58 protein-coding genes and 1 tRNA gene (1 of these 59 cut by a window edge) are annotated in these 53,894 nt (G+C 72.0%); 36 read left to right on the forward strand and 23 right to left on the reverse strand.

The genetic code is table 11. The features are described 5' to 3' along the window. Positions 1-125 precede the first annotated feature (125 nt). Complete coding sequence (locus tag ACZ59A_RS03165) at positions 126-659, reverse strand: hypothetical protein (protein ID WP_470952774.1); 534 nt, start codon at positions 657-659, stop codon at positions 126-128. A gap of 144 nt (positions 660-803) precedes the next feature. Further along, a complete protein-coding gene (locus tag ACZ59A_RS03170) occupies positions 804-1,973 on the reverse strand; it encodes a steroid 3-ketoacyl-CoA thiolase (RefSeq protein WP_470952776.1) in 1,170 nt (389 codons plus the stop codon). A gap of 237 nt (positions 1,974-2,210) precedes the next feature. Between ACZ59A_RS03170 and ACZ59A_RS03175 the strand changes: the two genes are divergently transcribed. Then, positions 2,211-3,443, forward strand: coding sequence for a cytochrome P450 (locus ACZ59A_RS03175; RefSeq protein WP_470952779.1), 1,233 nt, complete (start codon positions 2,211-2,213; stop codon positions 3,441-3,443). A 16-nt stretch (positions 3,444-3,459) separates the two neighbouring features. Here the strand turns inward: ACZ59A_RS03175 and ACZ59A_RS03180 are convergent, their stop codons facing one another. From ACZ59A_RS03180 to ACZ59A_RS03190, 3 genes are all read right to left on the reverse strand, one after another. Further along, positions 3,460-4,131: a superoxide dismutase family protein gene (locus tag ACZ59A_RS03180; protein WP_470952782.1), complete on the reverse strand. Its 672-nt coding sequence runs from the start codon at positions 4,129-4,131 to the stop codon at positions 3,460-3,462. An 86-nt stretch (positions 4,132-4,217) separates the two neighbouring features. Beyond that, positions 4,218-6,281: a bifunctional glycosyltransferase 87/phosphatase PAP2 family protein gene (locus ACZ59A_RS03185; RefSeq protein WP_470954629.1), complete on the reverse strand. Its 2,064-nt coding sequence runs from the start codon at positions 6,279-6,281 to the stop codon at positions 4,218-4,220. A gap of 275 nt (positions 6,282-6,556) precedes the next feature. Then, positions 6,557-7,453, reverse strand: coding sequence for an AraC family transcriptional regulator (locus ACZ59A_RS03190; RefSeq protein WP_470952786.1), 897 nt, complete (start codon positions 7,451-7,453; stop codon positions 6,557-6,559). Between the two features lie 67 nt (positions 7,454-7,520). Here ACZ59A_RS03190 and ACZ59A_RS03195 point away from each other — a divergent pair, with 67 nt between their 5' ends. After that, a complete protein-coding gene (locus ACZ59A_RS03195; RefSeq protein ID WP_470952788.1) occupies positions 7,521-7,931 on the forward strand; it encodes a DUF2000 family protein in 411 nt (136 codons plus the stop codon). Here ACZ59A_RS03195 and ACZ59A_RS03200 read toward each other — a convergent pair. Beyond that, positions 7,928-8,347 (reverse strand): nuclear transport factor 2 family protein, encoded by a 420-nt coding sequence (locus tag ACZ59A_RS03200; protein WP_470952790.1) that lies wholly within the window; start codon positions 8,345-8,347, stop codon positions 7,928-7,930. The two genes, ACZ59A_RS03195 and ACZ59A_RS03200, sit on opposite strands and share 4 nt — an antisense overlap. Positions 8,348-8,540: 193 nt before the next feature. Here ACZ59A_RS03200 and uppS point away from each other — a divergent pair, with 193 nt between their 5' ends. From uppS to ACZ59A_RS03240, 8 genes are all read left to right on the forward strand, one after another. Beyond that, positions 8,541-9,338 (forward strand): polyprenyl diphosphate synthase, encoded by a 798-nt coding sequence (gene uppS / locus ACZ59A_RS03205; protein WP_470952793.1) that lies wholly within the window; start codon positions 8,541-8,543, stop codon positions 9,336-9,338. A gap of 98 nt (positions 9,339-9,436) precedes the next feature. Further along, entirely contained in the window at positions 9,437-10,846 is a 1,410-nt protein-coding gene (locus ACZ59A_RS03210; RefSeq protein ID WP_470954631.1) for an oxygenase MpaB family protein, read from the forward strand. Between the two features lie 51 nt (positions 10,847-10,897). Beyond that, positions 10,898-11,224 carry an antibiotic biosynthesis monooxygenase family protein gene (locus ACZ59A_RS03215; protein ID WP_470952796.1) on the forward strand — a complete coding sequence of 109 codons (327 nt, stop codon included), beginning with the start codon at positions 10,898-10,900 and terminating at the stop codon, positions 11,222-11,224. Between the two features lie 164 nt (positions 11,225-11,388). Further along, positions 11,389-12,126: a response regulator transcription factor gene (locus ACZ59A_RS03220; protein WP_470952799.1), complete on the forward strand. Its 738-nt coding sequence runs from the start codon at positions 11,389-11,391 to the stop codon at positions 12,124-12,126. Between the two features lie 11 nt (positions 12,127-12,137). Continuing rightward, entirely contained in the window at positions 12,138-12,860 is a 723-nt protein-coding gene (locus tag ACZ59A_RS03225) for a sensor histidine kinase (RefSeq protein ID WP_470952802.1), read from the forward strand. A 101-nt stretch (positions 12,861-12,961) separates the two neighbouring features. After that, entirely contained in the window at positions 12,962-14,206 is a 1,245-nt protein-coding gene (locus ACZ59A_RS03230; protein WP_470952804.1) for a cytochrome P450, read from the forward strand. Between the two features lie 23 nt (positions 14,207-14,229). After that, on the forward strand, positions 14,230-14,430 hold the full coding sequence (locus tag ACZ59A_RS03235; protein ID WP_468054047.1) for a ferredoxin: 201 nt from the start codon (positions 14,230-14,232) through the stop codon (positions 14,428-14,430). Further along, on the forward strand, positions 14,427-15,614 hold the full coding sequence (locus tag ACZ59A_RS03240) for an NAD(P)/FAD-dependent oxidoreductase (RefSeq protein WP_470952807.1): 1,188 nt from the start codon (positions 14,427-14,429) through the stop codon (positions 15,612-15,614). Before ACZ59A_RS03235 ends, ACZ59A_RS03240 begins: the two co-directional genes overlap by 4 nt. 33 nt (positions 15,615-15,647) lie before the next feature. On the opposite strand, the gene ACZ59A_RS03245 is transcribed toward ACZ59A_RS03240, so the two are convergent. The 3 genes from ACZ59A_RS03245 to ACZ59A_RS03255 form a co-directional block, all read right to left on the reverse strand. Beyond that, complete coding sequence (locus tag ACZ59A_RS03245; protein WP_470952810.1) at positions 15,648-15,986, reverse strand: P-II family nitrogen regulator; 339 nt, start codon at positions 15,984-15,986, stop codon at positions 15,648-15,650. Further along, the gene (locus ACZ59A_RS03250; RefSeq protein WP_468054041.1) at positions 15,983-17,290 is read right to left on the reverse strand and encodes an ammonium transporter; all 1,308 of its coding nucleotides are present in this window, start codon (positions 17,288-17,290) and stop codon (positions 15,983-15,985) included. Before ACZ59A_RS03250 ends, ACZ59A_RS03245 begins: the two co-directional genes overlap by 4 nt. A gap of 160 nt (positions 17,291-17,450) precedes the next feature. After that, positions 17,451-18,905, reverse strand: coding sequence for a PepSY-associated TM helix domain-containing protein (locus tag ACZ59A_RS03255; protein ID WP_470952813.1), 1,455 nt, complete (start codon positions 18,903-18,905; stop codon positions 17,451-17,453). Between the two features lie 168 nt (positions 18,906-19,073). Between ACZ59A_RS03255 and ACZ59A_RS03260 the strand changes: the two genes are divergently transcribed. The 3 genes from ACZ59A_RS03260 to ACZ59A_RS03270 all read left to right on the forward strand — a co-directional run bounded on the left by ACZ59A_RS03260 (position 19,074) and on the right by ACZ59A_RS03270 (position 21,205). Beyond that, positions 19,074-19,745 (forward strand): hypothetical protein, encoded by a 672-nt coding sequence (locus ACZ59A_RS03260; protein WP_470952815.1) that lies wholly within the window; start codon positions 19,074-19,076, stop codon positions 19,743-19,745. Positions 19,746-19,802: 57 nt separating this feature from the next. Further along, positions 19,803-20,369 carry a sigma-70 family RNA polymerase sigma factor gene (locus tag ACZ59A_RS03265; RefSeq protein WP_470952818.1) on the forward strand — a complete coding sequence of 189 codons (567 nt, stop codon included), beginning with the start codon at positions 19,803-19,805 and terminating at the stop codon, positions 20,367-20,369. 125 nt (positions 20,370-20,494) lie between these two features. Next, the gene (locus ACZ59A_RS03270; protein WP_470952820.1) at positions 20,495-21,205 is read left to right on the forward strand and encodes a DUF1775 domain-containing protein; all 711 of its coding nucleotides are present in this window, start codon (positions 20,495-20,497) and stop codon (positions 21,203-21,205) included. Here the strand turns inward: ACZ59A_RS03270 and ACZ59A_RS03275 are convergent. The 3 genes from ACZ59A_RS03275 to ACZ59A_RS03285 all read right to left on the reverse strand — a co-directional run bounded on the left by ACZ59A_RS03275 (position 21,183) and on the right by ACZ59A_RS03285 (position 23,043). Then, positions 21,183-21,737 (reverse strand): GNAT family N-acetyltransferase, encoded by a 555-nt coding sequence (locus tag ACZ59A_RS03275; protein ID WP_470952823.1) that lies wholly within the window; start codon positions 21,735-21,737, stop codon positions 21,183-21,185. The two genes, ACZ59A_RS03270 and ACZ59A_RS03275, sit on opposite strands and share 23 nt — an antisense overlap. Before the next feature lie 182 nt (positions 21,738-21,919). Beyond that, positions 21,920-22,420 carry a hypothetical protein gene (locus ACZ59A_RS03280; protein ID WP_470952824.1) on the reverse strand — a complete coding sequence of 167 codons (501 nt, stop codon included), beginning with the start codon at positions 22,418-22,420 and terminating at the stop codon, positions 21,920-21,922. Continuing rightward, positions 22,420-23,043, reverse strand: coding sequence for a hypothetical protein (locus ACZ59A_RS03285; RefSeq protein WP_468054026.1), 624 nt, complete (start codon positions 23,041-23,043; stop codon positions 22,420-22,422). Before ACZ59A_RS03285 ends, ACZ59A_RS03280 begins: the two co-directional genes overlap by 1 nt. A 123-nt stretch (positions 23,044-23,166) precedes the next feature. Here ACZ59A_RS03285 and ACZ59A_RS03290 point away from each other — a divergent pair, with 123 nt between their 5' ends. Continuing rightward, positions 23,167-23,715 carry a GNAT family N-acetyltransferase gene (locus tag ACZ59A_RS03290; RefSeq protein ID WP_470952827.1) on the forward strand — a complete coding sequence of 183 codons (549 nt, stop codon included), beginning with the start codon at positions 23,167-23,169 and terminating at the stop codon, positions 23,713-23,715. Positions 23,716-23,742: 27 nt separating this feature from the next. Here the strand turns inward: ACZ59A_RS03290 and ACZ59A_RS03295 are convergent, their stop codons facing one another. Continuing rightward, positions 23,743-25,800 carry an MDR family MFS transporter gene (locus tag ACZ59A_RS03295; RefSeq protein WP_470952830.1) on the reverse strand — a complete coding sequence of 686 codons (2,058 nt, stop codon included), beginning with the start codon at positions 25,798-25,800 and terminating at the stop codon, positions 23,743-23,745. A gap of 299 nt (positions 25,801-26,099) precedes the next feature. Between ACZ59A_RS03295 and ACZ59A_RS03300 the strand changes: the two genes are divergently transcribed. Then, complete coding sequence (locus ACZ59A_RS03300; protein ID WP_470952832.1) at positions 26,100-27,269, forward strand: peptidoglycan-binding domain-containing protein; 1,170 nt, start codon at positions 26,100-26,102, stop codon at positions 27,267-27,269. Positions 27,270-27,447: 178 nt separating this feature from the next. Beyond that, complete coding sequence (locus ACZ59A_RS03305) at positions 27,448-28,137, forward strand: HAD-IA family hydrolase (RefSeq protein WP_470952835.1); 690 nt, start codon at positions 27,448-27,450, stop codon at positions 28,135-28,137. 50 nt (positions 28,138-28,187) lie between these two features. Here the strand turns inward: ACZ59A_RS03305 and ACZ59A_RS03310 are convergent, their stop codons facing one another. After that, positions 28,188-28,769: a TMEM165/GDT1 family protein gene (locus tag ACZ59A_RS03310; RefSeq protein ID WP_470952837.1), complete on the reverse strand. Its 582-nt coding sequence runs from the start codon at positions 28,767-28,769 to the stop codon at positions 28,188-28,190. Positions 28,770-29,254: 485 nt separating this feature from the next. On the opposite strand from ACZ59A_RS03310, the gene ACZ59A_RS03315 reads away from it, so the two are divergent. The 6 genes from ACZ59A_RS03315 to ACZ59A_RS03340 all read left to right on the forward strand — a co-directional run bounded on the left by ACZ59A_RS03315 (position 29,255) and on the right by ACZ59A_RS03340 (position 36,146). Then, complete coding sequence (locus tag ACZ59A_RS03315) at positions 29,255-29,914, forward strand: HNH endonuclease family protein (RefSeq protein WP_470952839.1); 660 nt, start codon at positions 29,255-29,257, stop codon at positions 29,912-29,914. An 86-nt stretch (positions 29,915-30,000) separates the two neighbouring features. Beyond that, on the forward strand, positions 30,001-31,725 hold the full coding sequence (locus ACZ59A_RS03320; protein ID WP_470952842.1) for an alkaline phosphatase D family protein: 1,725 nt from the start codon (positions 30,001-30,003) through the stop codon (positions 31,723-31,725). Positions 31,726-31,786: 61 nt separating this feature from the next. Then, a complete protein-coding gene (locus ACZ59A_RS03325; protein ID WP_470952844.1) occupies positions 31,787-33,760 on the forward strand; it encodes an FAD/NAD(P)-binding protein in 1,974 nt (657 codons plus the stop codon). Positions 33,761-33,901: 141 nt separating this feature from the next. Then, positions 33,902-34,381, forward strand: coding sequence for a DoxX family protein (locus ACZ59A_RS03330; protein ID WP_470952846.1), 480 nt, complete (start codon positions 33,902-33,904; stop codon positions 34,379-34,381). A gap of 212 nt (positions 34,382-34,593) precedes the next feature. Next, positions 34,594-35,274, forward strand: coding sequence for a DedA family protein (locus ACZ59A_RS03335; protein WP_470952849.1), 681 nt, complete (start codon positions 34,594-34,596; stop codon positions 35,272-35,274). Positions 35,275-35,456: 182 nt separating this feature from the next. Further along, positions 35,457-36,146 carry a lytic transglycosylase domain-containing protein gene (locus tag ACZ59A_RS03340; protein WP_470952852.1) on the forward strand — a complete coding sequence of 230 codons (690 nt, stop codon included), beginning with the start codon at positions 35,457-35,459 and terminating at the stop codon, positions 36,144-36,146. Here the strand turns inward: ACZ59A_RS03340 and ACZ59A_RS03345 are convergent. Then, positions 36,127-36,909, reverse strand: coding sequence for an alpha/beta fold hydrolase (locus ACZ59A_RS03345; RefSeq protein ID WP_470952855.1), 783 nt, complete (start codon positions 36,907-36,909; stop codon positions 36,127-36,129). The two genes, ACZ59A_RS03340 and ACZ59A_RS03345, sit on opposite strands and share 20 nt — an antisense overlap. Before the next feature lie 219 nt (positions 36,910-37,128). Here ACZ59A_RS03345 and ACZ59A_RS03350 point away from each other — a divergent pair, with 219 nt between their 5' ends. The 3 genes from ACZ59A_RS03350 to ACZ59A_RS03360 all read left to right on the forward strand — a co-directional run bounded on the left by ACZ59A_RS03350 (position 37,129) and on the right by ACZ59A_RS03360 (position 40,311). Further along, complete coding sequence (locus ACZ59A_RS03350; RefSeq protein WP_470952858.1) at positions 37,129-38,190, forward strand: MASE1 domain-containing protein; 1,062 nt, start codon at positions 37,129-37,131, stop codon at positions 38,188-38,190. A gap of 82 nt (positions 38,191-38,272) precedes the next feature. Continuing rightward, positions 38,273-38,854, forward strand: a complete 582-nt coding sequence (locus ACZ59A_RS03355) for a histidine phosphatase family protein (RefSeq protein WP_470952861.1) — start codon at positions 38,273-38,275, stop codon at positions 38,852-38,854. Between the two features lie 371 nt (positions 38,855-39,225). After that, complete coding sequence (locus ACZ59A_RS03360) at positions 39,226-40,311, forward strand: methyltransferase domain-containing protein (RefSeq protein ID WP_470952863.1); 1,086 nt, start codon at positions 39,226-39,228, stop codon at positions 40,309-40,311. Here the strand turns inward: ACZ59A_RS03360 and ACZ59A_RS03365 are convergent. Next, positions 40,297-40,908, reverse strand: coding sequence for a phosphotransferase (locus tag ACZ59A_RS03365; protein WP_470952864.1), 612 nt, complete (start codon positions 40,906-40,908; stop codon positions 40,297-40,299). The two genes, ACZ59A_RS03360 and ACZ59A_RS03365, sit on opposite strands and share 15 nt — an antisense overlap. Beyond that, positions 40,905-41,219: a hypothetical protein gene (locus ACZ59A_RS03370; RefSeq protein WP_470952866.1), complete on the reverse strand. Its 315-nt coding sequence runs from the start codon at positions 41,217-41,219 to the stop codon at positions 40,905-40,907. The genes ACZ59A_RS03365 and ACZ59A_RS03370 overlap by 4 nt, the downstream gene beginning before the upstream one ends. A gap of 137 nt (positions 41,220-41,356) precedes the next feature. On the opposite strand from ACZ59A_RS03370, the gene ACZ59A_RS03375 reads away from it, so the two are divergent. After that, on the forward strand, positions 41,357-41,830 hold the full coding sequence (locus ACZ59A_RS03375) for a hypothetical protein (RefSeq protein WP_470952869.1): 474 nt from the start codon (positions 41,357-41,359) through the stop codon (positions 41,828-41,830). A 7-nt stretch (positions 41,831-41,837) separates the two neighbouring features. On the opposite strand, the gene ACZ59A_RS03380 is transcribed toward ACZ59A_RS03375, so the two are convergent. Continuing rightward, positions 41,838-42,203 carry an MmcQ/YjbR family DNA-binding protein gene (locus tag ACZ59A_RS03380; protein ID WP_468053998.1) on the reverse strand — a complete coding sequence of 122 codons (366 nt, stop codon included), beginning with the start codon at positions 42,201-42,203 and terminating at the stop codon, positions 41,838-41,840. Positions 42,204-42,339: 136 nt separating this feature from the next. Between ACZ59A_RS03380 and ACZ59A_RS03385 the strand changes: the two genes are divergently transcribed. From ACZ59A_RS03385 to ACZ59A_RS03415, 7 genes are all read left to right on the forward strand, one after another. Further along, positions 42,340-43,011, forward strand: coding sequence for an MBL fold metallo-hydrolase (locus tag ACZ59A_RS03385; protein ID WP_470952872.1), 672 nt, complete (start codon positions 42,340-42,342; stop codon positions 43,009-43,011). Positions 43,012-43,192: 181 nt separating this feature from the next. Continuing rightward, positions 43,193-44,398 carry a helix-turn-helix domain-containing protein gene (locus ACZ59A_RS03390; protein WP_470952874.1) on the forward strand — a complete coding sequence of 402 codons (1,206 nt, stop codon included), beginning with the start codon at positions 43,193-43,195 and terminating at the stop codon, positions 44,396-44,398. Between the two features lie 101 nt (positions 44,399-44,499). After that, positions 44,500-44,916 (forward strand): hypothetical protein, encoded by a 417-nt coding sequence (locus ACZ59A_RS03395; protein WP_470952877.1) that lies wholly within the window; start codon positions 44,500-44,502, stop codon positions 44,914-44,916. Further along, positions 44,916-45,080 (forward strand): hypothetical protein, encoded by a 165-nt coding sequence (locus ACZ59A_RS03400; protein WP_470952878.1) that lies wholly within the window; start codon positions 44,916-44,918, stop codon positions 45,078-45,080. Before ACZ59A_RS03395 ends, ACZ59A_RS03400 begins: the two co-directional genes overlap by 1 nt. Then, the gene (locus tag ACZ59A_RS03405; protein ID WP_470952880.1) at positions 45,077-45,307 is read left to right on the forward strand and encodes a hypothetical protein; all 231 of its coding nucleotides are present in this window, start codon (positions 45,077-45,079) and stop codon (positions 45,305-45,307) included. The genes ACZ59A_RS03400 and ACZ59A_RS03405 overlap by 4 nt, the downstream gene beginning before the upstream one ends. A gap of 95 nt (positions 45,308-45,402) precedes the next feature. Further along, positions 45,403-45,879, forward strand: coding sequence for a glycine-rich domain-containing protein (locus ACZ59A_RS03410; RefSeq protein ID WP_470952881.1), 477 nt, complete (start codon positions 45,403-45,405; stop codon positions 45,877-45,879). 57 nt (positions 45,880-45,936) lie between these two features. After that, complete coding sequence (locus ACZ59A_RS03415; protein WP_470952883.1) at positions 45,937-46,134, forward strand: hypothetical protein; 198 nt, start codon at positions 45,937-45,939, stop codon at positions 46,132-46,134. A 264-nt stretch (positions 46,135-46,398) separates the two neighbouring features. Here the strand turns inward: ACZ59A_RS03415 and ACZ59A_RS03420 are convergent. Then, positions 46,399-46,470: transfer RNA gene (locus ACZ59A_RS03420), tRNA-Val, on the reverse strand. 156 nt (positions 46,471-46,626) lie between these two features. Between ACZ59A_RS03420 and ACZ59A_RS03425 the strand changes: the two genes are divergently transcribed. The 3 genes from ACZ59A_RS03425 to ACZ59A_RS03435 all read left to right on the forward strand — a co-directional run bounded on the left by ACZ59A_RS03425 (position 46,627) and on the right by ACZ59A_RS03435 (position 49,091). After that, complete coding sequence (locus tag ACZ59A_RS03425; RefSeq protein WP_470952886.1) at positions 46,627-47,883, forward strand: hypothetical protein; 1,257 nt, start codon at positions 46,627-46,629, stop codon at positions 47,881-47,883. Positions 47,884-47,937: 54 nt separating this feature from the next. Continuing rightward, on the forward strand, positions 47,938-48,159 hold the full coding sequence (locus ACZ59A_RS03430) for an FmdB family zinc ribbon protein (protein WP_468053983.1): 222 nt from the start codon (positions 47,938-47,940) through the stop codon (positions 48,157-48,159). An 89-nt stretch (positions 48,160-48,248) separates the two neighbouring features. Then, complete coding sequence (locus ACZ59A_RS03435) at positions 48,249-49,091, forward strand: DUF4383 domain-containing protein (RefSeq protein ID WP_470952888.1); 843 nt, start codon at positions 48,249-48,251, stop codon at positions 49,089-49,091. On the opposite strand, the gene ACZ59A_RS03440 is transcribed toward ACZ59A_RS03435, so the two are convergent. The 4 genes from ACZ59A_RS03440 to ACZ59A_RS03455 all read right to left on the reverse strand — a co-directional run. Beyond that, a complete protein-coding gene (locus tag ACZ59A_RS03440) occupies positions 49,051-49,662 on the reverse strand; it encodes an O-methyltransferase (protein ID WP_470954632.1) in 612 nt (203 codons plus the stop codon). The two genes, ACZ59A_RS03435 and ACZ59A_RS03440, sit on opposite strands and share 41 nt — an antisense overlap. A gap of 175 nt (positions 49,663-49,837) precedes the next feature. Beyond that, the gene (locus ACZ59A_RS03445; protein WP_470952890.1) at positions 49,838-50,698 is read right to left on the reverse strand and encodes an HAD family hydrolase; all 861 of its coding nucleotides are present in this window, start codon (positions 50,696-50,698) and stop codon (positions 49,838-49,840) included. Positions 50,699-50,729: 31 nt separating this feature from the next. Beyond that, the gene (locus ACZ59A_RS03450; RefSeq protein ID WP_470952893.1) at positions 50,730-53,402 is read right to left on the reverse strand and encodes a phosphoribosyltransferase; all 2,673 of its coding nucleotides are present in this window, start codon (positions 53,400-53,402) and stop codon (positions 50,730-50,732) included. Next, positions 53,399-53,894, reverse strand: the 3' end of a protein-coding gene (locus ACZ59A_RS03455) for an HpcH/HpaI aldolase/citrate lyase family protein (RefSeq protein WP_470952895.1). Its footprint extends 692 nt past the window's final position; only the last 496 of its 1,188 coding nucleotides appear in the window; its start codon lies off the right edge, out of view — the gene reads right to left on this strand; the stop codon is at positions 53,399-53,401. The genes ACZ59A_RS03450 and ACZ59A_RS03455 overlap by 4 nt, the downstream gene beginning before the upstream one ends.

A 53,894-nucleotide genomic window follows, 5' to 3' on the forward strand; every position in this document is an offset into this window, starting at 1 on the left:
GGGACCCAAGCGCTGGGAGGTTTGAAGGGCCTGGGGGGTGTCAGAAAAAAGAGGACGGAAGAGGAAAGAAAAAAAGGGGGCAGGGTGCGCAAAGCTGCGCACCGGGCCCGCTCGTCACTGCCCGCTCACTGGTGGAAGACCCGCGCGTCCCACTGGGCGACCCACCGGCCGTCACCGAACTGGAGGTTGGCCGTGCACTTGTAGGTGTCGCCGTCACAGTTCAGGGCCGTCACGGGGACCGGCGCCTGCACCGACTTCGCGGACTTCACGGAAGCGCTCCGGGCCGCGCTCTGGTGGAAGACCCGCGCGTCCCACTGCGCGACCCATCGGCCGTCACCGAATCGCAGCCCGGCCGTGCACTTGTAGGTGTCACCATCGCAATTGAGGGTCGTCACCGGGACCGGCGCCTTCACCGACTCCGCGGACTTCACAGAAGCGCTCCGGGCCGCGCTCTGGTGGAACACGTTCGCGTTCCAGTCCGCGGCCCACCGGCCGTCGCCGAACCGCAGCCCGGCCGTGCACTTGTAGGTGTCACCGTCGCAGTTGAGGGTGGTCACGGGGACGGGCGCGGCGGTGGCGGCCGGGGCGACCGCGGTCGAGACCATGAGCAGGGCTCCCAGCCCCAGGAACGTACCGGTGAGCATTCGGCGAGCAGACATGTCGTCGCATCCCTTTCGACTCCGGCCATATAAAAGGTGATATCAAAACAAATCACCTCAATAGGCCGATCTGATGACATGTCAGAGACTAGCTTCACACCGGTCGAGCATTGCTTGAGCGCTCTGCAGAGCATCGCTTGAGCGCTAAAGCCGCTGAATGATCGTCCCCGTCGCCAGCGCCCCGCCCGCGCACATCGTGATCAACGCGAACTCCTTGTCCGCCCGCTCCAGTTCATGCAGCGCCGTGGTGATCAGCCGCGCCCCCGTCGCCCCCACCGGGTGGCCGAGCGCGATGGCGCCGCCGTTGACGTTCACCTTCCCCAGGTCCTGCTCGAAGACCTGTGCCCAGGACAGCACGACCGACGCGAACGCCTCGTTGATCTCGATCACGTCGATGTCCTTGAGCGTCATCCCGGCCTTCCCCAGCACGGCCCGGGTCGCGTCGATCGGACCGTCGAGGTGGTAGTGGGGGTCGGTGCCGACCAGGGCCTGGGCGACGATCCGGGCGCGGGGCCGCAGCTTCAGCGCGCGGGCCATCCGCTTGGACGCCCACAGCACCGCGCACGCGCCGTCCGAGATCTGGGAGGAATTGCCCGCCGTGTGCACGGCGGTCGGCATGATGGGCTTGAGCCCGCCGAGCGCCTCCAGGCTGGTGTCGCGCAGCCCCTCGTCCCGGTCGACGGCCCGCCACATGCCCTCCCCGGCCGCCTGCTCCTCCTCGGTGGTGGGCACCTGCACCGCGAAGGTCTCGCGCTTGAAGCGCTCCTCGGCCCAGGCCCGGGCCGCGCGCTCCTGAGAAAGCAGCCCGAGGGAGTCGACGTTTCCCCGGGTGAGCCCGCGCCGCCGCGCGATCCGCTCGGCGGCCTCGAACTGGTTGGGGAGGTCGACGTTCCACTCGTCGGGGAACGGCTTGCCCGGCCCGTGCTTGGAGCCGCTGCCGAGCGGCACCCGCGACATGGCCTCGACGCCGCAGCCGATGCCGACGTCGATGACGCCGGTGGCGACCATCGTGGCCACCATGTGGTTGGCCTGCTGGGAGGACCCGCACTGGCAGTCCACGGTCGTCGCCGCCGTCTCGTACGGAAGGCCCATGGCCAGCCAGGCGTTGCGCGCGGGGTTCATGGACTGCTCCCCGGCGTGGGTGACCGTGCCGCCGACAATCTGTTCGACGCAGTCGGGCTGGATGCCGGTGCGGGCGAGGAGTTCGCGGTAGGTTTCCCCGAGGAGATAGGCGGGGTGGAGGTTGGCGAGCGCGCCCCCGCGCTTCCCGATCGGGGTGCGCACGGCTTCGACGATGACGGGTTCCGCGGCCATGACTCGTCCTCTTCTCCATCGCGTCCGCGGGGGCTCCCGGCAGCGCCCGCGCCAGAACTAGTACGCGTTCTAGTTCTTCGCTCAGTCTGCTGAGGCCCGGCCTGACGGCGCAAGGGTTGTGCACAGGGCGAGTTGAGGCATCCGACTCAAGAAGGGCCGCCATGGCCCTTGCTAGTTATAGAACCCGTTACTACCTTCTGGACACTTTCTGATAGGCCGTCAGATCTGGAGTGGCCGATGTCCTGTCCAGCGCTCCCCGAAGGCTTCGACTTCACCGACCCCGACCTCCATGAGCACCGGGTGCCACTCCCCGAGTTCGCCCAGTTGCGGCAGACGGCCCCCGTGTCATGGATCCCCCAGCGGCACGGCATCGCCGGGTACGAGGACGACGGCTACTGGGCCGTCACCCGGCACGCCGACGTCAAGGAGGTCTCGACCCGGCCCGAGATCTTCTCCTCGCACCGCAACACCGCGATCATCCGCTTCAACGAGCACATCCAGCGCGACCAGATCGAGGTCCAGAAGCTGATCATGCTCAACATGGACCCGCCCGAACACACCCGGGTCCGCCAGATCGTCCAGCGCGGCTTCACCCCGCGCGCGATCCGCTCCCTGGAGGACGCCCTCCACGACCGCGCGGAACGCATCGTGGCCGGGGCCAAGGAGCACGGCACCGGCGACTTCGTCACCGACATCGCCTGCGAACTCCCCCTCCAGGCCATCGCCGAGCTGATCGGCATTCCCCAGCAGGACCGGTCCAAGATCTTCGACTGGTCCAACAAGATGGTCGCGTACGACGACCCGGAACTGGCCATCACCGAGGAGATCGGCGCCGAGTCGGCCATGGAGCTGATCTCGTACGCCATGAACCTGGCCTCGGACCGCAAGCAGTGCCCCGCCAAGGACATCGTCAGCGCCCTGGTCGCCGCCGAGGACCAGGGCAACCTGGGGTCCGACGAGTTCGGCTTCTTCGTCCTGCTGCTGGCCGTCGCGGGCAACGAGACCACCCGCAACGCCATCAGCCACGGCATGCACGCCTTCCTCACCCACCCCGAGCAGTGGGAGCTGTTCAAGCGCGAGCGCCTCGCCACCGCCCCCGACGAGATCGTCCGGTGGGCCACCCCCGTGATGTCCTTCCAGCGCACCGCGGTCCAGGACACCACGCTCGGCGGCCAGTCCATCCGGGCGGGCCAGCGGGTCGGCGTGTTCTACTCCTCCGCCAACAACGACGCCGAGGTCTTCGACCGCCCCGAGGTCTTCGACATCACCCGCGACCCCAACCCCCACCTCGGCTTCGGCGGCGGCGGGCCGCACTTCTGCCTCGGCAAGAGCCTCGCCGAACTGGAGATCCGGCTGATCTTCAACGCCATCGCGGACACCCTCCCCGGCATCCGCCTCACCGGCGCCCCGAGGCGGCTGCGGTCGGCCTGGCTGAACGGGATCAAGGAGCTGCGGGTGACCTACGCGTAATCGCCGCCCGGCGGCCTCACTTGAACGGCACGTTGATGCACGCCACCCGGTCCCCGGCCATGCCCGCCCGGCCCGTCTGGGTGGCGGTGCCATGCTCGTGGATCACCACCGAGCGCGCCTCACCGGCCCTGAAGTGCCACTTCACCAGGGACTTGGCGCGGCCGTCGCCACTGCTGTTGGTGGTGGTGTCGAGCCACATCTCATTGCGCGCGTTGGCGTACTTGGGATTGGTCGACGGCTGCTTCGGGTCCTTCACGTTCTGGTAGTGCGGGCCGGACGAGTCGGGCGTGGTGCCGCACGGCCGGGTGTGCACGTGTATCCCGAAGTGGTGGTCCGGTTCGACCCCGCGCAGGGCCAGGAAGACGAACGTGCCGCGCGGCGGCATCCCGTGCTTCCCGTGCTCTCCCTGCTCTCGCATCTCGTGGTTCCTCATCTCACCGTGCCACTTCCCCGGGAGCCGCAGCTCCGCGACGAGCACCACGGCGCTCGTGGGCACGAGCGCCCTGTCGTACGTCACCGCGCCACGGTCGCCCTGGGCCTGCGAGGCGGGCCGGAACTTCTCCAGGACGAACGCCGTGGGGTTCGGCGACGGGTGCGGGTCGGCCGTCGCGCTCGGCGCGGCGAGCGCGGGTGAGATGACGGTCATCGATGCGGCCAGCGTCGCGGCGGCCGCCGTTACCAGGGACATCCTCAGATCCCTCCTTGGTCGGGACCCCCGAGACTTCCTGGCGTTTATACCGCTTTTCTCAACGCTAGACCGGTGCCCCGGACCCTTCAACGCGAGGCATCGGCCGGTTCCGCGGCATCCGTCGGATGGGGGACCTCCGCCACCTGGGACGTTTCGCCCGGCTCCCCGGCGCGTGGCCTCCGTACCAGCGCCCGGGCGCGCTCCCGTGCGCCCCGGGCGCCCGCCGACAGCATCTCGGTGACCGAGCCGTTCGCCTCCTCGACCGGCTTCCGGCCGACCCCGAGCAGCACGTACTGCAGACCGAATCCGGCCGCGACGACGGCCGCGCCGCCGACCGCGTCCATCACATAGTGGTTCGCCGTGCCGACGATCACCGCGACCGTGAGCAGCGGGTACAGCATGCCGAGGATCTTCATCCAGAGGTACGGCGCCACCAGCGCGATGACCACCCCGCACCACAGCGACCAGCCGACGTGCAGCGACGGCATGGCCGCGTACTGGTTGGACAGCTTGGTGAGCGCGCCGAAGTCCGGGTTGTTCAGATCCTGCGGGCCGTGCGCCGTGTCGACGTACCCGAGGCCCATCAGCCGCGGCGGGGCCAGCGGGTAGAGCCAGAAGCCGACCAGCGCGAGCATCGTCGCGAACGCGAGCGGGGTGCGGGCCCAGCGGTAGGTCGCGGGGCGGCGCAGATAGAGCCAGCCCAGCAGGGACAGCGGGATGAGGAAGTGGAAGGTGCTGTAGTACCAGTTCATGCCGTCCCGCAGCCACGGGGTGTCCGCGACCAGCAGGTTGAACCAGTGCTCGATGTCGATGTGCAGGAAGCGCTCGAGGGACAGCACCTGGTGGCCGTGGCCCTCGGCGAGGCTGCGCTCGTCTGGCGCGTGGGCCCGGATCCACGAGTACGCGAAGTAGCCGACGCGGATGAACATCAGCTCCAGCAGCAGGTTCGGCCGGGACAGCGGCCGCCGTACGAAGCGCAGCAGCGGCACCCAGGCGAAGCGGCCCCGGTGCGGCTCCTGGACCGGCGTCGGCTCAGGGCTGTCCCACTGCGGGGAGGTCCGGGAGACGAACGGCACCAGACAGGCCGCGGCGAGCGCGGCCAGCAGCGGCGCGTTGTAGCCGATGTGCCCGGCGATCTTGATGTCGGGCAGCAGCGCGGTACGGCTCAGCGTCATCACCAGCACCACCAGCACCGGCCACACCAGCCGGTCGGTGGCCCGGCGGCCCACCCGGCCGACGACTGCGAGCAGGATCCACAGCTGCTGGTACTGCCAGGAGGTGGGCGAGACCGCCAGCGCCACACAGCCGGTGATCGCCGCGGCCAGCAGCAGCTGCCCGTCCCGCGCGTACCGCACCGCGCGCCGCAGGCCGACGACCGCGACCGCCACCGCCAGGACCGCGAGCAGCGCCAGCTCGGCCGGGCCCGCCAGGCCGATGCGCAGCAGCAGCCCGTGCAGCGACTGGTTGGCCAGGCTGTCGGCGGGCTCGCCGAGCCCGGCGCCGCCGAGGTGGTGGACCCAGTACGACCAGGAGTCGCGCGGCATGGCGGCCCAGGCCAGCGCGGTGCACACGGCGAACGTCGCGCCCGCGAGCGCGGCCGAGCGCCGCCGCCCCAGGAGCCACAGGACGACGCCGAACAGCAGCAGCGCGGGCTGGAGGGCGGCGGCCACGCCGATGAGGACGCCCGCCTGTCGGCCGGAGGTCCGCGGCAGCACGGTGAGGACGACCAACAGCACCGGGATGATGCTGGTCTGACCGAGCGTGAAGGTGCTGCGGACCGGGAGGGACAGCGTCAGCAGGCACAGCGCCAGCGGCGCGGCCAGCAGCGCGGTGCGGCGGGAGACCGGCCCCGGCAGGGCGCGCGCGGCGGTCAGCCCGAGGACGACGACGAGCAGCAGGGTGCCGAACGTCCAGGCGACGCCCAGGCTCTGCTCGGCGGCCCGGGTCAGCGGTTTGAGCACCAGCCCGGAGAACGGGGTGCCGGTGAACGCGTCCCCGTCGTAGAGCGAACCGCCCACATGGAGGACACCCTGTTCGCCGATCCAGGTCTCCAGGTCGGTCAGCCGCTCGTCCGGGGGCAGCCGCAGCACCGCCGCCGCCTGCCGGACGGCGAGCAGACCGGCCAGCAGCCAGAGGGCGGCGAGCACCATCATCGTCCGGGACGTCCGCGCCCCGAGGGCACCCGGGCCCGCCCCCGTGCCCGGGGTACTCCGCAGTCCGTTTCGCTCCACGTTCGCCACGCCCTGCCGCTCCCCCACTCGCCCTCTTCACCTGTTCGCAACGTCTGAGACCCTACTGAGCCCATTACTCAGACGCGTCACATCCCCACTTCACCTGACTGTCGCCCATGGTTGGCCGAAAGCTGTCAGGCTTTGGCGGGAGTGCGTCTGTACGGAGGGACTCGGCACGGTCCGGGCCAATTTCATCAGGGCTGCGGGGTCCGCCGCGAATCGGGACCCGCGGCATGCTGGAACGCCCCCGGAGTGATCCCGAAACACCGCACGAACCAGCGATGGAAGTGACTTTGGTCGGCGAACCCCGCCGCGGACGCCGCCTCCGCCGCCGTACGACCCGCCACCAGAAGTCCGCGCGCCTGGCGCAGCCGCAGCTGCCGCTGGAAGTCGCTCGGCGCCATCCCGTACTCCGCCCGGAACGCCCGGTACAGGGCGAACCGGCTGCACCCCGCCGCCTCCGCCAGCCGCTCCGCCGAGATCTCCGTCCCGTACTCCTCCTCCAGCAGCGCCCGCGCCCGCCGCGCGGCCCACGCCTGCCCGCCGCTCCCGGCCGGCAGCCCCCTGGCCCGCATCGGGCGGGTGGCGCTGCGCCGCACCATCGCGCCGACGGCCGCGATCAGCCGCTCGTCCCGGACGAGCGGACCGGCGCCGCCGATCAGGGCGGTGTGCAGCCGTAACAGGGCGCGCCCCAGGACCGGGTCGTCCAGCACGGGCTGGTCGAACAGCGGCAACGGCACCTGCCCGTCCGCGCTGGCCCGTACATCCGACAGGACATTCCGCACCACATCCGGGCCAATGTGCATGATGCGGTACTTGTACCCGAGTTCGGCGGCCGCTTCCCCGTCATGCGGATCGTCCGGGTTGAACACCATCACCATCCCCGCCCCGCTGGTGCGCAGCGCGCCCCGGCAGCGGAAGCGCTGCGCGCCGATCTCGGTGACGGCGAAGGAGTAGGTGTCGTGGCTGTGCGGATGGAAGCGATGGCTGAAGAAGTGCGCGTGCATGGCCTCGACGGACCGCTCCGGGTCGCGCCAGTACCGCGCCCAGTCGCCCGACCCCCCGCCGACCTCCGTGCCTCCCACACCCATCACCCCATTCTGCCGTCTCGCACCAGCGTTCAATACGGGGCCTCGCGGCCGGGGCGAAGGTGACGGCATGCGATTCGACACCAAGATCGCCGTCATCGTCCGGGACGACCTCGCCGACTGGCAGAAGCTGAACGTGACGGCATTCCTCTCCAGCGGACTCTCCCACGCCACCGACGACATCGTCGGCAAACCGTACGAGGACGCCTCGGGCAACACATACCTCCCGATGTTCCGCGAACCGGTCCTCGTCTACGCCGCCGACGCCCCCGGCCTCTTCCGCGCCCACACCCGCGCCCTCACCCTCGGCCTCCCGACGGCCCTCTACACGGAGGAGCTGTTCGGCACCGACAACGAGGACGACAACCGCGCCACGGTCCGCACCGTAGAGGCCCCCGACCTCAACCTGGTCGGCCTCGCCCTCTACGGCCCGCGCGGCCAGGTCGACAAGGCGACGAGGGGCCTGCGACCGCACCGCTAGGGATCACCGAAGACCATGCGGTGCCCGCGCGCGGTGTCCATGTACTCCCGCACCCGGTGGATCAGCCCGTCCCGGAGCTCGAAGACGAAGCAGTAGTCATTGGCGTAGTGATGGCCGTTCGCGAGCGTCGCCGTCATGGTCTCCTCCACGATCACCCGGTCACCGGCGGTGTGGACACCGTGGAAGGTGACGGCGACGTCGCGCACGAAGAAGCGGGGGAAGTCCTCGGCGAGGAAGCGCACGATGGCCTGCCTGCCGACCATGTGACTGGGCGCCTCCAACGCGACGGCAGTCGCGTTCCCCGCGGGCGCCAGCCACTCGGCGTCCTCGGTGAAGACCGCGGAGATCTGCTCGGCGTCATGGCTGGCGAACGCCTTCCAGGCGTTCCGGATGATCGTCTCGTTGTGTGGTGGCATGCCCGCGAACCTAGAAGGGCGCGAGCGAAGAGGCTGGCGCGTTTCCGACATCGCCACCCCGGAGCGCGGGAAACGACACACTCGAACTGTAGTTCCAAGGGTGAATGTCCGGCTCCGGCACGGCATTCGGGCTCGGGGGCTGGCACTCTGCCTCAAGTGCGAGGGGCGTGAGGGTCGGGGCCGGGGGGCTGGCATGGTAATCGGGCACACTGCGGGCGACGCGTTCGCCGATCCCACCGCCGCGTTGCGGTTCGCCGATGGCGACCGGCCGCTCAGGGCGCCGCGTCACGTGGCGTGTGTGATGGACGGCAACGGCCGGTGGGCGGCCCAGCGGTCGCTGCCGCGTACGGCAGGTCATCGCGCGGCGGAGACGACCGTGATCGACGTCATCGAGGCGGCCCGGGGCGCGGGCGTGGAGTGGCTGAGCCTGTACGCCTTCTCCACCGAGAACTGGAGCCGGCCGAGTGCCGAGGTCGACTATGTGATGCGGCTGGTGCGCGGGGTGGTGCGCAAGCACGCGCCACTGCTGCACGCGCGGGGGATCCGCTGCCGTTTCCTCGGGGTGGGCGACCCCAGGATCCCCCGGGCGCTGGCCCGCGACTTCGCCGACCTGATGACCCTGACCGGCGACAACCGGGGCATGACCTTGACCATCGCGTTCGATCACGGCGGGCGGGGGGACATCGTCGCGGCCGCGCGGTCGCTGATCCGCGCGGGTGTGGCGGCCGAGGCCGTGGACGAGCGGAGTTTCGCCGCCCATCTGCCCTTACCGGACACCCCCGATGTGGATCTGGTCATCCGGACCTCGGGGGAACAGCGCATCTCCAACTTCATGCTCTGGCAGGTCGCCTACGCGGAATGGGTCTTCCCGACCGTGCTGTGGCCCGACTTCCGCGCGCCGCACTTCCTCGAATGCCTGCACACCTACAGGCAACGCCACCGCCGCTTCGGTGGCGTGCTGCCCGAGCAGAACGGAGACTCCCGACCGTGACCATCGCAGACGGCGGACACCCCGGCAGCGCCCAGGACGGTGCGGCCGAGTTCGACGGCGGTCCATCAGGGCCGGGCACGGCGAACGGACAGGCGCCGTTGTTCGGCGCGGGCTCGCAGTTCCAGGAATTCGTCAACGATCCGCGCTGGGCGCTGGCCATGGTCCGGGCGACCGTGCTGGAGGCCGCGCACCCGCAGATCGGCGCCGCGCTGATCGACAACTCCACCTTCGTCACCCACCCGTGGCGACGGCTGCGCAACACCTTCCGCAGCTTGCAGCGCATGTTCGGTGACGACGAAGACGTACGGCTCCGGGAGGCGGCACGGCTGAACCGTCTCCACACACGGCTCAACGGAACCGACCCGCGGGGCCGCCCGTACAGCGCGATGGACCCCGCCGTACGGGCCTGGGTGGTGGCGACCATGTTCGAGAGCACCGTGACCATGTGCCGACTGAGCGGCCAGCCGCTCGAACAGCACGCCATGGAGCGGCTGTACGCCGAGTTCCGGGCGTACCTGGCCACCATGGAAGAGTCGTCCGGTCACCTGCCGCCCGCCCTCTCCGAGTTCTGGCCCTACTACGACCGCGTGGTGGCACAGGAGCTGGAGAACACCGAGGCGATGCGGATCATCCTCTACAAGCTGTTCGACCATCTGCCCGCTCCGGCCCTGCTGGGCGGGGTGCCCACGTTGTGGGCCACCGGCCGGGCCGTCGTCGGCCCGCTCATCGGGGCGATCACCGTCGCCTCGCTCCCGGAGCCCTTCCGCCGCCGTGCCGGGCTGCCCGAGATGCCCGGTGCCCGGGCCCTGATGCAGGGGGCCTATCTGGCCGTCGGCCTGGCCCGGTTCCTGCCGGACGGCTGGATCCGGGCCGACGCCATCGCCGACCTGCTGGCTCTCTCGCCCGACAGTGACGACCCGCGCGCCCGGGCGGTCACCGCCCTGCACGACAAGATGCGGCGGGCCGGTGCCCTGATCCGGCTCATCACACCTCTCTCAGCACAACCGGAACCCGTCTCCCGCACCGCCACCGAACGCAGTGCGGAGGAGTTCTTCCGCGAGGTACTCGACCAGACCGGCGACGGGTACCTGGACTGGCCGGACCTCGCCGCCATGGCCCGCGAACTGTCCACCCGCCTCGACCTGGAGGAGCCCGGGGAAACAAGGCTCTACGACGCCTGCGCCGACTGGTGGCGTGAACTCCAGACGGCACTGGACACCGACGGTGACGGCCGCGTCAGCGCCCGTGAGTACGCCGCCGCCGTCCCCTCCCTGGCCGGCCCCGCCCTGATCAAGGTCGCCGAGGTCCTCTTCGACGCCACCGACAAGGACGGCGACCAGCGCATCAACGCGGACGAATACCGGACGCTGTTCTTGACCGCGTTCCACCGCGACGCCGTCGGCACCGACCGCACCTACACGCGCGGCGCCTTCATCGGGGACTTCCTGTCCTTCATGTCCGGCCGCCGGCGATCGACGCCCTACGATCCTCTGCTCACCCAGGCGTGAGCCGCCCAGGCGCCACCGCCCTCGGGGTCGGGGATGAGGCAGGATGGGCCCATGAGCATCGTCAAGATCAATGTGCTGACCGTTCCCGAGGAGCAGCGCGAGGTGCTGGAGAAGCGCTTCGCCTCCCGCGCCGGGACCGTGGAGAACTCCGACGGCTTCGAGTGGTTCGAGCTGCTGCGCCCCGTCGAGGGCACCGACCAGTACCTCGTCTACACCCGCTGGCGCAGCGAGGAGGACTTCCAGGCATGGATGGAGGGCCCCATGAAGGCCGCCCACCAGCGCGGCGGCGAGGACGCCCCCCAGCAGAAGCCCGCCGCGGCCGGCTCCACCCTCTGGTCCTTCGAGGTCGTCCAGCAGGCTTCCCCGAAGCAGAGCTGACGCCCCCGCCCCGCCCATGAGCTGATCGCCACGGCCCCTCTCCCGGGTCTCGCGATCAGCCCATGGCGTCCCGGCCGGTGGGTGAAACCGGCGCTGTCCTGAACTCATCGGTGGGGGTCAGGGCCCTGGTGCCGTGGGAGGGACGGTTCATCTAGGGTCACCTTGTGTACGGGAGTGTCAGAGAGAAGCCGGTGCCCGCCCGTGGGGATGGGCAGCGCATTCTGGTCGTCGACGACGAGTCCAGGATCGCCGAACTGCTCTCGACCACCCTGGAGCTGGCCGGGTATCAGGTCGGCACCGCGGCCACCGGGGGTGAGGCGCTGGACCGGGTGGGGCGGGAGCGGCCGGATCTGGTGATTCTGGATGTGATGCTGCCCGATCTGGACGGGTTCACCGTGTGCAGACGGCTGGTGGCGGCCGACGAGGACCATCCGCCCGTGCTCTTCCTCACCGCGCGCGACTCGCTGGATTCGCTGGTCACCGGGCTGGGCATCGGCGCGAACGACTACGTCACCAAGCCGTTCCGGATCGCCGAGGTACTGGCCCGGGTGCAGGTGCTGCTGCGCGGGCGGCGGCGGCGCGGGGCGCGGGAGGAGGCGCCGCCGCGGTACGCGGATCTGGAGCTGGACGATACGACGCGGCAGGCCCTGCGCGGTCGCCGCGCGCTGGAGCTCACGCCCGCCGAGTACCGGCTGTTGCGCTATCTGCTGGTCAACGCCGGACGGGTGGTGTCCAAGGAGCAGATCGGTGAGCACCTGTGGTTCAAGGACCACCGGGCCTACGGGGACAACGCCATCGAGAAGCTGATCTCCCGGCTGCGGCACAAGGTCGACGAGGACGGTCCGGCGCTGATCCACACCCGCCGTGGCTTCGGCTACTGGCTCGGCCAACTCACGGCTTGATGAGAGGCGCCATGGACGACGGCCGGCCCGAGGACGAGCGGCAGCAGCGCGTGGAGGTGCTGCTGCACGAGCTGCGCACCTCGCTGACGACCATCCGCGGCTGGGCCGAACTGCCCTTGCAGGGGCTCAGCGACGACCCCGCGCTGATGGTGCGCGCCCTGCGGCGCATCCAGGAAGAGGCCGACCATATGTACGAGGCGACCCAGCGGGTGTTTCCCCGTTCGGACGTCTCGGACGTCTCCTGGGAGCGGGCGTCGCGCCTGGAGCCGGTGGATCTGCGGGACGTCGCCGACGAGGCGGTCGCGGACCTGGGGCTGCTGGACCCCGAACGCCCCATCACGCGCGAGAACTCCGGCCGGACGGCGCTCGTCGCCGACAACCGGATGCTGCGGCACGCCGTCCGCAATCTGCTGGGCAACGCCCTGCAGCACACCCCCGCCGGAACCCCGGTGACCGTGGCGGTGCGCGGGCCGGTGCGCGGGCCCGGCGGGGAGCCGTGGGTCGAGTTGTCGGTCGGCGACCGGGGGCCGGGCATGGACGCGCGGGCGATCGCCCGGCTGACCACGCCGTCCCCCGAGGACGGCCGCGGCGAGCCGGGGGACGGCCTCGGGCTCACCATCGTGCGCAAGGTGGTCGAACGGCACGGCGGCGAGGTGGCCGTGAGCAGCGCACCGGACCGCGGTACGACGGTCACTGTGGCCTTGCCCACAGTCAGCGTTTCGTCAGGCAACTGACCGGGCGGCGTCAGGTCGGGGAGGTTCGCTGGTCATCACGTCCCCGGTGCACACAGGTTCAACGCTCCGCTCCTGTCGGAATCCCCCACCCGAGGAGAGACATGACCGAGACGCTGGCAGAGAACACGGCCCAGTCGGAAGAGCAGATTCCCGCGTACCCGATGCCGCGGGCGGCGAAGTGCCCCTTCGACCCGCCGCCGACCGCGCAGGCGATGCACGCCGAACGGCCGGTCGCGAAGGTGCGGATGTGGGACGGCAGCACCCCGTGGCTGGTGACCGGGTACGCCGACGGGCGCGCCCTGCTCGCCGACCCGCGGGCCAGTTCCCAGGCCACGCTGCCCGGATTTCCGCATCCGAACGCGGGCTTCCGCGCGAACGCCTCACGGCGGCGTTCCTTCATCTCCATGGACGACCCCGAGCACGCGCGGATCCGCCGCATGGTCACCGCCCCGTTCGCCATCAAGCGGGTCGAGGCGATGCGGCCCGCCATCCAGAAGATCACCGACGACCTGATCGACGCGATGCTGGCCGGGCCCGACCCGGCCGATCTGGTGCGCGCGTTCGCCCTGCCGCTGCCGTCCCTGGTGATCTGCACACTCCTCGGAGTGCCGTACGAGGATCACGACTTCTTCCAGCAGAACAGCTCGCTCATGATCAACCGGCAGTCGTCGGCCGCGGAAGTGATCGGCGCCAACGACGCGCTGACCGACTATCTGGACGAGCTGGTGGGGGTCAAACTCGCCGAGCCCGCCGACGACATGCTCTCCGAGCTGGCCACCCGGGTCAGGAACGGTGAGCTGACCCGCCGCGAGGCCGCCACCATGGGCGTACTGCTGCTGATCGCCGGTCATGAGACCACCGCCAACATGATCGCCCTCGGCACCGTCGCCCTGCTGGAGAACCCCGACCAGCTCGCCGTCCTGCGGGAGACCGAGGAACCGAAGGTGGTCGCCAAGGCCGTCGAGGAGCTGCTGCGCTATCTGACGATCGTGCACAACGGGCGCAGCCGGGTCGCGCTGGAGGACATCGAGATCGGCGGCGAGACCATCCGCGCCGGGGACGGCATGATCATCTACACCGGCACCGGCAACCGGGACGCGGAGCTCTTCCCCGAGCCCGACCGGCTGGACATCAGCCGCGACGCCCGCCGCCACATGGCGTTCGGCTTCGGCGTCCACCAGTGCCTGGGCCAGCCGCTCGCCCGGGTGGAGCTTCAGGTCGTCTACAGCACGCTCTACCGCCGTATCCCCACGCTGCGGCTGGCGACCGGCGTCGACCAACTGTCGTTCAAGCATGATGGCCTCGTGTACGGCGTCTACGAACTGCCCGTCACGTGGGCATCGTGAACAAAGGATCCGAGGGAGTCACCATGCGAGTCGAAGTCGATGTTCCCAAGTGTGTCGCGTCCGGTCAGTGCGTGATGATCGCGCCCGACGTGTTCGACCAGCGGGACGAGGACGGGATGGTCGTGCTGCTGGACGAGCGGCCCGGCGCCGAACTCCACGCCGACGTACGGGAGTCCGCGATGATATGCCCGGCGGCGGCCATCCGGGTGGTGGAGCAGGATTGAAGCGCGTCCTCGTGGTAGGTGCCTCCGCCGCCGGGCTCGCGGCGGCGGAGACCCTGCGCCGGGAGGGGTACGACGGCACCGTCACCCTCGTCGGCGACGAACCGCACACTCCGTATGACCGGCCGCCGCTGTCCAAGCAGATCCTCGACGGGCGGTGGGACGCCGGACGGCTGCCGCTGCGCGGCCGGGACGAACTGGACGCGCTCGGGCTCGACCTGCGGCTCGGCGTCGCCGCGACCGGGCTCGACGCGGCCGGGCGGACGGTCGCGCTCGCCGATGGGGCCGAGGTCCCGTACGACGGGCTGGTCGTCGCCACCGGCGTACGGCCGCGCCGACTGCCCGGGGACGGGGGCGCACATGTGCTGCGCACCCTGGACGACGCGCTGGCACTGCGCGACCGGCTGGCGGAGGGCACGCGGCTGGTGGTGGTCGGCGCCGGGTTCCTCGGCGCCGAGGCGGCCGCCGTCGCGCGCGGGCTGGGCGCGGAGGTGACCCTGCTGGAACCGGCGCCGGTACCGCTGGCGGCCGCGGTCGGCGAGGACGTCGGCCGGGTGCTGTCGCGGGCGCACCTCGACCACGGTGTGGATCTGCGCACCGGGGTCACGGTGACCGAGGTGACCGGCGGCGGGGTCCGGCTGGCGGACGGCGCGTGGGTCGCGGCGGACGAGGTGCTGGTCGCCGTCGGTTCCGTACCCAACACCGAGTGGCTGGCGGGCAGCGGGCTCACCTTGGGCAACGGGCTGGTGTGCGACGAGTTCAGCGCCGCCGCACCCGGTGTCTACGGGGCAGGCGACGTCGCGTGCTGGCACAACCCGCTGTTCGGTACGGCGATGCGGATCGAGCACCGTACGAACGCCACCGAGCAGGGCATGGCGGCGGCCCGCAATCTGCTCGCCCCGGCGCCGGAGGCGCGGCGGCCGTATCAGCCGGTGCCGTACTTCTGGTCCGACCAGTACGGCATGCGGATCCAGGCGTACGGCCAGCTGCGCGGCCATGACGAGGTGGCCGTGGTGGAAGGCGCCCTGGACGAGGGGGCGTTCCTGGCCGCGTACCGCCGCGAGGACCGGCTGACCGGGGTGCTCGCCGTGGGCGTACCGCCCCGGGTGCTGCGCGGCTGGCGGCAGTCGATCGCCGCCGGGGCGCGGTGGGCGGACGCGGTGCACCGGGCCACGACGGCGGCGTGACGCCCCGCGCGGGCGGGGCGGGGACGGCGCGGGTCAGACCGCGTCCGGTCCCCGCTCCCCCGTGCGGACGCGCACGAAGTCGTCCACCTCGACGGCCCACACCTTGCCGTCGCCGATCCGCCCGGTGCGGGCGGCGGTCACGATGGCGTCCATGACGGCGTCGGCCTCGGCGTCCTCCACGACCACCTCGATGCGCGCCTTGGGCACGAAGTCGATGCGGTACTCGGCACCGCGGTAGACCTCGGTGTGGCCGCGCTGGCGGCCGAAGCCGCTGGCCTCGGTGACGGTGAGGCCCTGCACACCGATCTCCAGCAGCGCCGTCTTCACATCGTCCAGCTTGAACGGCTTGACGATCGCGGTGATCAGCTTCATGCGGTCGGGGTCCTGTCGGAGTGAAGCGGTGGGCGATGGGCGGCGTTCTGCGGCACGCCGTGGCCCAGAACCCCGTGATCATAGGCGCTCTCGGCGTGGACGGCGAGGTCGAGTCCGGACCGCTCGTCCTCCTCGGCGGCCCGGAAGCCCATGATCCGGTCGATGGCCTTCCCGATGCCGTAGGTCATGACGAACGCGTACGCGCCCACCGCCAGCACCGCCACGATCTGCTTGCCCAGCTGTCCCGCGCCGCCGCCGGACAGCAGCCCGGCCGGGCCGCCGGTCATCACGGAGGTGGCGAACACGCCGATCAGCACGGTGCCGACGATCCCGGCCACCAGGTGGACGCCGACGACGTCGAGCGAATCGTCGTAGCCGAAGCGGAACTTCCAGCTCACCGCGTACGAGCACAGCACCCCGGCCGCGAGCCCGATCAGCAGCGCCCCGGCGACGCCCACGGAACCGCACGACGGGGTGATCGCGACCAGCCCGGCGACCGCGCCGGACGCGGCGCCGAGGGTGGTGGCGTGGCCGTCGCGGAGCTTCTCGACCACGAGCCAGCCCAGCAGCCCGGTGCAGCCCGCCGCCTGGGTGTTGATGAACGCGGCGGCCGCCATGCCGTTGGCCCCCAGCGCCGACCCGGCGTTGAACCCGAACCATCCGAACCACAGCAGCCCGGCGCCGAGCAGCACCAGCGGCAGGTTGTGCGGCCGCATGGCCTCCTTCCGGAAGCCGATCCGCGGCCCGAGCAGCAGCGCCAGCGCCAGCCCGGAGGCCCCGCAGTTGACCTCCACGACGGTGCCGCCCGCGAAGTCCAGCGCCCCCAGCTTGTCCAGGATCCAGCCGCCCGGCGCGAACACCCAGTGCGCCACCGGAACGTATACGAGCAGCGTCCACACCGCGACGAACGCCACCCACGCCCCGAACCGCGCCCGGTCCGCGATGGCCCCGCTGATCAGCGCGGCCGTGATGATCGCGAAGGTGAGCTGGAAGGCGGCGTGGAGGAACGTCGGCACACTCCCGGTCAGCGACGTCGGCCCGATGCCGCGCATCCCCACATGCTCCAGCCCGCCGAGCAGCCCGGCGCCCCCGAGATCCTTGCCGAAGGCGAGACTGTAGCCGACGAGCAGCCAGATCACGGTGACGACGGCGATGGCGACGAAGCTCATCATCAGCATGTTCAGTGCGCTCTTGGCCCGCACCATGCCGCCATAGAAGAGGGCGAGCCCGGGCGTCATGAGCAGCACGAGCGCGGTGCTGGCCAGCAGCCATGCGGTGTCGCCGGCGTTGAATCCGGTCGGCATGTCGTTATGTCACCTTTCCTGTCGGCGTGGCACGCATCGACGGGTGCTCGATGGTGCTCGACGGCCACCAGGGAAGGTTCACGTCCGGGCGTTACCGCTTGCGCACGGACGTGTTTCCTCGATGTTTCGTATTGCGTCGGCGTTTCGATTCATTCACCGCCTAGGCGCGCTGAGCCGCTCGCCGGGCGGCGATCCGGCCCGCCGCGATGTCCGCGGCCAGGAACGCGGCCAGCGGGATGCCCAGCAGCGGCAGGTAGTAGCCCACCACCGCGATCCCGACGGTCAGCGCGGCCAGGACGTACACCGGCACCTGCCGCCAGGCGCCGCGCGGGAGGGGGCGGCCGAAGGCGCCGGTCCGGCCGCGCTGCCACCACATGCGGTAGCCCCAGACGATGAGCAGGATCAGGGAGAGGGCGAGTGCCGCCAGGGCGAGCTGGTTGACGATGCCGAAGAGGACTCCGGTGTGGAGGTCGATGCCCCACCGGCTCAGCTTGGCCAGCAGCGGATAGTCGGCGAACCGCACGGTGTCGGTGACCTCGCCGGTGGCCGGGGCCACGGCGACCGCGTCCTGCTTCTCCGGCCAGCTGCGCTGGATCTGGCTGACCGTGTACGCGGCGCTCGGGCCGGACGGCGGCACGATCTCCACCGGGTCGCCGAGGCCCTTCGACCGGGCGGCCCGCAGCACGGTGTCGTAGCCGACGTCGGTGGTGTGCTGCCCGCCGCCCGAACCGCCCATGTCCATCCCGGGCATGCTGCCGTGACCGGCGTGTTCACCGGTGAGCCCCGAGGCCACGGCGGGTGTGGACTGGCCGACCGCGGCGCGCAGGTCGGTGACGTTCGCCCCGGCGTACGTGGACCAGGTGAGCCCGGTGGCGGACAGGAAGAACAGCCCCGCCGCCACCCAGACGCCGAGGCCGCCGTGCAGGGCCAGGGTGCGGCGGCGGCCGGCGGCGGGGGCGGTCGCGTCGGCGGTGGGGGCAGTGGCGTCGGCGGTGGCACGGCGGTTACGGCGGCGGCGGGCGAACCAGAGCAGCAGCCCGCCACCGCTGATCACCCACAGCCAGCTGGCGGCGAGTTCGCTGTAGAGACGGCCGGTCTGGCCGAGGTGCAGATCGCGGTGGAACTCGTCGATCCAGGTGCGCAGCGGCAGGGCGCCGGTGCTGCCGTACTGCTCCAGCGCGCCGCGCACCTTCGCGGTGTACGGGTCGACGAAGACGGCGCGGGTATGGCCCTCGGCGACCCCCGGCACCCCGGAGAGCAGCACCCGGGTGGTGGCGGTGTCGTCCGGCGACGGGCGCACCGCGCTGATCGTGCCCTCCGGGTGCGCCTTGCGGGCGGCGTCGATCTGCCGGGAGAGGGGCAGCTTGGCGTCACCGGCCGGAACGCGCAGCTCGTGGCCGTAGACGACCTTCTCCGCCTGGTAGGAGGCCGCGTACAGCAGTCCCGTGGTGGCCGCGATCAGCAGGAACGGGGCGACGAGGACACCGGCGTAGAAGTGCAGCCGCAGCACCAGCGGGCGCAGCACGGACCAGGCCGAGCGGGCAGGGGTGTCCCGGTCGGCCACGTCGCCGTCGGCGGCGACGGCGGCCGGGGCGACGTGTTCCTCGGTGGACATGGTGGCCCTCCTGGCTCAGGGGTGGTGCGCGGCGTGCTCGTCCAGTAGTCGGAGTGAGGGGGACTGGAGTTCCGGCGACTTTCTGTGACCTGAGTCACATGCCTGTGCGTTTTATCAACTTGAGACGAGTTCGCACCGTCACCCGAGGTGGGTGGCACGATGACCGGCATGACACCCGGCCCAGCCCTGCGCACCACACGTGCCGCGATCTTCGCGGTGGTGTGTGTGGTGATGGCGGCCCTGGGCCATGCGGTGATGTCCGGCGGAGCCGTGCCGGGGTGGATGCTGGGCGCGGCGTTTCTCGCCACCGCCTCCGCGGCATGGTGGCTGACGGGGCGGCAGCGCGGGGGCGCGATCGTGACCGGGGCGACGATGGGGGCGCAGCTCGCGCTGCACCTGTTGTTCCACTTCTCGCAGTCCCCGCAGGGCGCGCGGGCATCCATGGGACATGGCGCGCACGGCGCGCATGGCGGCGGTGACATGAGCGGCGGCCCCGGCATGGAGGGCATGCGGGGCATGGCCGGGATGGCCGATGCGCATATGGCGTCGGCGGCGGACGGCATCACCCCCGGCATGCTGCTGGCCCACGCGCTGGCCGCGCTGGTGTGCGGAGTGTGGCTGTGGTGCGGCGAGGCCGCCGCGTTCCGGCTGGCCCGTACGCTCGCGGCCGCCGTCTTCGTACCGCTGCGCCTGGTCCTGCGGCTGCTGGGCGCGGACGCCCTGCCGCTGCCCGTCCGCCGCCTTCCGGCGCGACCGGGAGCCGGGCGCGCGGTGCGCGAGGCGCTGCTGCACTACGTCGTCGCCCGGAGAGGTCCCCCCGAGGGTCTGATGCGCATCTGACCCGCCTGTCCCGACCGGTGACGGGCGGAAGCCCATCACTTCGGAGGACAACAGGCGATGACCCCTGCCCTCGTACAGGACCGTGATCAGCAGATCACCGCATGGGCGCTGGCCGCCCGCGACGGCGACGCGGACGCCGTCGAGCACTTCATCCGCGCCACCCATCCCGACGTCTGGCGCTTCGTCGTCCATCTGAGCGCCGATGTGCACGGCGCCGACGACCTGACCCAGGAAACGTATCTGCGGGCGCTGGCCGGGCTGCCCCGGTTCGCCGGGCGCTCCTGCGCACGCACCTGGCTGCTGTCGATCGCCCGCCGTACGGTCGTCGACCGCTACCGCGCGGCGGCCGCCCGCCCCCGCATCGCGGAGACGACCGACTGGCGGACGCTCGCCGAACGGGCCCAGCCCGCCGGGCTGCCCGGCTTCGAGGAGGGCGTGGCCCTGCTCGAACTGCTGGCGACGCTGGACGCCCCGCGCCGCGAGGCGTTCGTCCTCACCCAGCTCCTCGGGTTCCCCTACGCCGACGCCGCCTCGGCCACGGGCTGCCCCGTGGGGACCGTCCGGTCCCGGGTGTCCCGCGCCCGCGAGCACATGACCGCGCTGCTGCGGACAGCTGACCACTGACAGCTGACCGAGAACAGCTGACTGATATCAGGTGACCGGTATCAGGTGACCGGTATCAACTGACCGCTGACACAGATCAGCTGACACATTTCACTATCTGTCATCCGTTTTGAGGAGTCTCGCTGATGTCAACCATGCGTACGATGCGCCGCGTCGGTGCCGTGAGCGCCGCCGCGCTCGCCGCGACGCTCGCCTTCGCCGGTCCCGCGTCCGCCCATGCGGAAGTCACGGCCTCCGACGCCCGGGCGCTGGCCAAGGACGTCGTCCTCACCTTCACGGGCGAGGCCGAGTCGGAGTCCGGCGGCTTCACCGAGGTGCGCGTGGTGCTGCCCGAAGGCATCGCACCGGGGGACGTCGCGCTGGACGAGGCGCCCAAGGGCTGGAAGATGAAGCCCAACAAGGACGGCTACACCCTCAGCGGGCCGAAGCTGGCCGTGGGGACGAACGCCGTCCACAAGGTCAAGGTGCGGCAGCTGCCCGACGCGAAGTCGCTGGCGTTCAAGACGATCGAGACCTACAGCGACGGCAAGGTCTCGCGGTGGATCGAACTGCCCGGCGACGGCCCGGAACCGGAGGAGCCCGCGCCGGTCCTCGAACTGAAGGCGGCGGCGGCCGGGTCCAAGCCGTCGAAGTCTCCCTCCCCGTCCCCGTCTCAGGACGCCGGGGACAAGACGTCGGAGAAGACGTCCGACAAGGCATCGGACAAGACGGAGCAGAAGGCGGACGAGGAAGAGAACAGCAACGCGGGCGCCGCGACCGCTATCGGCATCAGCATCGGCGTCCTGATCGTCGCGGGCGCGGGGCTGTGGGTGTTCAAACAGCGCCGCCAGGGCTGACCCGGCCCGGCAGCCGCTTGTAGAAGAAGCTGCAGTCCTCCAGAGCGCCGTCCGGGTCCGCGGCGTAGTCGGGGACGATGCCGTAGCGGGTCCAGTCGGCGGCGAGGTAGACGCGCTCGGCCGGGCTGCCGGTGACGGTGTCCAGCATCAGGAGGGTGACACCGGCGGCGCGGGCGGCCGCCTCTGCGGTGGCCAGCAGCGCCCGGGCCAGGCCCCGGCCACGGGCGGCGCGGTGGACTGCCAGCTTGATGATCTCCGCGCGGTGCCCGCCGTTGGGCTTGCGGGCCAGGACCAGGCTGACGGTGCCGACGATGCCGCCCGCGCCCTCCGGGTCGCGGCAGACCCAGACGAGCAGACTGCCGTCGGCCACCACCGGGGCCTGGGCCTGCCACCACGCGGCGGCGTCGTCGTGGCCGAAGGGGGCGAGGAACCCCATGGAGGCGCCGCCGCCGACGGCGTCGGCCAGGACCTCGGCGAGGCCCTTGACGCTGTCGGGGAACGTCTCGGCGGACAGGAGGTCTATCGGGGGCATGGCGGGCTTCCTCTCCCGGAGCCGGATCCGGACGCACCGCCGGTTCCGGAACCGGCGGTGCGTCCGGCGCGGCGTCACAACTGACCGCCGCATCATCGCAGTCCAGCCGCGCGCGCACGCGAAGAAGGCCGCCGCCCGGAGCAAGGTCCGGGCAGCGGCCCCGGGGAGGGGAGGCTGCTGGCTCAGACGTCGAGCAGCCGCTCCAGGACGTTGCGGTAGCCGCGCATGGCCAAGCGCAGCTCCTCCGTCTCCGCGGTGCCCGTGGTGCCTTCGTGCCAGGCGGCGCGGAGGGTGTGGCGGCGTTCCGCGAGGAGGTCGACCAGGCGGGCCGAGATCTCTTCGAGGAGGGCGTCCGCCTCTTCCACCGAGCCGCGCGGGGCGTCCACGAAGCCGCTGACCGCGTACCGCAGACGCTGGTTCAGCTGGTCGTGCTCGCTCGTCGGCAGGACGGGGAAGCTGGGGCCGTCCGGGGTGGCCGTCCGATCCGTGACGTCGCCCATCGGCACGCCGACAGGCGGCACTTCGGGCTGGGGCGGCACTTCGTGCTTCTCCAAGCCGTGCCGCCGGTGGCCGTTGCTGTGCTCGGGGCCGGGTTCCGCGGGGCCGGGTCCGGGGACGGAACCGGGTCCGGGGCCGTAGCCCGCTTCCAGGCCGTGGTTCCGCTCGGGGCCGTGGTTCGTCATCACGCACCCGCCTTCCCGATGTTCCAGCCGTGGGACTTCCGGCCCCTGCTGACCCCCTCGTGCCCGTCCGGCGCGTGGTGGGGCGGCTTCACCAGCTCCTCGAAGAAGGGCCGGGCGTGCACCACGGCCTCGCGCAGCTCCTCGGTGTCGGCCCGGCCCTCACGGGCGCGGGCGGCCGCGGCGTGGAGCTGCCGGTAGCCCTGCACACAGTCCGCGTGGTGCACGGACAGCGCCGCGACCTGCTCCTCGTAGCGGTCCGACGGATAGCCGCGGTCCCGCGCGAGGCGGGCGAGCAGCTGGTCCGCCCCGGCCACCGCGTGCTCCGGGGACTCGATGAACTGCTCCTGGGTGCCCACCCATTCGGCCAGATAGCGCTCGCGCAGCTCTCCGGGGAGGGGTTCGGTCTTGAGGTCTCGATACCGCCGCAGCCGCGTCTCGAGTTCGCGCTCCGCCGCCTTGGTGTCGCCCGCGTGCTCGGCGACGTTCAGGTCGTACTCGGGCCCGAAGTGGCGTCGCAGAGCATTCCTCCCGCCGCCCCCACGCGCACGTACGAAGCCCGCGGCGAGCACGGTCGCCAGAACGACCGCAGCGGCAACCACGATGATGATCGCGCCAGTTGACATGGTCTGCTTCTGCCTTCCCGCAGGTGCCCCGCTGTTCGGGGGCTCTGCGAGGCCGGGTAGCCCACTCCCCCGCGCTCAAACCGCGTCACATCGCGATGCGTGCGACGACGGGCGAGTGTCAGGATGCCGCTCATGCCCCGTACACCCCAGGCGCCGAACGCCCACAGCCCGTCCCGCAGCCTGTCCTGGGCCGTCGCCGCGCGGCCCGTCACCGACCCGGTCGCGGTCACGCTGCTGCGCGAGTACATGACCGACGTGGCCGACCGCTACTACCGGCTCCACGAGGGCCGCGACGCGACCTCCGAGGAGGTCGAGCGGGCGCTGCGCGAGATGCCCAGCGACGACCTGGCCCCGCCGGACGGAGTGCTGCTGGTGGCGCGGCACGGCGGCGAGGCGGCCGGTTGCGCAGGGCTGCGGCGGCGGGACGCCCGTACCGGGGAGCTGAAGCGGGTGTTCCTGCGCCCGGGCAAGCGCGGGCTCGGCGGCGGCGCCGCACTGCTCGCGGGCATCGAGAGCGCGGCGGGCGAGCTGGGCGTCGTACGGATCGTGCTGGACACCCGGCGCGATCTGGTCGAGGCGCGGGCGCTGTACGCGCGCCACGGCTACCGGGACGTACCGGCGTTCAGCGAGGGGCCGTACGCCGAGGTGTGGATGGCCAAGGACCTCGCGTAAGCGCGGCGCTCACACCGCCTCGGCGGCTCACACCGCCCCCGGCGGCTCCCGGCGCCAGGGGCGCTCGGCGTCGGAGCCGCACATCTCCGTCGTCAGCTCGTCCACCAGCTCGACCAGATCCGTCGGCCGGTCCGGTGACCACCAGTCGCCCAGCAGCTCGGCCAGCGACGCCTCGCGCGCCCGGAAGAGGCGGTCCGCGGCCTCCCGGCCCCTGGGAGTCAGGGACAGGCCGAGCCCGTACCGCACGCCGAGCCCGCGCTCCTCGATCTGGCGCGCCGCGCCGGTGATGGCCCGCAGCGGTACGGGCGTGCGCTCGGCCAGGACGGCGGGCTCGACCGAGCCGTAGTGGCGGATGCGCAGCAGCATCCAGCTGGCGGCCGGGAGCAGGTCGAGCCCGGCCCGCCGGGTGATGTCGACGTAGATCTTCCGGCGGCCCTCGCGGCAGCCCAGCAGCGACAGGGCCCGCGCGCATTCGTCGTACGAGGAGCGCTGCACGGGGTTGCTGGCCAGGACCTCGCTGGCCTCGGGCGCGGTGACGCTGCCGCGCAGCGGCTCCTCCCGCAGGAACCAGGCGAGGACGAAGGCGAGCAGCACGACCGGGACCGCGTAGAGGAAGACGTCGGTGATGGAGAGGGCGTACGCGTGCACCACCCCGGCCCGGTCGCCCGGTGGCAGCCGCCCGAGGGTGCGGTGGTCGGCGGCGAGCCCGGCGGGGGTGATGCCCGGCGGGAGCGACCGCCCGGCGAGCGCCTCGGTGATCTTGGGGGTGAGGTTGCCCGCGAAGATCGAGCCGAAGACGGACACGCCGAAGGAGGCGCCGATGGAACGGAAGAAGGTCGCCCCGGAGGTGGCGACGCCCAGGTCCTGGTAGCTCACCGAGTTCTGCACGATCAGCACCAGCACCTGGATGACCAGTCCGAGCCCGCAGCCGAAGACGAAGAAGTAGACGCTGGTCTCGACGACCCCGCTGCTCTCGCGCAGCTGGTGCAGGAGCAGCAGCCCGATGCCGGTCACGGCGGTGCCCAGGATCGGGAAGACCTTGTAGCGGCCGGTGCGGCTGACCAGCTCGCCGGAGACGGTGGAGCACAGCAGCATGCCGAGGACCATCGGCAGCATGTGCACGCCGGAGAGGGTCGGCGAGACGCCCTGGACGACCTGGAGGAAGGTCGGCAGATAGACCATGCTGCCGAACATCGCGAAGCCGACGACGAAGCCGATGACGGCGCAGAGCGTGAAGGTGCGGCTGCGGAAGAGCTTCAGCGGCAGCACCGGTTCGGCGGCCCGCCGCTCCACGTACACGAAGGCGATCAGCAGGACGACGCCGAGCACCGCGAGCCCGACGATCTGCCAGGACCCCCAGTCGTAGGTGACGCCGCCGAGCGAGGCCATCAGCACCAGGGCGGCGGCCACCCCGGCGATGAGGCCGGTGCCGAGGTAGTCGATGGTGTGCGGGGTGCGGCGGACCGGGATGTGCAGGACGGAGGCGATCACGAGGAGCGCGACGACGCCGACGGGGATGTTGATGTAGAACACCCAGCGCCAGCTGAGCTGGTCCACGAAGAGCCCGCCGAGCAGCGGCCCCAGCACACTGGTGCAGCTGAAGACGGCGCCGAAGAGACCCTGGTAGCGGCCGCGTTCACGGGGCGGGACGATATCGCCGACGATGGCCATCGACAGCACGATCAGCCCGCCGCCGCCCAGCCCCTGCAGCCCGCGGAAGCCGATCAGCTGGCCCATGTTCTGGGCGAGCCCGCACAGCGCCGAACCGGCCAAGAAGATGACGATCGCCGCCTGGAAGAGCCTCTTGCGCCCGTACTGGTCGCCGAGCTTGCCCCACAGCGGGGTGGCGGCGGTGGAGGCGAGCAGATACGCGGTCACCACCCAGGACAGATGGTCGAGACCGCCGAGGTCGCTGACGATGGTCGGCAGCGCGGTGGAGACGATGGTCTGGTCGAGCGCCGCGAGCAGCATCCCCATCAGGAGCGCGCCGATGGCCACCAGGACCGTGCGCTTCGGCCGCCCGTCCTCGGGGCCCGGAACCACGGGGTCCGGGGCCGGAGTCGGGCGGCCGGCGTCCTGCGCCATGACGACTCCTCGGACTTCTCGGCTGCTCGCCCTCCCATCCTCTCCCCAACGCGCCCTTTATGCCCTGTTACGGTCGGCCGGGCCGGGTTCGTCCGTGACGCACCCGGCACCCCTCCTGACGACGAACACATGCGCGGAAGACGATCAGATGCGCATAATCGCTGCGAAATACAGGGAGGGAAAATTACGTGACGGCAGATTCCTGCCCGCACTGCTACGCACCGCTCCGCGCGAACGGCCGACCCAGCTGTGCGTGCGCCGAGCGTGCGACGGGGGCGGACCCGGCGACCACCGGGCCCATGACCGGCCCGGCGAGCGGCGATACCAGTGCGCAGGCAACCCATGACCAGACGACCGAGGCCCGGGCGGCCGACGCGGGGCGAGGCGACGACCAGCCGCGGGCGGTCCGTCCGTACCTCAGGCTGTCCGGCGAGAGTGAGAGCGGCTCCCGCGTACGCGACGTCGGGAGGTTCTTCCGTAAGGCGCAGCGCGACGCGGAACCCGGTCCGGCCCCCGTGCCGCGGTCCGCTCCGGAGACCGGCGGGAACGGGGACGCCGCCGACGAGACCCAGGTGATCGACCGCATCGCGCCCATCACCCCGGTCGACCGCATCACCCCCGGCGGGCCCGTCGACCGCACCCGGGTGATCGACCGCATCACCGCGGCGGGCCGCCGCGACAGCCGCGCCCCGGGGGCTGCCTCGGGAGCCGCCCCGGGAGCCGCCAAGGGGGCCCTCAAGGGAGACGGGCACGGCGGCGGGGCCGACCACGAGACCGTCAGCAGCGCCGATGGCGGCGGTGGCCGCCGCCGCAAGAGCCGCCGCAAGCCCGTCGCCACGGCGGTCGCGGGGGCCGCCGCGGTGGTCGTGGCCGGAACGCTGGCCTTCACCACCGGCCTGCTGGGCGGCAACAGGGACAACGCGGGCAAGCACGGCGACGGCGCGCTCGCCGATACGCAGACCAGCGTCCCGGACGAGCCGCCTGCCGAGGACGAGGGCAATACCCCGTCCCACAGCTCCTCGCCGAGCAAGAAGCCCCGTCCCACGCAGTCCCCCGCGCAGCCGCCGAGCACGAGCCGGGACCAGGACCGTGCGGCACCACCGGCGCCCCGTACGCCCACGGCGGCGCCCACGAAGCGCCCGACCGCCGACCCGAAGCCGGACAGGCCCAGCACGCCGGACAAGACGCGGCAGCCGACCGAGCAGCCGTCCGACGAGCCCACGAAGACCCCCGAACCCACCGGCCCGCCGGTGCTGAGCGAGGGCGACAGCGGGGCCGAGGTCACCGAGCTGCAGAAGCGGCTGACCCAGCTGCTGATGTTCATCGGCTCCGCGGACGGCGAGTACGACGACGGGGTGAAGGACGCGGTCGCGTCGTACCAGGACCGGTACGACATCAAGGGGGACCCGGAGGGGGTCTACGGCGAGAACACCCGCCGCGACCTCGAATCCCGGACCGACGAACCGTAGAAATCGAGGGCCGGACGCAAGACGGAACCGAAAGACACCCCCGGCCACTGGCGTACGGGCGGACTGCTTTGTATCGTGGAGGAACAAAGTGGTTCCGCCCGTTTTCCCTGACCGGCGGGCGGAGCCACTTGGTGTCTCTTTCGGCCCGCCCGTCCACCGCCGCGCCCTGGAGTCCCCCATGCCGCTCACCGCCCGCGCCCTGCTGCTCGACATGGACGGCACGCTGGTGAACTCGGACGCCGTGGTCGAGCGCTACTGGCGGATCTGGGCCACCGCACGGGGGCTGGACCCCGGATACGTCCTGCGGGTGGTCCACGGCCGCCAGGCGCACGCCACCATGGCGGCGCTGCTGCCGGACCGGCCGGTGGAGCGGAACCTGGCCGACAACCAGTGGATGCTCGAACGGGAGACCTCCGACCTGGACGGCGTGGTGCCGATCACCGGAGCGCCCGCCTTCATGGCCGCGCTCGCCGGTCTGCCGCACGCCCTCGTCACCTCCGCCGACGACGGCCTGGCCCGGGCCAGGATGGGCGCGGCCGGACTGCCGCTGCCCGCCACCCTGGTGACGGCGGAGCGGGTCGGGGCGAGCAAGCCGGACCCGGAGGGCTTTCTGAAGGGCGCCGCCGAACTGGGCTTCGCGCCGCGGGACTGCGTGGTCTTCGAGGACTCGGAGGTCGGCATCGCGGCGGGCCGGGCGGCCGGGATGCGCGTGGTCGGCGTAGGACCGCGGGCCGCGGCCCACGCGCCGGACGCCCACGTACGGGACCTGGCACAGGTGCGGGTCGAGGCACTGCCCGGCGAGGGCGGCCTGCGGCTGCATCTCGCGGACCTCCCGGACCCCGCGGACCCCGCGGGCCTCCCGGGCTGAGCGCCCCGGCACCCGTACACCGCCCAAGGGCGGCTCAGCGGCTCAACGGCTTACGCCGCGATCGCCTCGTACAGGCTGAAGCCGCCCAGCGCCAGCATCACCAGCGCCGCGATCTTCGTGATCAGCCGCAGCGGTACGTACTTCATCAGGGTGCGGCCGCCCAGGATGCCCAGCCCCGCGACCGCCCACAGGGCGAGCACCGCGCCCACGCCGACCGACAGCGGATCGTCGTAGCGGGCGGCGAGGTTGGCGGTCATGATCTGGGTGAGATCGCCGAACTCGGCGACCAGGATCAGCATGAAGCCCGCCCCGGACACCTTCCAGAAGGACTGATCGGCGGGCTTGGTGATCTCCTCCTCCTCGTCATCCTTCTTCAGCAGCAGGATCGCCGCGCCGCCGAGGAAGAGCACGCCGACGACCGTCTGGAGCAAGCGGTGCGGCAGCAGGCCGAGCACGCTGCCCGCCGCGATGGCGATCCCCACGTGGAGGGCGAAGGCGGCGGCGACGCCGGCGAAGACGTACGAGGCGCGGTAGCGGGTGCCGAGCATCAGCCCGGCCAGGGCGGTCTTGTCGGGCAGCTCGGCGAGGAAGACGACGCCGAAGACCACGGCGGCGACGGTGAAGCTGAACACGGGCTGGATACCTCTTAGGGTCGGGCCGCACCGAGGGGCCCGGGGAAAGGGGTCGCTTCGGCACGGCAGCGTCGGACACTGCGGCCGAAGGTCTCGCTGGCGTACGCGGGCCCGCCTCACGCGGCGGTGGCCTCGTACGCTCCGGGCGCCGGCCCGCACCTCATAGGGGCGGGCAGTATGTCGACGGTCCGGCGAGGAGCTACTCCCCTTCTGCTGCCGACCAGCGTACGGGATGCCCCCGGCGCGCAGGCCAGCGGGTCACCACCCACATGCGCCCCTGGGGTGGAACAGCGGCACGCGGGCCCGGCGCGGCGGGCGACGGCGGCGCCGGGGCGCAATCACTTACCCCTTCGATTTCTGAAGCCCCTTGCGTTGACATGACCGCGTCGCCACTCTGTTACCTGGCGCCTGCCCCACGTCCACCTGGCGCCATGACGATGGCCGCGTTGCCGTGGCCAACGACCCCCCACTTCTAGGGAGTTCGCATGTCTCACATGCACGACCGTCGGCGCGTCTACGCGCGTCGCGCCGCCGTCTTCGGCGGGTTCGCCGGGCTGCTGGGCACGCTGGTGCTCAGCGGACCGTCCGCCCAGGCCGCCCCGCCCACCCCGCCGAGCGCCGCCACCGCCCGCACCCAGCTGGCCGCGCTGACCGTCAAGGCCGAGGGGTCGTCCGACGGTTACAGCCGGGACAAGTTCCCGCACTGGATCACCCAGAGCGGCTCCTGCAACACCCGTGAGGAGGTCCTCAAGCGCGACGGCACGAACGTCCAGACCGACTCCAGCTGTGCTTCCACCAGCGGCACCTGGAAGTCCGCGTACGACGGCGAGACCTGGACCGCCGCCTCCGACGTGGACATCGACCACGTCATCCCGCTCTCCGAGGCGTGGAAGTCCGGCGCCAGCAGCTGGACCACCGCCCAGCGCCAGGCCCTCGCCAACGACCTGACCCACTCGCAGCTGATAGCCGTGACGGACAACGTCAACCAGGCCAAGGGCGACAAGGACCCGGCCAAGTGGCTGCCGCCGCTCGCCTCATACCACTGCATGTACGCCCGCATGTGGGTCTCGGTGAAGTCCACCTACAAGCTCAACATCGACTCGGCGGAGAAGTCCGCGCTGAGCGGCATCCTCAACGGCTGCTGATCACCCAGCGGAACCGCGAGGCCGTCTCCGACGTTCCGTACCGTACGACGCGTACGGTACGGACGCGGAGCGACGAGGAGGGCCGGATGGCCGGGCTGCGCCTGGGACCACTGCTGCGGCACGTGGACTGGGAGACGGGGACGGACGCGACCGTCTGGGTGGAGGCCGACCGGCCCTGCGAGGCCGAGGTGCGCTGCGCCGACGGCGCGGGCGGCACGGCCCGCACCTGGCGGATCGCCGGACATCACTACGCGCTGATCCCGGTCACCGGGCTGCGGCCGGGCGGTGAGACGGCGTACCGGGTGCTGCTGGACGGCGAGCAGGTGTGGCCGCTGCCGGACTCCCGCTTCCCGGATTCCACGATCCGCACGCCCGACGTGTCCGGCGGCGTCTCCGGCGACACGTCCGGCGACGCTTCCGGCGCCTCAGGGCCCGTGCGGGTCGCCTTCGGCTCCTGCCGGTGGGCCGCGCCGCCGTCCGACGCCTCGCACGACCCGGTGGGGCCCGACGCGCTGGACACCCTCGCGCACACCCTCGCCACCTCGCCCGGGGCCCCGCGCCCCGATGTGCTCGTGCTGCTGGGCGACCAGGTGTACGCGGACGAGACGTCCGCCGAGACCCGCCGCTGGCTCGCGACACGCCGCGATCTGTCGGAGCCGCCGGGCGACCAGGTCGCGGACTACGAGGAATACACGCGGCTGTACTACGAGTCCTGGCTCGACCCCGAGGTGCGCTGGCTGCTGTCCACCGTGCCCAGCTGCATGATCTTCGACGACCACGACGTCATAGACGACTGGAACACCAGCGAGGCGTGGCTGAACCGGATGCGCGCCACGCCGTGGTGGCGCGAGCGCATCCTGAGCGGGCTGATGTCGTACTGGGTGCACCAGCACCTGGGCAACCTCTCCCCCGCCGAACTCGCCGCCGACGGCCTGTACGCGGCGGTACGGGACGCCGAGGACGGTACGGAGGCGCTGCGGGCCTTCGCCGACCGCGCCGACGCCGACCCCGCGTACACCCGGTGGAGCTACCGCCGCGACTTCGGCCCGGTGCGGCTGCTGATGGTCGACACGCGCGGCGCCCGGGTGCTGGGCGAGGGCACGCGCGCGATGGTGGAGGCCAAGGAGCTGGCCTGGGTGCGGCAACAGGCGCTGGACGCCGCCGGGAGTTACGACCACCTCCTCATCGGCACCTCCCTGCCCTGGCTGCTGCCGCACTTCGTGCACGACGTGGAGGCGTGGAACGCCTCGGTGTGCGGCGGCCGTCGCGGGGCGCGCTGGGCGCGTATCGGCGAGGACCTGCGGCAGCGCGGCGACTTGGAGCACTGGGCCGCCTTCCCCGAGTCCTTCGACGACCTGACCGATCTGATCGCCGAGGTCGGCGAGGGAGCCGACGCGCCCGCCACGATCAGTGTGCTGTCGGGCGACGTCCACCATGCGTACATCGCCGAACCGGACTGGTCCCGCTGGCCGCGCCGCCCGGTCAGCGCGGTCCGCCAGCTGACCTGCTCCCCCGTGCACAACAGCATCCACGCCTCGATCCGCCTCGGCTTCCGCTTCGGCTGGAGCCGGGCGGGCCGCGCCCTGGGCCGCCTCTTCACCCGCCACGGCCGCGTCCCGGCGCCCCGGCTGCGCTGGCGCAAGACGGGCGGCCCCTGGTTCGGCAACCAGCTGATGACGCTGACACTCCAGGGCGGGGCCGTGCGGCTGCGTCTGGACCAGGCGGTCCAGTCGGCCCAGTCGCCGGAGCCGCAGCTGACCACACCGTTGCGGACGTCCTGGCCGGAGGGCCGAGGAGCACCGGTGGAGTGATACGGGACACAACGGAGGCAGACGTTCCGCTCCGCGGGTGGAAACCCGCGGGGCGAACGGCATGATGGGCAAAATCCTGCGTCACATCTGCCCCGGGAGTAACACCTTGGCCGGAGACCCCCACGCCATAGCCATCGTCGGGGCCGGTCCCCGCGGCACCAGCGTGCTGGAGCGCCTCTGTGCCTCCGCGCCGGAGCTGACGCCGGGGACCAGGCTGACCGTGCACCTCGTGGACCCGTCCCCGCCGGGCGCGGGGCGCGTGTGGCGGACGGCACAGCCGGGCGAGTTGCTGATGAACACCGTCGCCTCGCAGGTGACCCTGTTCACCGATGAGAGCGTCGAATGCGACGGGCCGATACGCACCGGGCCGAGCCTGTACGAGTGGGCCACCACGGGCGACAGCGCCCCCGCCCCTTCGCTCGGCCCGGACGACTATCCGAGCCGCGCCCTCTACGGCAGCTACCTGGAGTGGGTGTTCGCCGAGGTCGTCCGCACCGCCCCCGACACCGTCACCGTCCGCCCCCACCCGGCCCGGGCCACCGGCCTGGAGGAGGCGCCGGACGGCACCCAGACCCTGGCCCTCGACGACGGCACGCGCCTCGGCGGACTGCGCGCCGTCGTTCTGGCCCAGGGCCATCTGCCCCGCACCCCCGACGAGACGGAGCAGCGGCTCGGCGCCCACGCGGCCCGGCACGGGCTGCGCTACTACCCGCCCGCCAACCCCGCCGATGTCGACTTGTCGCCCATCGCGCCCGGCGAGCCCGTGCTGCTCCGCGGCCTCGGCCTCAACTTCTTCGACCACATGGCGCTGCTCACCGAGGGCCGCGGCGGTTCGTACACCGCCGCTTCGGAGGAAGCTTTCGCGGAGCTGGTCTACCACCCCTCGGGCCGCGAGCCACGGCTGTACGCGGGCTCCCGCCGCGGCATTCCGTACCACGCCCGCGGCGACAACGCGAAGGGCGCACACGGCCGTCACACCCCGTTGCTGCTGACGCCGGACGTCCTCGAAGGCTTCCGCAAGCGCGCGGACTCCGGCGAGCCGCCGGACTTCCTCGCGGAGGTGTGGCCGCTGGTGGCCAAGGAGGCCGAAACCGTCTACTACGAGGCCCTGCTGTCCCGCCAAGGCCCGGGCGTCCCACGACACTTCCGACGTCACTTTTTGGCCACTTCTCATGGCTCCCCCGAAGAGGCCGCCGTGCTCCTGGAGTTCGGTATTTCGGCAGCCGGGCGGTGGTGCTGGGAGACGGTCTCCCAGCCCCATCGTGAACAAAAGTTCACCACGCGTGACGTCTTCCGGCGGTGGCTGCTGGCCTACGCACGCGCCGACGCGGCCCACGCCCGGCTCGGCAATGTGACCGGTCCGGTCAAGGCCGCGCTCGACGTCCTGCGCGACCTCCGCAACGAGGTGCGGCTGATCGTCGACCACGGCGGGCTCACCGGGGTCTCGCGCCGGGCCCATCTCGACCGCTGGTACACCCCGCTGAACGCGTTCCTGTCGATCGGCCCGCCGCGCCGCCGGATCGAGGAGATGGCCGCACTGATCGAGGCGGGGGTACTTGAGATCCTTGGTCCGGGTCTGGACGTCACATCCAAAATACCTGATGGGCCATCAGATCGACCGGGCTTCGCCGCCCGCTCGACCCAGATCCCCGGCCCCGCGGTCGTCGCCCGGACGCTGATCGAGGCGCGGCTGCCGGAACCGGATCTGCGCCGCACCGCCGATCCACTGCTGAGCGGACTGCTGAGCGCCGGGCAGTGCCGACCACACCGAGTAGAGGGCTACGAGACGGGCGGACTGGACGTCACCCCGGCCCCCTTCCGGATCGTGGACGCGCAGGGGCGGCCGCATCCGCGGCGCTTCGCGGTCGGGGTGCCGACGGAGGGCGTCCACTGGGTGACCGCGGCGGGGGCGCGCCCCGGCGTGAATTCCGTCACCCTCTGTGACACGGACGCGGTGGCGCGCGCCGCGCTGCGCCTCTCGACGACGCCCGAACCGCCCCGGAAAATCGCGCCGATGTGCGCCGCGGGGCTCTGAGGAGCGGCCCGGACGCGGCCCCGAAGGCCCTTCCCGGGCGCCCACATTGGCAGGAACTTGAACTTGCAAATAAAAATGAGGGGAACCTAACCTAGCGTTCCCGCTGTTTCTCCGTCCCCAGGAACAAGGAGCAATCCCCTCATGTCCCCCGACACCTCCCCCCGCTCCATCGGAGGTCTGCTGGACACCGGCAGACCGTACGCACTCTCCCTTTTCCGGATCGTCGTCGGCCTCCTCTTCTTCTGCCACGGCGCCTCGTCGCTGCTCGGCTGGATGGGCGGCATGATGGGCACCGGCAAGACCGTCGAGGCCGGTATCTGGCCCGGCTGGTATGCCGCGGTGATCCAGCTCGTCGGCGGCGCGCTGGTGATGCTGGGCCTCGGCACCCGCACCGCCGCGTTCATCTCCTCGGGCTCGATGGCCTACGCGTACTTCCACGAGCACCAGCCGGAGAAGCTGTGGCCGCTGCAGAACGGCGGCGAGCCGGCGGCCATGTTCTGCTGGGCGTTCCTGCTGATCATCTTCACCGGCCCGGGCCCGTGGGCGCTGGACCGGATCTTCGGCTCGTCCCGCGCGTCCTCGGCGGCGGCCGAACCGCGGCGGCAGCCGAGCGCGGTCTGACCGGCGAGGCGCAAACGTCCCGACCGTGAACGTGCGGTGAATCGCGCCATGCGGGACCACGTGTCCCGCATGGCGTGATTCGAACAGCATCGTCACCCCTTACCGCTATCCTCAACGGTCACAGGCGTACGCTGTATGGCTGTAAGGCCGCTCCCGACCGCCCCGCGCGGAAGAGGACGCGGCGGCGGGGGAACGGGATCGGGAGAAGAACGTTGTTGGAACATTTGGGGTCGCTGACCAACACCCCATGGATCTACGCAGTCATCGCAGTCTCGGTCCTACTCGACGTCTTCCTGCCCGTTCTGCCGAGCGGCTTCATCGTCATCACGGCCGCCACCGCCGCCGCGGGCACCACAGTCGACCCGGTCGGCGTGGTGCGCCAGGCCGACGCGGCCGACTTCCCCGCGATGTTCGCGCTGCTGCTGTGCGCCGCGACCGCCTCCGTCCTCGGCGACATGGTCGCCTACCGGCTGGCCTGGCGCGGCAGCGACCGGCTCGACCGGGCCATCGCCCGCTCCCGCCGACTCACCTCCGCCCAGGAGAAGTTGGGCACCGCGCTCGTGCGCGGCGGCGGACCGCTCGTCGTCATAGCGCGCTTCGCCCCCGCCGGGCGGTCGGTCGTCAGCCTGAGCGCGGGCGCGGCACACCGTCGGGTGACGGAATTCCTGCCCTGGTCGGTGGTGGCCGGTCTGGCCTGGGCCGCGTACAGCGTGGCGCTCGGCTACGTCGGCGGCCAGTGGCTCGGCGCCAGCTGGCTGGGCACGGCGGTCTCGGTCCTCGCGCTGTTCGCGGCGGGCGCGGGTGCCGCGTATGTGATGAAGCGTCCGGCCGAGGACGAGGCCGGGCATCTGACGGTGGCCGCGGGCCCCGTGCCCCCGGTCCCGGCCCCGTAGCGGCCCCGGCCCCGTAGCATTCCTGGCCCGTAACCGCACCCGTCAGGTACGTTCACGCCTGTCCTGGCGCCGTTTTCGCGGTCGATTACGGATCGCCCGGGAATTGCCGTTACGGTCCTCCCCATGCGACTCAGGCGTCCCACGCGTCACTTCGTCCCCCCGGCCCCGGCTCCGGCCCCGGCATGCTGAGCCGCGCGGCCGGGATGTTCGCGGCGTTCGTCGTCGGCCTCGCGCTGGTCGTCGCCGCCGTCCTCGTCGTACGGCAGATCATGACGCCCTCCGAGCCCGAGCTGCCCACCATCCCGGACGCGCGGCGTCCGATCGTGGAGCGGGCGGCGAAGGTCTGCTCCCCGCTGAGCGTGCCGCTGCTGGCGGCGCAGATCCACGCGGAGAGCGGCTGGCGGCGGGACGCGGACTCCGGACACGCCCAGGGCATCTCGCAGTTCGCCCCGGACACCTGGAAGGAGTGGGGGCGGGACGGCAACGGCGACGGCAAGGCCGACGTCTGGGAGCCCCGGGACGCGATCCCCTCCCAGGCGCACTACATGTGCCATCTGTACGGCGTGGTCGAGGAGCTCCCCGGCAACCGGACGCGGCTCGCCCTGGCCGCGTACAACGCCGGACCGGGCGCGGTGCTCAGGGCGCGCGGCGTCCCGACCATCCACGAGACCCGCGGCTATGTGGACCGGATCGTCAACACGCTGCTGCCCCAGTACCGGAAGAGCGAGGCGCGCTATCAGCGGAGCGAGGCGAAGCGCGATCGCGCGCACTCCGCCTCGCCGTCCGCCTCCGCCTCGCCCACCCCTACGGACCCCTCGCCCCGCTCCGCCCTCTCCGCCCCCTCCGCACGGACTACGCGCCACCGGCTATGAAGTCCTCCACGGCCCGGACGAGTTCCAGCGGCGTCTCGTCGGCGGGGTAGTGCCCCGCCGACGCCAGCTCGACCAGGTCGGCATTGGCGTACCAGCGCAGCCAGGTCCGGCGCATCACCTCCGCGGTGAGCGCCGGATCATGGGAACCGACCACCACCCGCACCGGCAGTTCGGCGCCGTCCACGTCCTCGTGGAAGTCCTCCAGCGCCCAGGAGTCCAGCCACGCCCGGAACGCCTTGGCATCGCTGTGCTCCACCGAATGCCGGACCATCAGGTCGAGCCAGGCGTCCGGATGGCGGCCGCCGGTGGTGAGGTCGATGATCGCGCGTCGGCACTCGGGCCGGTCGGCGGCCGAGGCGAACAGCTCCCACTGCTCACCCTCCATCGGCACCCCGCTCGCCGGTACGGGGGCCACCCCGACCAGCCGCCGGACGCGGTGCGGGGCCGCCGCCAGCACGCGCTGGACGACGGCGCCGCCCATCGAGTGCCCGAGCAGCGAGAACCGCTCCCACTCCAAGTGGTCGGCGAGCGCGAGCAGATCCCGGCCCGCCTCGCTGGTCGTGAACGCTCCGGGGATGTCACGTGCCTCCCCGTAGCCACGCAGGTCGGGCAGTACGTAGGTGAACGCGCGCCGGTCGATGTGCGGCAGCATCGCGGCGTAGGCGGCGCGGTCCGAGAACCAGCCGTGCACCGCCATGACATGGTGCGGGCCTTCGCCGACGGTCTCATACGGTGGAACGAGGGGTGGAACGAGCGGTCCCATGGCACCTCCGGTCCCAGTCGAATGCGGGCACGCGGCGCGCGCCCATTTGGTGGACAACGGTGGCGTCTCGCGCGGAAGTGGGCAAGGCCGGTGCGCATATGCGCTGGGCCTCACCCGTACGGGTCACCCATACGGCCCACCCTGACGGCTCACCCGTACGGCGGGCGGCCCGGGCCGGTCCGCGTGTCCGCCCCTGCCCACCGGGCCGTCCGTAGTGTCATGGCCGCTGTGGTGGGCGATGGCCGGGGCGACGAGCGCGAGACCGACGACGTGGTCGGCAACGCGGGCGGCAGCGCGTCCGGCCATGCGGGCGGCGGCAGCGGGACGATCCGACGCCACGTACCCGCGCCCCTGCGCGGCGCCGCCCTGACCCTCGCCGTGGCCGCCGTCTACTACGCGGGCGCCCAGCTCGGTCTGTTGCAGGAACTGGTACGCGGTCAGGTCACCCCGCTGTGGCCGCCGACCGGGATCGCGCTGGCCTGCCTGCTCCTGCTCGGCCCGCGCAGCTGGCCCGGGACCGCCCTCGGCGCCCTCGCGGTCAACGCCCCCATCGGCCCCGCGCCGCTCGCCGTCCTCGCGATCGTCGCGGGCAACACGCTGGCCCCGCTCTTCGCCTTTCTGCTGCTGCGGCGGGCGGGCTTCCGTACGGAACTGAACCGGCTGCGGGACGCGCTGGCCCTGGTCTTCCTCGGCGCCCTGGCCGGAATGCTGATCAGCTCCACGCTGGGCACCGCCGTCCTCGTCCTCACGGACGCCCTTCCCGCGAACGCCTTCTGGCCCACCTGGTCGGTCTGGTGGACCGGGGACGCGATGGGCGTCCTGGTCGTCACGCCCCTGCTGCTGGCCGCCCGCCGGGCCCGCCTCCCGCGCGGCGTCTCCCCGTACCGCTGGCTGGAGGCGGCCGCGCTGCCGCTGGGCACGGCGGCCGTCATGCTGGTGGCCACCCGTACGGCCGCCAGCCTGCTCTTCCTCGTCTTCCCCTTCCTCATCTGGGCGGCCCTCCGCTTCCAGCTCCCCGGCGCCGCGCCCTGCTCGCTCATCGTCACCGTCCTCGCGATCCAGGCCACGGCCGAGGGCGTCGGTCCCTTCGCGGGCCACTCGCTGCTGACCCGGATGGTCACCCTCCAGGCGTTCAACGGCTCCACCACCCTGACCGCCCTCCTCCTCGCGGCGATCATCGCCGAGCGCGACCACACGCGGCGGCAGATCGAGCAGGTGTGCGTCCAACTCGCCGAAACCGTGGTGCGGCTGACCCCGGGCGAGCCGGAACCGGGCCGATAGCGGCGCCGTCTCCCCTCCGTACGCCTGCTGATCCGTACGCCGTTTACCGGGGTGCTCCGCACCCTTGACCGCGAGGGGACCCATGACCGCGCACGCCACCCGCCACCTCTATCTGACCCGGCACGGCGAGGCGACCCCGGACGAAAGCGCGCTGACGGACGACGGCCGCCGCCAGGCCGCTCTGCTCGGCAAGCGGCTCCGGAACGTCCCGCTGACCGCCATCCACCACGGCCCGCTCCCCCGCGCCGCCCAGACGGCACGCCTGATCGCCGCCGAGCTCGACGGCGTACCGGCGCACGCGTGCGAACCGGCCGGGGACTACGTCCCGCATACGCCGGAGCGCGCCGAACTGCCGCCCGACTCCGCCGACTTGTTCCTCGACTTCGTCCACCGCGTCCCGGCGGAAGAGCGTGCCCTCGGCCCGCGGCTGGCCAAGGAGGCGCTGGCGCGCTTCACGGGCCCGGTGCCCGGCGCCGAGGACCGCCACGAACTGGTCGTCACCCACAACTTCCTCATCGCCTGGCTCGTCCGAGCCGCGCTCGACGCCCCGCCCTGGCGCTGGCTGGGCCTCGACCACGACAACGCGGCCCTGACCGTCCTCCGCTACCGCCCGGGTTTCCCCGCCACACTCCTCACCTACAACGACACGTCCCACCTGCGGTGAAGGCAGGACGAAGGCCGGACCCGTGCTGTAGGGCCCGGCCTTCCGCATCCGAGTCACGCGCAGCCCAGCAGCGTGAATAAGGACAGGCATCACCGTACGGCCACCCACCGACAACCGCCTGAGCCTGTGGATAACCCACCCCGACGGGTCCCCACCGCGATCAAGCCCAGCTCCAGCGCCGCGGGGCACACTCGTCATATCCGCGCGGCCTGCGTGCCCACCTCCCGTTCCGCGATAATGAACACCCCGGAGGCAGCCAGTGATCGCCGAGAACAAGCACAAGGGCGATCCCGCCCCGATCAAACCGTGGTCGCCCCCGCCGCCTCCCCCGCCGGACGGCGATCAGCCGTCGAAGCAAAGGTGAGGACCCGTTGACCGAGCGGTGGCAGGAACGCCACATCGCACTCCTGGACGCGCTCACCGCGTCCGGGGCCCTGTCCACGGACTGGCGCGGCGCGTTCGAGGCCGTGCCGCGCCACCGCTTCATCCCCTCGGACATCTGGGAGCAGCAGGCCACCTGCGTGCCGGTCACGACGGACGACGCCTGGTGGGACCTGATCTACCGCGACGTACCGATCGTCACCCAGGTGGACGACGGACGCGGCGACGGCCCGGGGCTGGCGACCTCGTCCAACTCCATGCCCACCATGGTGGCCCGGATGCTCGGCGCGCTCGACATCGCCGCCGGGTACCGCGTACTGGAGATCGGCACCGGCAGCGGCTGGAACGCGGCGCTGCTCGCCGAGCGGCTGGGCAGCGAGAGCGTCACCACGGTCGAGGTCGATGAGGTCCTGGCGGAGAGAGCCGCGAAGGTCATCGAGGAATCGGGTTACCACCCCGGCGTCGTATGCGGCGACGGTGCGCGCGGCTGGGAACCCGCGGCACCGTACGACCGGATCATCGCCACCTGCTCCGTGCGCCGCGTCCCCCACGCCTGGGTACAACAGACCGCCGTGGGCGGGATCATCGTCGCGCCGCTGGCCGGGGACTTCTGGTCCGGCGCCCTGGTACGGCTTGAGACGGCCGCGGACGGCACGGCCCGCGGCCGGTTCGTCGGAGGCGCCAGGTTCATGCCGATGCGCTCCGAACGCCCCCGGCCGGACGCCCCCGTGGACAGCGGCACCGGCCGCCGCGGCACCCCGGGGTCACTGCCCCTCGACGCGCTGGCCGATCTGGGCTTCGCCCTCTACGCGGGCGCGCGGCTGCCGGGCGTGGTCATGGCCGACGGGACGCAGGATGGTGCGTACCAGATGTGGCTCCACGACCGGGAGGGATCGGCTGCCACGGTCAACGCCCAGGAGACGTGGAGTTACGGCCCCCGCGACCTGTGGCAGGAAGTCACGGCCGTATACGACGACTTCGTTGCCGCCGGAAGCCCAGGCGCCGACGCGTTCGAGCTGACGGTGACCTCCGAGGGCCAGCGGGTATCACTGCTCTCTGGCTCACAGGGCCGCTGACAATTCCTCGCGCAGCCCCTCCAGAGCCGTGTGGTCGTCTTCGGTACCGGTGTGCGCGGCGGCGAACCAGCGCGCGTACTCGTCGATCTCGGACAGCCGCCAGTCGTGCGCGAACAGCTCGACCATCGCGGGGTCGGCGTGCGGGCGGTCGGCCGCGCTCGCGGCGAGCAGGTCGGCGTAGTCCCGTTCGCGCGCTGCGAGGGCCAGCGACTCCCAGTCGACCAGCCTCAGCCCGTGGGCGTCCACGACCTGGTTGTCATTATGCGGCTCGCCGTGGGTCGGCACCCAGGAGTCCTGGTGCGCGCGGGCGAGGTCGGCCAGTTCGAGGTACCGGCCCGTCCAGCGCGTGATCGCCTCGTCCCGGTCGGCGATCGCGGTCCGGGCCTCCTCCGCCAGCGGGCCGGACGTCCAGGGCCGGGCGGTGCGCGCCCGTAGCGCGTCGGCGAACCCGGGGCCGACCCGGGGAGCCCAGCGCCGCAGGCCGTCCGGCGGCGCGGCACCGTGCAGTGCGGCCAGCGCGGCGAGGACATCCTGGACGTGGTCCGGCTCGCGCGCCTCCGCCTCCGTCGGGGACCGTCCCTCCAGCCACGGCGTCACGCTGAGCACCCGGCTCCGACGTCCACGGTGAACCGCCCGGACCGGGCGGGCAACGGCGCGCACGCCGTGTCCAGCCCTACGGCCCCCAGCGCCGCGGCCCCCGCGTACGCGGCCTCCAGCGACGCCGCGGTATGCCGGGGCGCCAGCTGGTCCAACGTGACGAACAGCGTCGTCCCGCCCCCGGCCGTCCGCCAGTGGTGCGCGCCGAATCCCCAGGGCAGGTAGCCCACCTCGGCGGCCTCGGGCAGCCAGTGCGCGGCGACCGCACGCGCGACGGTGTCGTCGTTGATGAAAGAAGGACGGGACAGCACAGGCCCCACCCTAGAAACCACGCGGCACGCCCTCACCGGATTTACCCGCTCGACCGCTCAACTGAGTCGTTGTCAGCACCGGTGGACCAGCCCTAGGTTGGCGGGGCAGACGATGCCGACGGAGGAGTCCGGATCATATGGCTCGCACGCGCTGGCACCCGCCGGAGAGCTTGTTCAACGCCGCGAACCGCGTCGTCCGCCCGCTGCTCAGGTCCCGGCTGCACCCGCTGGTGAGCGGTCGGCTCATGCTGCTCACCTATGCGGGCGCCAAGACCGGGCGCACCTACGCGATCCCGGTGGCCTATTACCTATGGGCCCCCGACGAGCTGTGGGCCTTCGGCGCGCGGACCGGCTGGATGAGCAACTTCCGCAACGGCCGCACTGTACGACTGCGGCTGCGCGGCCGCGAGGTACGGGCCGAGGCCACGGCCGTCGAGGACCGGGAGCAGGTGGCGGGCCTGCTGGAGGAACTCGTCCAGCGCAAGGGCCCCGGCGCGATCCGGGACCCGTACGCCGGGCTGCCCCGCGACCGCCACCCCACACACGAGGAGGCGCTGGCCGCGGCGGAAAGGGTGCGCATCGCGCGATTCCGGCTGTCGGCCGAGTCCTGAGCACCGCTCAGGGGCGGTCGAGCCGCAGCCGCTCGGCCTTCGGCAGACCCGCGACCACCAGGTCGTAGGAGTCCTCGATCAGCTCCCGGACCAGCTGGTCCGGAAGATCGCCGTCCACCGTCACGGTGTTCCAGTGGCGCTTGTTCATGTGCCACCCCGGCACGATCAGTCCCGGGTGATCAGCGCGCAGCCGCACCGCGACCTCGGGCTCGCACTTCAGATTCACGGTGAGGGGACGCGCGTCCAGGGTCGACAGCGCGAAGATCTTGCCGCACACCTTGAAGGCCGAGATCTCCGGCACCCGGGGGAAGGGGAACTCCTCCGCGGCCGCGTTGAAGGACACGCAGAAGGAGCGCAGCTGCTCGGGGGTCACTCCGGGTTCTCCTCGATCTCGGATCTCCACTGATGGCACTCGGCCTCCATCCTCCACCATGGGCATGCTTCGACCATGCATGAGCCCTCAGCGAACGGCCGGGCAGCCGTGAGTGCGGTCGTGCAGGCTGCCCGGTATGGAGATCGTCGAGGTACTACCGAGACTGCGCATGCTCCGCTTCCCCGTGGGGGCGGCCTACCTGTGGCGGGACGACGACGGGCTGACCCTCATCGACACCGGGACGGCCGACCGCGCGGCGGAAATCGAAACCGCCCTCGACAGTGCATTGCGGCGGATCGTGCTGACGCACTGGCACGAGGACCACACCGGCTCGGCGGCGGAGCTGGCCAACCGGCACGGAGCGGAGGTGGTCGCGCATCGGCTGGAGGCCCCGGTGATCCGGGGCGAGGCGGCCGGGGCACCACCGGTGCTGGAGCCATTCGAGGTACCGATCAAGGCGGCTCTCCCGACGCTGCCGCCCGCGCCGCCGTGCCGAGTGGACCGCGAGGTCGAGGACGGCGAGGTGCTGCCGTTCGGCGGCGGCGCGGTGGTCGTCGCGGTGCCGGGCCACACGGACGGCTCGATCGCGCTCCACCTGCCCGGGCCAAGGGTCCTGTTCACCGGCGACGCGGTCGCCAACGTCGGCCGGACGATGCTGGGCGTCTTCAACACCGACCGCGCCCGGGCCTTCGAATCGCTGCACCGGCTGGCCGAGCTCGACGTCGAGGCGGCGGCATTCGGCCACGGCGCCCCGATCACGCACGGCGCCGCTGCCGCCCTGCGGGAAGCGTCGGCCGCAGCCAAGTGACGCCCCCGATGTCGACCATCGCCCGAGACCCGACAGCTGGCGCTTGGCGCTGTGCCCCTCGTACGGCCTTCGCCGTGTCAAGGAAGCGCGCTGGTTCCTACCGGAACGGGGCTGTTCAGGCGTCCCCGCTGGGTTGGCCGCGGGTACCGTTCTGGGTGTCCAGGGCAGAACGGAGTTCAGCATGCCGCGGAGCAATGAGGAACACACCGGTACACGGATCGCGGACTACCGGAAGCTGCGTCAACTCACACAGACCGCCCTCGCGCAACGAGCGTTCCTCTCCCGGGGCACGATCGCCAAGGTCGAGCGGGGCTTGGCGCCAGCCACGCCCTCTGTCGTAGCCGCTGTCGCGCGCGTTCTCCAGGTCGACATCGCCGTGCTCAACGGACAGCCGTACATGTCCGAGTTGCGGCAGGACCATCTCGACCGCCTGATCTCACCCCTGTCCGAGGCTCTCGACATGTACGACCTCGGGCCGGACCCTCACATCACCCCCAGGCGCATCGACCAGGTAGAGAGCGACGTCCGAGCGCTCTGCGACGGGGCCTCAGCCACCGAGTACAAGGTCATTGGGTCGAAGCTGCCTGGCCTGCTCGGCGAACTCACCACCATGGTCGCCCTCCTGTCGCCCGGTGAGGGCTACCGGCGCGCGGCCTCGTCGCTGAGCTGGTGTTACTGGGTCGCCTACGAGTTCGCTTACCGGGTCGGCTACCACGACCTGGCGTCCATCGCTCTGGAGCGGATGGGCTGGATGGCTGAGCAGGCACAGGACCCGCTGTTGCTCGCTATCCGTCTGAACAAGCGGTCGAGCATGCTGCTCCGCCGAGGGAACAATCAGATGTCGCTACAGGTCATCACGCGCGGCCACCGACTCATCGACCAGACCGAGCAACCCGAGTCCGTGGAGGCCCTGGCGGTGGTCGGCAGCCTGCACCTTGCGTCGGCCATCGCGGCTGCCCAGGCGCGGGACGCTGATGCCGTCACCGGATACATGGGCCTCGCACGTGAGACGGCCAAGAAGATCGGTCGGGACGTACCGGACGTCTACTGGTCGTCGTTCGGCCTGACCAACGTGCAGCACTTCGATGTCGCGACGAACGTGGAGCTGGGCGAGCTGGGCGAGGCGGTGAAGCTGTCCAAGAAGCTGCACTTCCCGGACACGCATCCGCGGATGCGTGTCGGCCGGTACTACATCGAGATGGCCCGGGCCTACGCGCAGATGGGGAAGACGGAGCCTGCCGAGCGATTCTTGCTCCGGGCACGCAAGGTCGCTCCGCAGCAGGCCCGATATCACCCGCTGATGCGGGAGACCCTCGGCGTCCTGGTGCGCCGTCAGCGGCGGGCTCCTGAATCTCTGTCCTCGTTGGCCGCGTGGGTAGGCATGTAGCAGTCGTGAGGGGCGCCATTGTTCCGTATCCGGGAACACTGACGCCCCCGCAAGTCGACACGATGTGACGGACAATGAACCGTCCGTGCATGGAGTCGACCATGACCACCAGAGCCGAGCAGTGGACACCGCCGACCGGGCCCGAGCCCGAAGCCTTACCGACAGGCCGGTGGTGGGACGCCGTCCGCGCTGCGGAGGATGTCGGCGAACGCGCCCTCGATGTCCTCGGCGATCAGTCCGGCGCCGTCATCAAAGACCGCTGCAACACCCTCTACTGGCTCATCGCGCCCGGCACAGCCGCCGCCTGGAGCCTGCGCGGAGTCACCGTCCTCACCCACACCGAAGGCGTCACCACCTACCTCGGCGTGCCCCCGGCCGACCGGCAGGCCCGCCCCGGCTCGTACTGGCGCATCCCGTTCACCCGCGGCCGGTACCTCACCGACCCGCACCTGCTGTACAAAGCCCTGGTCAGCGTCCTGCTCACCGAGCCCGGCGACGGCCAGGAGAGCGACCGGTGATGCCGCAGGTCTGCGCCCGCTGCCAGACGACCACCAGCCAGCCCGTCGTGGTCGCGATCGAGCACGGCGCCAGCCTCGGAGGCCGCACCCTCTACGCCTGCCCCGGCTGCGCACCCACCTTCCCCAAGCAGCGCGACCCATTTCCCACCAGGCGGGAGCAATGACGCACCGCCAACAGGTCACCACGACCACGGCTGACCTCGACCCAGCCGTGCTCACCCGCGAACGGCTCCAGGGAGCCTGCGACTCCGCCCCGCCCGAGCCGACACCCTGGGGCCGGTTCCTCGACCACGCCGTGGGCTGCACCGGCTGCCGGGCCGGGCAGCGGTGCGCCGCCGGAGACGGGCTGCACCACGTGGTGCGGGAGGCCGTCGCCGCCGCTGCCCTATGACCGGACAGACAAGCCCCCGCCCCGGACGCGCGCTTGGACGGCCAGCGACCGGGACGGAGACGGTGCAGCACCCCAACTCAGAGAGAGGAAGGCACATGCGTGACGTTACTGCGTTACTGGATCGACCACAGCGGGCCGAGGTCGTCGGGACCGTCCTGCGGGACAACCCTGAGCTGACCGAGGAACTGGCGGGCCGGATCGTGGACGAGGCGGTGAAGTTCGTCGCCGCGGCGGCGGGGGCCTCCGAGCCGCTCGCCCCGTCGCGGATCGTGGACGAGGGCTGGCACGCCCTGATCCTCCACACCCGCACGTACCGGCAGCTGTGCGACAAGGTGGGCATGTTCGTCCACCACGTCCCGCAGGCCCCGGACCCGGAACGACGCGACCCCGGGGCGCTGACGCGAACCCAGCAGCTCATCGTCGAGGCCGGGTTCACGCCGGACGATGCGCTGTGGCTCGCGCCCACCGATACATCGATCCCGGTCGCGGCCAGCTGCCAGCACGGCCCCGGCGGCCCCGAGGGCAGCTGCACCGGCGACCCGGACGGCGACGGTCCGAGCGGCCCGAACTGATGAAGGGCTGAGCGGCCGGGAGCCGCGCCCGTACCATCGTCACAGGAGGTGGCCATCATGGCGCAATGGGTGAATCCCGAGAGGGTCGAACTCGTGGAACTCGTGGACCAGCTCCGGGAACCTGCCCCACATCCAGAGGAAGCCTGCGGCTGCAAGAAGCGGCGCGGCCTGCCCGCGACGGTCTTCGTGGAGCCGGGCGGCAAGATCCTGACGGTGGGGTGCAACCGGTGCGACGGTACGGGCATCGCCCCGTAGCTCGGCGGTAGAGATCGGTCCCGTCCGTGCGTCGCCCCCGCGGCGTGCGGGCGGGGACTCGGGGCGGCGGGAGGGGGAGCAGCCCCGTCCCTCTGAGCTCAACGTATGGGGTGAGTACGCGTGTTCGCGAACGTTACACACCCTTGCATCCACCATGATCACCTGGGGATGTGGACTCTACGTGGACTTTGGGCATGAAGCGGCCTCCTGATCCGGGTGGACCAGAGGGCCAAAAACAGGCTCTGACCTGCTATCTAGCAAGGGTGGGCGCAGACGGATTCGAACCGCCGACATCTGCCTTGTAAGGGCAGCGCTCTACCGCTGAGCTATGCGCCCGAGGGGAGCTGCCAGCCTACCCTGTTCGCCGGGCGGCGCCGCAATCCGGTTGTGGCGGGGAGAAAGCCGAAGACGCGAACCGTACCGACCTCTGTGTTCGTCCCTGGTGGGTGGGAGAATGACATTCGGGCCCGGGCGATCCAATGGGAGAGGTAAGTGGCGGCGACACCTGCGCGGCGGTGGTTCGGGGGACGCGGGGAGAGCCAGCGGGCGGAGGCGCAGGCGGCGAAGGATGCCGCGGCGGCCGCGTTCTACGAGCTGGACACCGCGCAGCGGGATCTGCGGATCTCGATCGAGACGATTACGGCGGTGGACGACTCCCCCGGCGCCCGCCGGGCCGCCGCCGACTTCGCGGCGCTCGGGGAGCGGATCGACCAGGTCAGCCACGACTACATCACCGCGGTGGACGCGCATGACCTGGACCGGGACGGGCTGGACGCGGCGGCGGCCGGGCGGGCGCGGGCGGAGCTGACCCGGGCCCGGGACGAGCTGCGGCGGACCAAGGCGGATCTGGACCGGTTCGGGCAGGGGCTGGGGTCGCTGCTGCAGCAGGCCGAGACGCAGCTCGCGCGGCTGGCCCCGGCGGTGGAGCGGGCGCGGCAGGCGCTGCTGGCGGCCACGAACGCGCTGGACGAGGTGCGCGGCTCCGGGCTGCGGGCGGACGATCTCGCGGCGCGGCTGGCGGCGCTGTCGCCCGAGCTGACCAAGCTGAACCAGGGCGCCGGGCAGCATGGCGTGCAGGAGACCATCCGGCGCGCGGACGATGTGCTGCGGCGGGCGGAGGCCGTCCGCGGGGAGGCGGACCGGCTGCCGGAGCGGGCGGCCGAGATAGACCGGCGGCTGGTGTCGCTGCGTACCCGGGCCCAGGCGATCACCACCCGGGCCGCCCAGGTGGAGCCGGTGCTCAGCGAGCTGCGCCGCCGCTACAGCGCGGCCTGCTGGCAGGATCTGCAGTCGGTGCCCGGGCAGGCGGCGCGGGATGTGGCGCAGGCCGAGGCGAAGCTCGGCGAGGCGCGGACGGCGCGCGAGGAGCAGCGCTGGCCGGACGCCACGGCCCTGCTCGGTACGGTGCGGGCGTTGCTGAACACCACGGACGAGGCGGTGTCGGCGGCCGGGGACCGGCTGCGGCGGCTGGACGAGGTGTCGTTCAACCAGGACAAGGAGATCGAACGCACCCGTTTCGCGATCCGCGACGCGCAGCGGCTGGCGATGGCCGGGCGCAGCACTCCCGACCCGCGCCACGCCCGCCCGCTGGACGACGCGGTGGCGCGGCTGGACCGGGCCATCGCGGGGCTGGAGGGGCGGCATCCGGACTGGTGGCACTTCCTCACCGAGACGGAGGCGGTCCGGCAGACGGCCGCCCGGGTCGTGCAGGAGATCCGGGATGACCTGGGAGGCGGGCCCGGGCACTGAGCCGGGTGCCGGGAACGGGGTTCTGGGGGCGTTCGGGCTGGTTATGCTCCTGACATGCCTCGCTACGAATACCGCTGCCGCGCCTGTGGGACCACCTTCGAGCTGAACCGGCCCATGGCCGAGTCCTCGGCGCCCGCCTCCTGCCCGGAAGGGCATGGCGACACGGTGAAGCTGCTGTCGGCCGTCGCCGTCACCGGCGGCTCCGCCTCCTCCTCCGCACCGGCGGCGCCCGCCGGTGGTGGCGGCGGATGTTGCGGGGGCGGGTGCTGCGGCTGATCCTGGGAGGTACGGCATAGGGGGTGCGTAAACGGCACGTATCCCCACGTACCGATCGCGGTACGGCCTCGCCGGTTTAGGAGGCCGACATGGCTACTGGCCGTCCCTCCCCCATCGGCCCGCACCCCGCGGGTACCGCGCGGCATTTTCCGGAGCGGATCGGTGGGCACACCAAGCTGGATGAGCATCTGCCGGTCGACCACCGGCTGAGCCGGGTCTACCGCCTCGGCGCAGGGCTGATGGGTCTGGTCCTGGTGGCCTTCGGGATCCTCGGTCTGACCGACAACATCGGGTTCTTCGACATCGGCGGCGCGACCGCCGCCGGGCTGAACACCAACGGCGCGCTGAGCGTGCTGTCCATTGCCATCGGCCTGCTGCTGTTCATCGGCATGGTCATCGGCGGCAACTTCGCCTCGACGCTCAATCTGGTGCTCGGGCTGCTCTTCCTGCTGAGCGGATTCGTCAATCTCGCGCTGCTGGAGACCAGCTTCAACTTCCTGGCCTTCCGGCTGCAGAACGTGCTGTTCAGCTTTGTGGTGGGGCTGATGCTGATGTGGTTCGGGATGTACGGGAGGGTCAGCAGCAAGCTGCCGCATGACAACCCGTACTGGATCTCCCGCCACCCCGAGCAGGCGCGGCGCGAGGCCCGGGCGCGCGAGATCATGGCCGCCCGGCGGCGGGCCGCGGAGGCGGGCGCGGAGGGCGGCACCGAGAGCGGCGAGAGGGCCGTCGCGCACACCGAGCAGGCCGCCGACCGGGCAACCGGCGAAGGGCAGCCGCCCGGGAAATGGGGGAAGCTGGACCGGGCGCCGGGCCAGGAGGAGACGAGCCCGGCCGGGGGCCGCCACTGGCGGCCCCATCTGCCCCGCCGCCACCCCCGCGACCAGCGGGTCAGCGGCGGCGAGCCAGAGTCAGGCCGTCGGCGACCGTGAGCATGACCGCCTCCATGCGGTCGTCGGCCGCCACATGGTCGTTGAACGCCTTGATCGCGGCGCCGCCACCGGTGGCCGCCGGGTCGATGACGTCCGCGTGGTAGAACACGTTGTCCGCGACGATCAGCCCGCCCGGATTCATCCGCGGCACCAGCTCCTCCCAGTACGGGACGTAGTTCTCCTTGTCCGCGTCGAGGTAGGCGAGGTCGATGTGCGGACCGGCGGGCATCGCGCGCAGAGAGTCCAGAGCGGGCGCGAGCCGCAGGTCGATACGGTCGGCGACGCCCGCCCTGGCCCACGCCCGACGGCCGTACGCGGTCCACTCCTCCGATACGTCGAGGGCGACCAGCGTGCCGTCGGCGGGCAGCGCCTGCGCCATGGACAGCGCGGAGAAGCCGGTGAACGTACCGACCTCGACGATGTGCCGGGCACCGGTCAACCGCACCAGGAACGCCAGCAGCGGGCCCTGCTCCTCGGCGGACTGCATCCCGGCGTACTGCGGCAACTGTGCGTGCGTCACCTCGACCAGTTCGCGCTGCACGGGGTCGAGCGGCGGGTTGTGGGCCAGCATGTAGCCGTACAACTCGCTGGTGATCGGGGTGCTCTTGCTCTCGGCCACGAGGCCCCTTTCGTCAGTCAGTGCGGTCCGTTCCGTTCCGGTCCGGTCCGTCCCGGCCCGACTGTAGCGCGGACGGCCGCGCGGGGCCGGGACCGCGCCCCGTACCCCGCACGGCAGACGGCGCTGCTCAGCCCCGGCCGCGGGAAACGGCGCGGATGACCTCGCGGCGGGCCTTCGCGCGGTGCAGGGAGGCGTGTTCGGACAGGGCGCGGGCGATTGCCTCGCCCGCCGCCACGCCCTGCTCCTCGACCGCCGTGACGTGCGGTGCCGTCCAGCCCGCGGCGGCCAGTTCGCCGTGGCCGGGGCGCCAGGCGTGGTCGGCGGCCGCCAGCAGGTCGGCGTCGAGGAGCGAGTCGCCCGCGGTGAGCACCTCGTCCGCGCCCGTGCGGCGCTTGACCTCGGCGACGGCCGCGCTCTTGGTGAGCGGCTTCGGGACGGCGTAGATCTTGCGGCCCTGGAGCGAGACGGTCCAGCCGCGCGGCTCCGCCCACGCCGCCAGCTCCTTGAGGTACTCGTCGGGCAGCAGCTTCCGCTCCACGACGAGATACGCGAACAGGTCCTCCGCGACCCGCTCCTTGAGCAGCCAGGCCGGGTCGGCGGTGGCGGTGAGGTGGGCGCGGACCTCCTCCAGCGGGGCGCAGGCGTCGGCCAGGGCGCTGCGCACGCCCGCGTGCCACTCGGGGTCGGACTCGCCGTCGACCAGCAGATGGCCGCCGTTCGCGCAGATCGCGAAGCGGGGGGCCGGGCCGGGGAGATGGACGCGCCGGTACTGCTCGGGGGTGCGGGTGGTCGTCGGTACGAAGATGTCGGTGCGGGCCAGTTCCGCGACCAGCCCGGCCGCGGCCTCCGTCAGGTACGACAGGGGCTTGCCCTCGTACACCTCGACGCACAGCAGCCGGGGCGCCTCGGCGTCGGGCATGTCCAGTCCGAGCGCCGCCGCCGAGTAGATCAGCGTACGGTCGAGATCACTTGCCACCAGAACGGTCATCGGGCCGCCTCCACCAGGTGTGCCAACACGGTCATCTCGCCGCTACCGCCTTGCCGTCCGCGCCCGTGGCGCCTCGTGTGTAGCGCGGGTGGATCAGCCCCACGCAGGTGTACGGCAGGCCGTCCGTCTCCTCGACGGGCACCCCGCGCTGCTCGGCGAGCATCCGTACATGGTCCAGATCCGCGCCCGCGCCCCGCTTCGCGAGGATCTTCCACGGGACGCGGCGCAGCAGCACGCGCGTCGTCTCGCCGACGCCCGGCTTGACGAGGTTGACGTCGTGGATGCCGTACTCCTCGCTGATCCGCTCGACGGCCCGCCACCCCTCCCAGGTCGGGGTGCGGTCGGCGGCGGCCAGCTCCTTCGCGTCGGCCGCCACGCCGTCGGCGACCTCCTCGAAGCGGGCCGTGACGGCGTCGAGGAAGTCGCCGGAGAGGTCCGCACCGGCCAGCTCGCGGTAGAACTTCGCGCCGTGGAAGTCGTCCGGTCCGACGAGGTCGGCGCGGAGCACGGTGCGCGATATCAGCCCGGAGACGGTCGAGTTGAGGCACGCGGAGGGGACGAGGAAGTCGTCGCGGGTGCCGTAGGTGTCCACGCAGCGGCCCGGGTCGGCGAGGACGGCGATCCGCGGGTCGAAGTCCGGGTACGGGGCGAGGGCGTCCGACAGCTCGCGGGTGATCGCGCCCTTGCCCGTCCAGCCGTCGACGAAGACCACGTCGGCCGGGTCGTGATGGTCGGCCAGCCAGCGCAGCGCGGCGGTGTCGATGCCGCGGCCGCGCACGATGGAGACCGCGTAGTGCGGCAGGTCGAGCCCGTGGGCGTGGCGCGCCCAGCGGCGCATCAGTACGCCGACAGGGGTACCGGCCCGGGCGAGCGAGACGAGGACGGGGCGCGGGGAGCGCTCGGCGAGCACGGTCTCGGTGACGGCGCCGACCGCCCGGGCGATCCGGCCCGCGGAGGCCGCGAGCGCGGCCCGGAACAGCTCCTGGTAGTCCTCGCTGGGCTGGTACTCGACGGGCAGCGACTCGGCGTAGTGCGCCCCGCCGCTCTGGATCGCCTCCTCGCGCTCCTCGGTGGGGGCTTCGAGGGTGACGTGGGAGAAGTCCTGGAGCAGCCAGCCGACGTCGTCGGGGGCGTAGGAGGAGAACGCTGGCCCGCGCAGGGGCTCGGGCGGCGGTTGGTGCATGGAGAGGGCCTGCCGTTCGGGGACGGGAGCGGGGGCGGAAGCGGTGGGGGGTGGTGGTACGTACGAGGGGACGACGGCCAGCAGCAGCCGGTCGGTGTGCCCGGCCAGCCGCGCGAGCAGCCCGTCGGGGGCGTGCAGCGCGGGGGTGTCGGCGGCCGAGTCGACGACGGCGACGACCGCGTCGAAGCGGCGCGCGGGGTCGGCGCCGGGCGCCACGTTGTACGCGTAGCGCGGCCCGGGCCCGTCGGCGGGGGCGTCATGGGCGGGGAAGGTGAGCGCGGTACGGATCGCGTAGCCGGGGTCGTCCACGGCGAGCACGGGCGACCGCGTGGTGGTCGAATACCGCACCTCGGCCCCGTCGAGTACGCCGTCCAGCGCCCCGGCGAGCCGCAGCGGCGCGTACATCAGCTCCTCGAAGCCGAGCACGAGGACGCTGCGCGGCGTGGCGGAGAGGGGTTTCCGCTCCGGCAGCCCGGGGGCCTCGTCGGTGCCCACCGCCCCGGCGGGCGCGGACTCCGCCCCGGCGGGCGCCGAGCGGTCAGCGGGCGCCCCGCCGTGCGGCGAGGTCGGGGCCGCATCCGTCTGATCCGGCTGACCGGTGGTGGCGGTCAGCGCCTCCGCGATACGTGACGCCATGGCCGGAAGCGCGGCCTCCAGGCGGGCGCGGTGGGCGGGGGTGAAGCCGTGGCGGCCGCCGTCCGGCAGCCCCTCGGGCCAGCCCAGCCCGACCCGCACGGCCCCCGGGCCGACCGGAGCCGCCCCCGGAGCCCGCGCGCCCGGGTCATGGGCGGCCGGGTCGTGGGCGGCCACCAGGCCGCGGCCGCGGTCCAGGACGTCGGGCGGGAGGTGGACCGTGCCGGTCGCGGCGGAGACGAGGTCCACGCGGGCGCCCAGGTCGGACGCGAAGGCGTCCAGGTGGGCGCGGTCCTCGGGGGAGCGCATGTCGACCAGGGCGACCACCACATAGTGGTCGCGGGGGAAGCGGCGGTGGAGGGCGGCGATGGTGTTGAGGACGGTGCGGCCGGTCGAGAACTCGTCGTCCACCAGGACCAGCGGGCCGTCCGTGGCCAGCAGCCGGGGGTCTTCCGGGAGCAGCAGATGGGACGTGGCGTGGCTGTGCTCCTCCTCGAAGCCGCCCACCGTGGGCACGCCCGCGACCGGGCGGCGGGTCGAATGCAGATACGGGGCGAGGGCCAGGCCGTCCGCGACGCTGTGGCCGAGGCCGGTGGCCGTCTCGGCGTAGCCGAGGACGACGGCGCGGGCCGCCGCCGCGTCGCCCAGCAGGGCGCGCACCTCCTGCCCGAGCGTCACACCCGCGCCGTGGACGGCGGCGGGGCGCTGGGGGATGTGCTTGCCGAGCACGTTCGACACGAGCAGATGCGCCCGCTTGGGGTTGCGCCGCAGCGCGAGCCCGAGCAGCCCGGGCAACTGCCCGTCGCCGTCGAGCCGTACGCCGAGCCGGTCCGCGACCCACTGTCCCGACCACACCACGCTGTCTGCCTCGTTTCCTCTCGCGCTCACGCGGTCCGCAGGCCCGCGGCCAGCAGTTCCACGAAGCTCACGTCGTCCCGGGAGACGCCGAAGACCTCGGCGCGCTGCAAGGTCCGCTCGGCCCACGCCCGGTGGGGTTTCACCTCGTTCATTTTGTTGGTGTACGCCGAGCGCAGCACACCGCCCCCGCCACGCTCGGGTTCGAGGATGTCCACCGCGTCGCTGAACTCCTCGTGGCTGACGACGGACAGGGCGTGCACCGGGGCGACATGGGTGGGGTGGATGCAGGTCTTGCCCTGCAGCCCGTTGGCCCGGTCCAGCTCGATTTCGCGCAGCAGCCCGTCCATGTCGTGCTCGATGAGCGCGGCGCGCAGCGATTCGGCGCGCCCGGAGAAGGGGCTGAGCCGCAACTGCGGCTTGAACATGCGCTCGTGCTGCTTGAAGTACTCCCACACCGGCCCGGTGACGGTGAATCCGGTGCCGTCGGCCCGGCCCAGCATGTTCACCACGTCGCCGATGACG

The organism is Streptomyces sp. NPDC040405, assembly GCF_055595765.1.

Excerpts from the sequence above, each read along its gene's own strand:
- ACZ59A_RS03165 (WP_470952774.1), bottom strand. The coding sequence starts at position 659 with ATGTCTGCTCGCCGAATGCTCACCGGTACGTTCCTGGGGCTGGGAGCC.
- ACZ59A_RS03170 (WP_470952776.1), bottom strand. The coding sequence starts at position 1,973 with ATGGCCGCGGAACCCGTCATCGTCGAAGCCGTGCGCACCCCGATCGGG.
- ACZ59A_RS03175 (WP_470952779.1), top strand. The coding sequence starts at position 2,211 with ATGTCCTGTCCAGCGCTCCCCGAAGGCTTCGACTTCACCGACCCCGAC.
- ACZ59A_RS03180 (WP_470952782.1), bottom strand. The coding sequence starts at position 4,131 with ATGTCCCTGGTAACGGCGGCCGCCGCGACGCTGGCCGCATCGATGACC.
- ACZ59A_RS03185 (WP_470954629.1), bottom strand. The coding sequence starts at position 6,281 with ATGGTGCTCGCCGCCCTCTGGCTGCTGGCCGGTCTGCTCGCCGTCCGG.
- ACZ59A_RS03190 (WP_470952786.1), bottom strand. The coding sequence starts at position 7,453 with ATGGGTGTGGGAGGCACGGAGGTCGGCGGGGGGTCGGGCGACTGGGCG.
- ACZ59A_RS03195 (WP_470952788.1), top strand. The coding sequence starts at position 7,521 with ATGCGATTCGACACCAAGATCGCCGTCATCGTCCGGGACGACCTCGCC.
- ACZ59A_RS03200 (WP_470952790.1), bottom strand. The coding sequence starts at position 8,347 with ATGCCACCACACAACGAGACGATCATCCGGAACGCCTGGAAGGCGTTC.
- uppS (WP_470952793.1), top strand. The coding sequence starts at position 8,541 with ATGGTAATCGGGCACACTGCGGGCGACGCGTTCGCCGATCCCACCGCC.
- ACZ59A_RS03215 (WP_470952796.1), top strand. The coding sequence starts at position 10,898 with ATGAGCATCGTCAAGATCAATGTGCTGACCGTTCCCGAGGAGCAGCGC.
- ACZ59A_RS03225 (WP_470952802.1), top strand. The coding sequence starts at position 12,138 with ATGGACGACGGCCGGCCCGAGGACGAGCGGCAGCAGCGCGTGGAGGTG.
- ACZ59A_RS03230 (WP_470952804.1), top strand. The coding sequence starts at position 12,962 with ATGACCGAGACGCTGGCAGAGAACACGGCCCAGTCGGAAGAGCAGATT.
- ACZ59A_RS03235 (WP_468054047.1), top strand. The coding sequence starts at position 14,230 with ATGCGAGTCGAAGTCGATGTTCCCAAGTGTGTCGCGTCCGGTCAGTGC.
- ACZ59A_RS03245 (WP_470952810.1), bottom strand. The coding sequence starts at position 15,986 with ATGAAGCTGATCACCGCGATCGTCAAGCCGTTCAAGCTGGACGATGTG.
- ACZ59A_RS03250 (WP_468054041.1), bottom strand. The coding sequence starts at position 17,290 with ATGCCGACCGGATTCAACGCCGGCGACACCGCATGGCTGCTGGCCAGC.
- ACZ59A_RS03255 (WP_470952813.1), bottom strand. The coding sequence starts at position 18,905 with ATGTCCACCGAGGAACACGTCGCCCCGGCCGCCGTCGCCGCCGACGGC.
- ACZ59A_RS03260 (WP_470952815.1), top strand. The coding sequence starts at position 19,074 with ATGACACCCGGCCCAGCCCTGCGCACCACACGTGCCGCGATCTTCGCG.
- ACZ59A_RS03265 (WP_470952818.1), top strand. The coding sequence starts at position 19,803 with ATGACCCCTGCCCTCGTACAGGACCGTGATCAGCAGATCACCGCATGG.
- ACZ59A_RS03270 (WP_470952820.1), top strand. The coding sequence starts at position 20,495 with ATGTCAACCATGCGTACGATGCGCCGCGTCGGTGCCGTGAGCGCCGCC.
- ACZ59A_RS03275 (WP_470952823.1), bottom strand. The coding sequence starts at position 21,737 with ATGCCCCCGATAGACCTCCTGTCCGCCGAGACGTTCCCCGACAGCGTC.
- ACZ59A_RS03280 (WP_470952824.1), bottom strand. The coding sequence starts at position 22,420 with ATGACGAACCACGGCCCCGAGCGGAACCACGGCCTGGAAGCGGGCTAC.
- ACZ59A_RS03285 (WP_468054026.1), bottom strand. The coding sequence starts at position 23,043 with ATGTCAACTGGCGCGATCATCATCGTGGTTGCCGCTGCGGTCGTTCTG.
- ACZ59A_RS03290 (WP_470952827.1), top strand. The coding sequence starts at position 23,167 with ATGCCGCTCATGCCCCGTACACCCCAGGCGCCGAACGCCCACAGCCCG.
- ACZ59A_RS03295 (WP_470952830.1), bottom strand. The coding sequence starts at position 25,800 with ATGGCGCAGGACGCCGGCCGCCCGACTCCGGCCCCGGACCCCGTGGTT.
- ACZ59A_RS03300 (WP_470952832.1), top strand. The coding sequence starts at position 26,100 with ATGACCGGCCCGGCGAGCGGCGATACCAGTGCGCAGGCAACCCATGAC.
- ACZ59A_RS03305 (WP_470952835.1), top strand. The coding sequence starts at position 27,448 with ATGCCGCTCACCGCCCGCGCCCTGCTGCTCGACATGGACGGCACGCTG.
- ACZ59A_RS03315 (WP_470952839.1), top strand. The coding sequence starts at position 29,255 with ATGTCTCACATGCACGACCGTCGGCGCGTCTACGCGCGTCGCGCCGCC.
- ACZ59A_RS03320 (WP_470952842.1), top strand. The coding sequence starts at position 30,001 with ATGGCCGGGCTGCGCCTGGGACCACTGCTGCGGCACGTGGACTGGGAG.
- ACZ59A_RS03325 (WP_470952844.1), top strand. The coding sequence starts at position 31,787 with ATGATGGGCAAAATCCTGCGTCACATCTGCCCCGGGAGTAACACCTTG.
- ACZ59A_RS03330 (WP_470952846.1), top strand. The coding sequence starts at position 33,902 with ATGTCCCCCGACACCTCCCCCCGCTCCATCGGAGGTCTGCTGGACACC.
- ACZ59A_RS03340 (WP_470952852.1), top strand. The coding sequence starts at position 35,457 with ATGCTGAGCCGCGCGGCCGGGATGTTCGCGGCGTTCGTCGTCGGCCTC.
- ACZ59A_RS03345 (WP_470952855.1), bottom strand. The coding sequence starts at position 36,909 with ATGGGACCGCTCGTTCCACCCCTCGTTCCACCGTATGAGACCGTCGGC.
- ACZ59A_RS03350 (WP_470952858.1), top strand. The coding sequence starts at position 37,129 with ATGGCCGCTGTGGTGGGCGATGGCCGGGGCGACGAGCGCGAGACCGAC.
- ACZ59A_RS03355 (WP_470952861.1), top strand. The coding sequence starts at position 38,273 with ATGACCGCGCACGCCACCCGCCACCTCTATCTGACCCGGCACGGCGAG.
- ACZ59A_RS03375 (WP_470952869.1), top strand. The coding sequence starts at position 41,357 with ATGGCTCGCACGCGCTGGCACCCGCCGGAGAGCTTGTTCAACGCCGCG.
- ACZ59A_RS03385 (WP_470952872.1), top strand. The coding sequence starts at position 42,340 with ATGGAGATCGTCGAGGTACTACCGAGACTGCGCATGCTCCGCTTCCCC.
- ACZ59A_RS03390 (WP_470952874.1), top strand. The coding sequence starts at position 43,193 with ATGCCGCGGAGCAATGAGGAACACACCGGTACACGGATCGCGGACTAC.
- ACZ59A_RS03395 (WP_470952877.1), top strand. The coding sequence starts at position 44,500 with ATGACCACCAGAGCCGAGCAGTGGACACCGCCGACCGGGCCCGAGCCC.
- ACZ59A_RS03400 (WP_470952878.1), top strand. The coding sequence starts at position 44,916 with ATGCCGCAGGTCTGCGCCCGCTGCCAGACGACCACCAGCCAGCCCGTC.
- ACZ59A_RS03405 (WP_470952880.1), top strand. The coding sequence starts at position 45,077 with ATGACGCACCGCCAACAGGTCACCACGACCACGGCTGACCTCGACCCA.
- ACZ59A_RS03410 (WP_470952881.1), top strand. The coding sequence starts at position 45,403 with ATGCGTGACGTTACTGCGTTACTGGATCGACCACAGCGGGCCGAGGTC.
- ACZ59A_RS03415 (WP_470952883.1), top strand. The coding sequence starts at position 45,937 with ATGGCGCAATGGGTGAATCCCGAGAGGGTCGAACTCGTGGAACTCGTG.
- ACZ59A_RS03430 (WP_468053983.1), top strand. The coding sequence starts at position 47,938 with ATGCCTCGCTACGAATACCGCTGCCGCGCCTGTGGGACCACCTTCGAG.
- ACZ59A_RS03435 (WP_470952888.1), top strand. The coding sequence starts at position 48,249 with ATGGCTACTGGCCGTCCCTCCCCCATCGGCCCGCACCCCGCGGGTACC.
- ACZ59A_RS03440 (WP_470954632.1), bottom strand. The coding sequence starts at position 49,662 with ATGCTGGCCCACAACCCGCCGCTCGACCCCGTGCAGCGCGAACTGGTC.
- ACZ59A_RS03445 (WP_470952890.1), bottom strand. The coding sequence starts at position 50,698 with ATGACCGTTCTGGTGGCAAGTGATCTCGACCGTACGCTGATCTACTCG.